54 protein-coding genes (1 of these 54 running past the window's edge) are annotated in these 56,672 nt (G+C 67.8%); 29 read left to right on the top strand and 25 right to left on the bottom strand.

Annotation, left to right across the window (positions count from 1 at the left end; all coding sequences use genetic code 11):
* The 3 genes from ACFXN1_RS37095 to ACFXN1_RS37105 form a co-directional block, all read left to right on the top strand.
* On the top strand, positions 1-156 hold a 156-nt coding region (locus ACFXN1_RS37095), incomplete at its 5' end, for a helix-turn-helix domain-containing protein (protein ID WP_379463812.1).
* 359 nt (positions 157-515) lie between these two features.
* On the top strand, positions 516-1,928 hold the full coding sequence (locus ACFXN1_RS37100) for a tyrosine-type recombinase/integrase (RefSeq protein ID WP_379442102.1): 1,413 nt from the start codon (positions 516-518) through the stop codon (positions 1,926-1,928).
* Between the two features lie 78 nt (positions 1,929-2,006).
* A complete protein-coding gene (locus ACFXN1_RS37105) occupies positions 2,007-2,147 on the top strand; it encodes a hypothetical protein (RefSeq protein ID WP_379442150.1) in 141 nt (46 codons plus the stop codon).
* Here ACFXN1_RS37105 and ACFXN1_RS37110 read toward each other — a convergent pair.
* Genes ACFXN1_RS37110 through ACFXN1_RS37120 form a run of 3 tightly spaced genes read right to left on the bottom strand, consistent with a single transcriptional unit; the run spans position 2,131 to position 3,903 of the window.
* Entirely contained in the window at positions 2,131-2,883 is a 753-nt protein-coding gene (locus tag ACFXN1_RS37110) for a hypothetical protein (protein WP_379442103.1), read from the bottom strand. The genes ACFXN1_RS37105 and ACFXN1_RS37110 overlap by 17 nt on opposite strands.
* Positions 2,880-3,707 carry an ABC transporter ATP-binding protein gene (locus tag ACFXN1_RS37115; protein ID WP_379442105.1) on the bottom strand — a complete coding sequence of 276 codons (828 nt, stop codon included), beginning with the start codon at positions 3,705-3,707 and terminating at the stop codon, positions 2,880-2,882. Before ACFXN1_RS37115 ends, ACFXN1_RS37110 begins: the two co-directional genes overlap by 4 nt.
* Complete coding sequence (locus tag ACFXN1_RS37120) at positions 3,700-3,903, bottom strand: PLDc N-terminal domain-containing protein (RefSeq protein ID WP_379442106.1); 204 nt, start codon at positions 3,901-3,903, stop codon at positions 3,700-3,702. Before ACFXN1_RS37120 ends, ACFXN1_RS37115 begins: the two co-directional genes overlap by 8 nt.
* 90 nt (positions 3,904-3,993) lie before the next feature.
* Here ACFXN1_RS37120 and ACFXN1_RS37125 point away from each other — a divergent pair, with 90 nt between their 5' ends.
* Both ACFXN1_RS37125 and ACFXN1_RS37130 read left to right on the top strand, forming a co-directional pair.
* Positions 3,994-4,554, top strand: a complete 561-nt coding sequence (locus tag ACFXN1_RS37125; protein WP_379442107.1) for a helix-turn-helix domain-containing protein — start codon at positions 3,994-3,996, stop codon at positions 4,552-4,554.
* A 35-nt stretch (positions 4,555-4,589) separates the two neighbouring features.
* A complete protein-coding gene (locus ACFXN1_RS37130) occupies positions 4,590-5,366 on the top strand; it encodes an O-methyltransferase (RefSeq protein WP_379442109.1) in 777 nt (258 codons plus the stop codon).
* A gap of 49 nt (positions 5,367-5,415) precedes the next feature.
* On the opposite strand, the gene ACFXN1_RS37135 is transcribed toward ACFXN1_RS37130, so the two are convergent.
* Both ACFXN1_RS37135 and ACFXN1_RS37140 read right to left on the bottom strand, forming a co-directional pair.
* On the bottom strand, positions 5,416-6,777 hold the full coding sequence (locus tag ACFXN1_RS37135) for a cytochrome P450 (protein WP_379442110.1): 1,362 nt from the start codon (positions 6,775-6,777) through the stop codon (positions 5,416-5,418).
* Between the two features lie 62 nt (positions 6,778-6,839).
* Entirely contained in the window at positions 6,840-7,628 is a 789-nt protein-coding gene (locus tag ACFXN1_RS37140) for a thioesterase II family protein (RefSeq protein ID WP_379442112.1), read from the bottom strand.
* Between the two features lie 65 nt (positions 7,629-7,693).
* Here ACFXN1_RS37140 and ACFXN1_RS37145 point away from each other — a divergent pair, with 65 nt between their 5' ends.
* The gene (locus ACFXN1_RS37145; protein ID WP_379442113.1) at positions 7,694-9,064 is read left to right on the top strand and encodes a CoA transferase; all 1,371 of its coding nucleotides are present in this window, start codon (positions 7,694-7,696) and stop codon (positions 9,062-9,064) included.
* A gap of 168 nt (positions 9,065-9,232) precedes the next feature.
* Positions 9,233-10,801 (top strand): MFS transporter, encoded by a 1,569-nt coding sequence (locus ACFXN1_RS37150; RefSeq protein ID WP_379442114.1) that lies wholly within the window; start codon positions 9,233-9,235, stop codon positions 10,799-10,801.
* Between the two features lie 27 nt (positions 10,802-10,828).
* Here ACFXN1_RS37150 and ACFXN1_RS37155 read toward each other — a convergent pair whose 3' ends face one another.
* On the bottom strand, positions 10,829-11,401 hold the full coding sequence (locus tag ACFXN1_RS37155) for a TetR/AcrR family transcriptional regulator (RefSeq protein WP_379442115.1): 573 nt from the start codon (positions 11,399-11,401) through the stop codon (positions 10,829-10,831).
* A 133-nt stretch (positions 11,402-11,534) separates the two neighbouring features.
* On the opposite strand from ACFXN1_RS37155, the gene ACFXN1_RS37160 reads away from it, so the two are divergent.
* The 3 genes from ACFXN1_RS37160 (at position 11,535) to ACFXN1_RS37170 (ending at position 13,934) form a co-directional block, all read left to right on the top strand.
* Positions 11,535-12,566: a nucleoside hydrolase gene (locus ACFXN1_RS37160; protein ID WP_379442151.1), complete on the top strand. Its 1,032-nt coding sequence runs from the start codon at positions 11,535-11,537 to the stop codon at positions 12,564-12,566.
* Complete coding sequence (locus tag ACFXN1_RS37165) at positions 12,563-13,450, top strand: amidohydrolase family protein (RefSeq protein WP_379442116.1); 888 nt, start codon at positions 12,563-12,565, stop codon at positions 13,448-13,450. Before ACFXN1_RS37160 ends, ACFXN1_RS37165 begins: the two co-directional genes overlap by 4 nt.
* A gap of 121 nt (positions 13,451-13,571) precedes the next feature.
* Entirely contained in the window at positions 13,572-13,934 is a 363-nt protein-coding gene (locus tag ACFXN1_RS37170) for a DUF1304 domain-containing protein (protein ID WP_379442117.1), read from the top strand.
* On the opposite strand, the gene ACFXN1_RS37175 is transcribed toward ACFXN1_RS37170, so the two are convergent.
* Genes ACFXN1_RS37175 through ACFXN1_RS37185 form a run of 3 tightly spaced genes read right to left on the bottom strand, consistent with a single transcriptional unit; the run spans position 13,920 to position 15,801 of the window.
* Positions 13,920-14,915 carry a zinc-binding dehydrogenase gene (locus ACFXN1_RS37175; protein WP_379442118.1) on the bottom strand — a complete coding sequence of 332 codons (996 nt, stop codon included), beginning with the start codon at positions 14,913-14,915 and terminating at the stop codon, positions 13,920-13,922. The genes ACFXN1_RS37170 and ACFXN1_RS37175 overlap by 15 nt on opposite strands.
* Positions 14,916-14,926: 11 nt before the next feature.
* The gene (locus ACFXN1_RS37180) at positions 14,927-15,349 is read right to left on the bottom strand and encodes an organic hydroperoxide resistance protein (protein WP_379442120.1); all 423 of its coding nucleotides are present in this window, start codon (positions 15,347-15,349) and stop codon (positions 14,927-14,929) included.
* The gene (locus ACFXN1_RS37185; RefSeq protein ID WP_379402638.1) at positions 15,349-15,801 is read right to left on the bottom strand and encodes a MarR family winged helix-turn-helix transcriptional regulator; all 453 of its coding nucleotides are present in this window, start codon (positions 15,799-15,801) and stop codon (positions 15,349-15,351) included. The genes ACFXN1_RS37180 and ACFXN1_RS37185 overlap by 1 nt, the downstream gene beginning before the upstream one ends.
* Positions 15,802-16,002: 201 nt before the next feature.
* On the opposite strand from ACFXN1_RS37185, the gene ACFXN1_RS37190 reads away from it, so the two are divergent.
* Positions 16,003-17,187, top strand: coding sequence for an acyl-CoA dehydrogenase family protein (locus ACFXN1_RS37190; RefSeq protein WP_379442121.1), 1,185 nt, complete (start codon positions 16,003-16,005; stop codon positions 17,185-17,187).
* A gap of 193 nt (positions 17,188-17,380) precedes the next feature.
* Positions 17,381-18,358 carry an alpha/beta hydrolase gene (locus tag ACFXN1_RS37195; protein WP_379442123.1) on the top strand — a complete coding sequence of 326 codons (978 nt, stop codon included), beginning with the start codon at positions 17,381-17,383 and terminating at the stop codon, positions 18,356-18,358.
* Positions 18,359-18,693: 335 nt separating this feature from the next.
* Here ACFXN1_RS37195 and ACFXN1_RS37200 read toward each other — a convergent pair whose 3' ends face one another.
* The 4 genes from ACFXN1_RS37200 to ACFXN1_RS37215 form a co-directional block, all read right to left on the bottom strand.
* The gene (locus ACFXN1_RS37200) at positions 18,694-19,200 is read right to left on the bottom strand and encodes a GNAT family N-acetyltransferase (RefSeq protein ID WP_379442124.1); all 507 of its coding nucleotides are present in this window, start codon (positions 19,198-19,200) and stop codon (positions 18,694-18,696) included.
* A gap of 5 nt (positions 19,201-19,205) precedes the next feature.
* Positions 19,206-20,204, bottom strand: coding sequence for a methylmalonyl Co-A mutase-associated GTPase MeaB (gene meaB, locus ACFXN1_RS37205; protein WP_379402684.1), 999 nt, complete (start codon positions 20,202-20,204; stop codon positions 19,206-19,208).
* A gap of 125 nt (positions 20,205-20,329) precedes the next feature.
* A complete protein-coding gene (scpA, locus tag ACFXN1_RS37210) occupies positions 20,330-22,588 on the bottom strand; it encodes a methylmalonyl-CoA mutase (RefSeq protein WP_379442126.1) in 2,259 nt (752 codons plus the stop codon).
* Between the two features lie 2 nt (positions 22,589-22,590).
* Entirely contained in the window at positions 22,591-24,408 is a 1,818-nt protein-coding gene (locus tag ACFXN1_RS37215; protein WP_379442127.1) for a methylmalonyl-CoA mutase family protein, read from the bottom strand.
* 168 nt (positions 24,409-24,576) lie between these two features.
* On the opposite strand from ACFXN1_RS37215, the gene ACFXN1_RS37220 reads away from it, so the two are divergent.
* Positions 24,577-25,290, top strand: a complete 714-nt coding sequence (locus ACFXN1_RS37220; protein WP_379442129.1) for a TVP38/TMEM64 family protein — start codon at positions 24,577-24,579, stop codon at positions 25,288-25,290.
* Here the strand turns inward: ACFXN1_RS37220 and ACFXN1_RS37225 are convergent.
* The 4 genes from ACFXN1_RS37225 to ACFXN1_RS37240 form a co-directional block, all read right to left on the bottom strand.
* Positions 25,269-27,005 carry a hypothetical protein gene (locus ACFXN1_RS37225; RefSeq protein WP_379442130.1) on the bottom strand — a complete coding sequence of 579 codons (1,737 nt, stop codon included), beginning with the start codon at positions 27,003-27,005 and terminating at the stop codon, positions 25,269-25,271. The genes ACFXN1_RS37220 and ACFXN1_RS37225 overlap by 22 nt on opposite strands.
* Entirely contained in the window at positions 27,002-28,852 is a 1,851-nt protein-coding gene (locus ACFXN1_RS37230) for a hypothetical protein (protein ID WP_379442132.1), read from the bottom strand. The genes ACFXN1_RS37225 and ACFXN1_RS37230 overlap by 4 nt, the downstream gene beginning before the upstream one ends.
* A gap of 7 nt (positions 28,853-28,859) precedes the next feature.
* Positions 28,860-30,149, bottom strand: coding sequence for an ABC transporter substrate-binding protein (locus ACFXN1_RS37235; protein ID WP_379442133.1), 1,290 nt, complete (start codon positions 30,147-30,149; stop codon positions 28,860-28,862).
* 224 nt (positions 30,150-30,373) lie between these two features.
* Positions 30,374-31,714 carry a lipase family protein gene (locus ACFXN1_RS37240; protein WP_379442134.1) on the bottom strand — a complete coding sequence of 447 codons (1,341 nt, stop codon included), beginning with the start codon at positions 31,712-31,714 and terminating at the stop codon, positions 30,374-30,376.
* Positions 31,715-31,911: 197 nt separating this feature from the next.
* Here ACFXN1_RS37240 and ACFXN1_RS37245 point away from each other — a divergent pair, with 197 nt between their 5' ends.
* Positions 31,912-32,334: a hypothetical protein gene (locus tag ACFXN1_RS37245; protein WP_379442136.1), complete on the top strand. Its 423-nt coding sequence runs from the start codon at positions 31,912-31,914 to the stop codon at positions 32,332-32,334.
* On the opposite strand, the gene ACFXN1_RS37250 is transcribed toward ACFXN1_RS37245, so the two are convergent.
* Positions 32,325-32,660: a transglycosylase family protein gene (locus ACFXN1_RS37250; protein ID WP_354849276.1), complete on the bottom strand. Its 336-nt coding sequence runs from the start codon at positions 32,658-32,660 to the stop codon at positions 32,325-32,327. The genes ACFXN1_RS37245 and ACFXN1_RS37250 overlap by 10 nt on opposite strands.
* A 438-nt stretch (positions 32,661-33,098) precedes the next feature.
* Between ACFXN1_RS37250 and ACFXN1_RS37255 the strand changes: the two genes are divergently transcribed.
* The 6 genes from ACFXN1_RS37255 (at position 33,099) to ACFXN1_RS37280 (ending at position 39,117) form a co-directional block, all read left to right on the top strand.
* Positions 33,099-33,839, top strand: a complete 741-nt coding sequence (locus tag ACFXN1_RS37255; RefSeq protein WP_379402650.1) for an IclR family transcriptional regulator — start codon at positions 33,099-33,101, stop codon at positions 33,837-33,839.
* 172 nt (positions 33,840-34,011) lie between these two features.
* A complete protein-coding gene (locus tag ACFXN1_RS37260) occupies positions 34,012-35,091 on the top strand; it encodes an ABC transporter substrate-binding protein (protein ID WP_379442137.1) in 1,080 nt (359 codons plus the stop codon).
* Positions 35,088-35,924, top strand: coding sequence for an ABC transporter ATP-binding protein (locus ACFXN1_RS37265; protein ID WP_379402652.1), 837 nt, complete (start codon positions 35,088-35,090; stop codon positions 35,922-35,924). The genes ACFXN1_RS37260 and ACFXN1_RS37265 overlap by 4 nt, the downstream gene beginning before the upstream one ends.
* Positions 35,917-36,789 carry an ABC transporter permease gene (locus ACFXN1_RS37270; protein ID WP_379442139.1) on the top strand — a complete coding sequence of 291 codons (873 nt, stop codon included), beginning with the start codon at positions 35,917-35,919 and terminating at the stop codon, positions 36,787-36,789. The genes ACFXN1_RS37265 and ACFXN1_RS37270 overlap by 8 nt, the downstream gene beginning before the upstream one ends.
* A gap of 24 nt (positions 36,790-36,813) precedes the next feature.
* The gene (locus ACFXN1_RS37275) at positions 36,814-38,160 is read left to right on the top strand and encodes an LLM class flavin-dependent oxidoreductase (protein ID WP_379442141.1); all 1,347 of its coding nucleotides are present in this window, start codon (positions 36,814-36,816) and stop codon (positions 38,158-38,160) included.
* A gap of 18 nt (positions 38,161-38,178) precedes the next feature.
* Entirely contained in the window at positions 38,179-39,117 is a 939-nt protein-coding gene (locus tag ACFXN1_RS37280; protein WP_379442143.1) for a TauD/TfdA dioxygenase family protein, read from the top strand.
* 97 nt (positions 39,118-39,214) lie between these two features.
* On the opposite strand, the gene ACFXN1_RS37285 is transcribed toward ACFXN1_RS37280, so the two are convergent.
* Positions 39,215-40,456, bottom strand: coding sequence for an SPFH domain-containing protein (locus ACFXN1_RS37285; RefSeq protein WP_379402656.1), 1,242 nt, complete (start codon positions 40,454-40,456; stop codon positions 39,215-39,217).
* Positions 40,456-40,887, bottom strand: coding sequence for an NfeD family protein (locus tag ACFXN1_RS37290; protein ID WP_379442144.1), 432 nt, complete (start codon positions 40,885-40,887; stop codon positions 40,456-40,458). The genes ACFXN1_RS37285 and ACFXN1_RS37290 overlap by 1 nt, the downstream gene beginning before the upstream one ends.
* A gap of 128 nt (positions 40,888-41,015) precedes the next feature.
* On the opposite strand from ACFXN1_RS37290, the gene ACFXN1_RS37295 reads away from it, so the two are divergent.
* Genes ACFXN1_RS37295 through ACFXN1_RS37305 form a run of 3 tightly spaced genes read left to right on the top strand, consistent with a single transcriptional unit; the run spans position 41,016 to position 43,116 of the window.
* Complete coding sequence (locus ACFXN1_RS37295; protein ID WP_379442146.1) at positions 41,016-41,840, top strand: DUF3097 domain-containing protein; 825 nt, start codon at positions 41,016-41,018, stop codon at positions 41,838-41,840.
* A 22-nt stretch (positions 41,841-41,862) separates the two neighbouring features.
* Entirely contained in the window at positions 41,863-42,672 is an 810-nt protein-coding gene (locus tag ACFXN1_RS37300) for a hypothetical protein (RefSeq protein ID WP_379402658.1), read from the top strand.
* A 51-nt stretch (positions 42,673-42,723) separates the two neighbouring features.
* Complete coding sequence (locus ACFXN1_RS37305; protein WP_379442147.1) at positions 42,724-43,116, top strand: VOC family protein; 393 nt, start codon at positions 42,724-42,726, stop codon at positions 43,114-43,116.
* A gap of 396 nt (positions 43,117-43,512) precedes the next feature.
* Here ACFXN1_RS37305 and ACFXN1_RS37310 read toward each other — a convergent pair whose 3' ends face one another.
* Both ACFXN1_RS37310 and ACFXN1_RS37315 read right to left on the bottom strand, forming a co-directional pair.
* On the bottom strand, positions 43,513-44,964 hold the full coding sequence (locus ACFXN1_RS37310) for a DUF222 domain-containing protein (RefSeq protein WP_379463811.1): 1,452 nt from the start codon (positions 44,962-44,964) through the stop codon (positions 43,513-43,515).
* 126 nt (positions 44,965-45,090) lie between these two features.
* Positions 45,091-45,534: a YdeI/OmpD-associated family protein gene (locus ACFXN1_RS37315; protein WP_379445405.1), complete on the bottom strand. Its 444-nt coding sequence runs from the start codon at positions 45,532-45,534 to the stop codon at positions 45,091-45,093.
* A 323-nt stretch (positions 45,535-45,857) separates the two neighbouring features.
* Here ACFXN1_RS37315 and ACFXN1_RS37320 point away from each other — a divergent pair, with 323 nt between their 5' ends.
* The 6 genes from ACFXN1_RS37320 (at position 45,858) to ACFXN1_RS37345 (ending at position 53,375) form a co-directional block, all read left to right on the top strand.
* Positions 45,858-49,598, top strand: a complete 3,741-nt coding sequence (locus ACFXN1_RS37320) for a nitrate reductase subunit alpha (protein WP_379445404.1) — start codon at positions 45,858-45,860, stop codon at positions 49,596-49,598.
* Positions 49,599-49,608: 10 nt separating this feature from the next.
* Positions 49,609-51,381: a nitrate reductase subunit beta gene (narH, locus tag ACFXN1_RS37325; protein ID WP_379445406.1), complete on the top strand. Its 1,773-nt coding sequence runs from the start codon at positions 49,609-49,611 to the stop codon at positions 51,379-51,381.
* Entirely contained in the window at positions 51,378-51,554 is a 177-nt protein-coding gene (locus tag ACFXN1_RS37330) for a hypothetical protein (RefSeq protein WP_379379438.1), read from the top strand. The genes narH and ACFXN1_RS37330 overlap by 4 nt, the downstream gene beginning before the upstream one ends.
* Positions 51,551-52,231, top strand: a complete 681-nt coding sequence (gene narJ, locus ACFXN1_RS37335) for a nitrate reductase molybdenum cofactor assembly chaperone (RefSeq protein WP_379445403.1) — start codon at positions 51,551-51,553, stop codon at positions 52,229-52,231. Before ACFXN1_RS37330 ends, narJ begins: the two co-directional genes overlap by 4 nt.
* A complete protein-coding gene (gene narI / locus ACFXN1_RS37340; protein WP_379401826.1) occupies positions 52,228-52,962 on the top strand; it encodes a respiratory nitrate reductase subunit gamma in 735 nt (244 codons plus the stop codon). The genes narJ and narI overlap by 4 nt, the downstream gene beginning before the upstream one ends.
* A 122-nt stretch (positions 52,963-53,084) precedes the next feature.
* Complete coding sequence (locus ACFXN1_RS37345) at positions 53,085-53,375, top strand: hypothetical protein (RefSeq protein WP_379379444.1); 291 nt, start codon at positions 53,085-53,087, stop codon at positions 53,373-53,375.
* A 76-nt stretch (positions 53,376-53,451) separates the two neighbouring features.
* Here the strand turns inward: ACFXN1_RS37345 and ACFXN1_RS37350 are convergent, their stop codons facing one another.
* The 3 genes from ACFXN1_RS37350 to ACFXN1_RS37360 form a co-directional block, all read right to left on the bottom strand.
* A complete protein-coding gene (locus ACFXN1_RS37350) occupies positions 53,452-54,120 on the bottom strand; it encodes a hypothetical protein (protein WP_379445401.1) in 669 nt (222 codons plus the stop codon).
* Between the two features lie 161 nt (positions 54,121-54,281).
* Complete coding sequence (locus ACFXN1_RS37355) at positions 54,282-55,817, bottom strand: alkaline phosphatase family protein (RefSeq protein WP_379445400.1); 1,536 nt, start codon at positions 55,815-55,817, stop codon at positions 54,282-54,284.
* Positions 55,818-56,013: 196 nt separating this feature from the next.
* A protein-coding gene (locus tag ACFXN1_RS37360) for an acyltransferase family protein (protein WP_379445399.1) crosses the window boundary here: on the bottom strand, positions 56,014-56,672 show its 3' portion. Its footprint extends 706 nt past the window's final position; the window shows 659 of its 1,365 coding nt (coding positions 707-1,365); its start codon lies beyond the right edge, outside the window; the stop codon is at positions 56,014-56,016.

Genomic DNA, 56,672 nt, shown 5'->3' on the forward strand with positions numbered 1-56,672 from the left:
GCCAGACTCCTCGGGATCGGACGTTCCACCGTCTATGCCGCCGTCAAATCGGGTGAGCTACCCGCCATTCGGGTCGGCCACCGAGTGCGCATTCCGTCCAGATGGATTCGCGAGGCACTACGTGTCGAGGACGGCCCGGACATCGGCACACGGTAGAGCTTCTTTGACTGGCCGACGCAGCATTCCACCGTCCGCCGCCGCGCTCGTTCACCACGCAGTGCAGATCCTGCGTCTGGACAACGGGAAGGTCTCACTTCCGCTCGGTCGAACGGTGGTCCCGCGGCCTCATATCTGTCCCCACGGACGGACCGCGAGGCGAATCAACGGCACGCGACCTTGCGCTGTCGGTGCGCTCGCGCTCCTACCTCTTCTGCGTATCGTCGATGCCTTCGGGCTCCGAAATGCTTGCAGCCAAACGTAGTTCGCCGATTCCGGCTGTTCATTCGCATGGTCGCCAGCCTGAGTCGACACCGCCGATTTACTCCAGCAATCCACCCGCACAGAGGAGGCCCAGTATGCCCGGCACACAACCGGCACCGAGAAGGAGACGCCGGGCCGAGCCGATCAACAAGCACGTCGCGAAGAACGGCACGGTCACCTATCGGTTCCAGGTCGACATCGGAACAAAGCCCGACGGTACTCGCAACCGGCAGCAGTCCACCTATCGGACCTTGGCCGAGGCACGGCGCGAATATCGCCGGATCACAACAGAAGTCGCGCGCGGAACCTACACCCAGCTCACCGACATCACCGTCGAGGAAGCGTGCGACCAGTGGCTGGCCGATCGTCGCAGAATCCGGCGAAACTCACTCGAGCGCTGCCGCCAAGACCTCAAACCGGTACGCCGCCGACTCGGCACCAAGAAGCTGGCGCACCTCACCAAGCAGGACGGGGATGCTCTCGTGGAGTGGATGCTGACCGCGGGGCGGCGCTCTCCCCGGCAGCCTCGGCCCGACAGCCTGGTGTCGCAGGTCGCAGCGGTGATCGCACGCCACCCGGAAGGCATCTCGACCGCGGAACTCAAGGCCGAGTTCGGCAGGGACGTACACCACTGCCTGGCCGGCCTCGTCCGGGCGGGCCGGGTGACCCGCCCTCGACGGGCTGTCTACGTGCTGGCGCCACCACCCACCGCGGTGGCGCCTCGGGGCGTCAAGCCGGTCACGGTCCGCTCGACGCTGACCACCTTCAGCATGATGGTTCAGTCCTATGTCGATCAGGGTGGCTTGCCGCGCAACGTCATTGCGCTGGTGGACCGGCCGGCTGACGACATCACCGACCACGATGACGACGAAACGAACGCGAAGTCTTGGACCATGAGCGAGGTCGAAGTCTTCCGAGCCGCGATCGCCGGCGAGCGCCTGGCGGCGTGCTGGCTGATGTCGTGTTACGGGATGCGCCGCTCGGAAGTACTGGGTGTGCGGTGGCACCGGTTCGACGCCACCGCGTTGCGGGTGCGCCGGGGACGGGTCGCCATCGGCAGACAGACCGAGGAGAACTTGCCCAAGTCCCGGCGGAGCCGTCGCGATCTTCCGCCGCCCCCGGATCTGGCGGCCGCGCTGCGCGCGTTGAAGACCCGGCAGAAGGCGGAATGCCTGGCCACGGGTGCATCCTGGTCCGACGATCGGCTGATCGCGGTGCACGAAGACGGCAGCCCGGTGCAGCCCGACTGGTATTCCGCCGAGTTCCAGCGCATTCGCAAGCGCACCGGACTGCGCCGAATTCCGTTGAAGGGGCTGCGGAACACATCGGTGTCCCTGATGCTCGCCTCGGGTATCCCGGTGCACATCGTCGCAGCGTGGCACGGCCACGATCCAGCCATGTCGTTGAGCATCTACTCCGACGCCCATCCTCGCGATCTGAAGGCCGCCGGAGCCGCGCTCTTCGGACCACGGGGCCCAGGCAGAGCACGGCAAATTGGCAAGCTCTAGGCAAGCTGGAGCGTCCGGGCATTGCCCCAGAGGGTGAAAAATTGCTCCTGACCAGCCTCGATCGGGCCGATTCAATTCATCGACTACTACATCACCGGCGTGCTCTATCCGCGCAGCGCCCTGGAGGAGGTTCGGGTGCTCGTGGTGATCTGTGTCGTCGTGTCGTGGGTGGGGCTGTATCTGCTGTCGCGGCACCGGGCCGCTATGCAGCGCTCCTGATCGCGCGAATCGGTGTGGTCAGGGCGGCAGTCAGGGCGAATGCCGTCGCGATGAGCAGGGCCAGCAGCGATTTCGCCGCGCCGGCCGGGGACCAGCTCGCGGCCTCGATGGCCGGTTGCAGGGCGGTGGTGGGCAGGTAGGGCTGCACCGACGGCACGGCCGACACCAGCAGGCATCCCACGTAGACCACGGCGGTGACCCCGGCGGCGATGCCCGCCGAGCCGAACCGAGCCGCCAGGGCCGCGGCGAACACTGCGAACGACACCACCGCGAGGGCTTGCACCGCAAGCGAACCCACCGCCGGACCCAGCGGGTAGGACCCGAACAGCGCCCAGCACTCGTACAGCGCGACCGCGGCCCCGATCGAGGCGGCTACGGCGATCACCGCCGCCGCGACCAGGATCCGGGGCAGATAGAGCCGCACCGGCGAGACCTCGCGGCTGAAGTAGTAGATCCCGATCGGATCGGTACTGCGCAGGGCGCATGCCTGCGCGGCCAGGATCATGGCCACCGCCGCGACCAGCAAGCCGGTGTTCTTCACATACTGCTGCAACCCGTCTCGCCAGTCGGGCACGCGCAGCAGCTGGATTTCCGAGGAGTGCCCGATCAGATCCGGCAGGTACTTCGCCCCCAGCAGCGAGACGAATCCGAACAGGACGAATGCGGCGACCAGGGCGACCAGCCGCCGCGTGCGCAGCCACCGGTACCACTCGACCCGGAATACGGTGCGGTTCATGGTTTCTCCCCGATGGCAGCGAAGAACGCGTCGGTCAAGGTCGGACGGGTGATTCGGATGTCGTCGAGCCGGCCGCTGTTCGCGGACGCGTCCGCCAGCGCCGGGCCCCACTGCGGCTGCTCGGCCTCGATGATCCGGCCGTCGGTCATGGCGATCCGCAGGATCGGCGCGGCGGTGTGCTCATCCAGGAATTCCCCTGCCTCCCCGGCGAAGACGGCCCGCCCGCGATGCAGGACCAGCAGCCGGTCGGCGAGATCCTCGACATCGGCGAGCAGGTGGCTGGAGAACACGACCGTCATCCGACTGCCCAGGTTCCGGATCAGCCCCAGCACGGCGGCGCGGCCTTCGGGATCCAGTGCGCTGGTGGGTTCGTCGAGAATGAGCACCTCGGGCTCGCGGACCAGTGCCGCGGCAATTCCCAAGCGCTGCAACATGCCCCGGGAGAACCCTCCGGCGCGCCGGTGGGCGTGCCGTTCCAGGTCGACCGCCGCGAGCGCGGCATCGGCGGACCACGTACCGGCGCCGTGGGCCGGTCCGATGGCCATGGACTGTTCGAGGATCTCCCGCGCGGACAGCCAGGGCTCGAAACCCGGTGTGTCCGGGCAGTATCCGAGGGCGTCCAGCCCGATCGGCACCCGCACGGCACCGCCGGTCACCGGTTGCAGGCCCAGCACGGCGCGGATCAGGGTGGTCTTGCCCGCGCCGTTGAGTCCGATCAGCCCTACCACCCCGGGACCGTCCACGGTCCAGCTCACGGTGTCCAGGGCGGAGAAGTCGCCGAAGCGCACCGACACATCGGTGACCTCGAGGTGGGGCTCAGCCACGGACCGCGTCACCGTCCCGGCCGACGATCAGGTAGATGATCCCGCCGAGCGGAATGCTGATCAGGCAGATGATCGCCCACGCCCATTTCGGCAGGTACTTCACCCGCGTACGGGCCAGGTCGTACCAGCAGAAACCGACGAAGCCGAGCCCCACCACGATCAGGGGCACCAGTGCGGCTACCGGAATGTTGGACACCGCGATTCCTCTCCTCAGCGCGAGCGCGCGATTGCTACCAGATATGCGAACATTATCAATACCGATAGCAATGGTGTTAGTGTTCAGCCCGTGGAATCCGTCGAACTTCTGCTGCACCCGGTTCGGCTGCGGATCGTGCAGGCATTCCTCGGCGACCGGACGCTGACCACGAGCGAGCTCAATGCCGAACTCGGCGATGTTCCGCCCGGCAGCCTCTACCGGCATGTCGCCAAGCTGGTCTCCGCCGGCGTCCTCGATATCGTCACCGAGCGCCGTGTGCGCGGCACCGTCGAGCGCACCTACCGGCTGCGCCTGAGCGCCGCCCAGATCACCCCCGACCAGCTCGACGCCATGAGTCCCGAGGACCACCGCCGCGCCTTCATGGGCTTCGTCGCCGGGCTCATGGCCGACTTCGACCGGTACGTCGACGGCGGCGATATCGATTACCTGCGAGACGGAGTCGGCTACCGCATGGCTGGTCTGTGGCTCGACGATGCCGAATTCGCCGACTTCGCCCGCGATCTGGGCCGCGTGCTGGCCCCGCGCCTGGCCAATGCCCCCGCGCCGGGCCGGAAGCGTCGTATCCTGCGCACCATCCTGATTCCCGACTCCCCTGCCCCCGGAGGCGAAACCGCTTCGGGCCCGGCATAATCGCGCTGGCCGTCAGAGCGAACGAAGGGGAATCAATGGGTGGCACATCGATCGGGTCGATCTTGCGCGAGCGTGTGGTGTATCCGGTGCGCACGGCCGTCAGCACCGTGCGCGGACTCGGAAACTTCACGCGCACCGGTCAATTCGGCGATGGCCGCGAGGCCGCCGTGCGCGACCACGTCCTCGCGAACGCCGAGCAGGGCGATCCGGAGAGTGTGCTGGCGGCCATCGACAAGTTCGCCCGCACCCGCAGCAACCTGGTGAACGTCGGGGACGAGAAGGGCCTGCTGCTGGATGCCGCTGTGCGCAAAGCGAATCCGAAGCTACTGCTCGAACTGGGCACCTATGTCGGCTACAGCGCGGTCCGCACCGCCCGCACCATGCCGGAGGGCGCGCGCCTCGTCTCCGTGGAGTTCAGCGCGGCCAATGCGGAGGTGGCCCGCGCCATCATCGCCCACGCCGGGCTGGCGGAGCGGGTGACCGTGGTGGTCGGCACCATCGGCGACGGCGGCGAGACCATCCGGCGGCTCACCGAGGAGCACGGAATCACCGAGGGCGCACTCGATTTCCTCTTCGTGGACCACGACAAGTCCGTGTACCTGGCCGACCTGAAGCACATTCTCGCGGCGGGCTGGCTGCACCCGGGCAGCATTGTCGTCGCCGACAATATGCGCGTCCCGGGCGCTCCGGACTACCTGCAGTACATGCGTGAGGCCGAGGGCAAGGCCTGGCGCACCGTCGAGCACGACACCCATATCGAGTACCAGTCGCTGCTCAAGGACCGGGTACTCGAGTCGGAGTACCTCGGCTGAGAAGGCTGGAACACCTGGGCCGAGACTGTTTCTCGGCCCGGGCAGGGGTTCAGCGACGCCGCAGCGTCACGGGCAGATCGTCCTTCGGCAGCGGCGTCGCACTCATGTCGAGGGGCATGACGTAGTCCTGCGGCACCTCCCATTCGAAGGTGTGCAGCAGCTGATGCACGATCGTCTTGATCTCGAGGCCCGCGAAGTGCTGTCCGAGGCACTTGTGCGCGCCCGCCCCGAACGGGGCCCACGCCACCCGATGCCGCTTGTGCTCGGCGCGTTCGTCGGAGAAACGCTCGGGATCGAATTCCTCGGGGTGCGACCACATATCGGGGCGGCGGTGGTTGACGCTGATCGGGACGACGACGAAGGATCCCTTCGGCACGAAATAGCCGCACACCTCGGTGTCCTCCTGCACCGCGCGCGGGAAGATCTGCACCGGGGTGCACAGCCGGGTGGTCTCCTTGATGATCCAGTCGAGCTCGGTCAGCTCGGCGAGCTCGTCGTAACCGAGTTCGAAGGGCATCTCCAGCGAGCGCGCTCGCGCGCGCTTCTGCCATTCCGGGTATTTGGCCATGTTGTAGACGACCCCGGACAGCGTGGTGGTGGTGGTGTCGTGGGCGGCGGCCAGCAGGAAGATCATGTGGTTCACGATGTCCTGGTCGGTGAACCGATCGCCGTCGTCGCCCGCGGCCTGACACAGCATGGAGAGCAGGTCGGTGCCCGGGTTTTCGCGGGCGGCGACAATGCGGTCGGCGAGGAAGGCCGCCATGGTCTTGCGGGCGCGCATGCCCCGCCACCAGCGGTTGCCGGGAATGGCGACGCGCACCATCGCGCCGCCGGCCTGCAGGATGTCCATGGTGGCGCCGCAGATGCGCTCGGCCTCGTCGCGCGGCAGGCGCGCGCCCATGAAGACCTCCAGCACGATGTCCAGGGTGAGCCGCTGCAGGTGCTGGTGCATGAGCACCGGATTGCCGTCGGCCACACTGCCTTCCGGCAGCTTGCTCAGGTGGCGGTCGGCGATCTCGTGCATATCCTTCAGATACGACGTGAGGGCGCCGCGACCGAAGGCCTGCTGCATGATCGAGCGGTGGCTGCGGTGCTCGTCGAAATCCAGCCGGACCAGACCCCGGTCGAAGAACGGTCCCTGCAGCGGCGCCCACGCCGGACCGTTGGCGAACACCCGGTCCTTGTTCATCAGGATGCGCTGTGCCGCCTCGGGGCCACCGGCGATGATCCACTTGTCGCCGAACATGTTCAGGACATAGAGCGGGCCGTAGGCCGCCTCGTCCTCGAAGGCGGCCCCGGTGGGGTCGCGCCGCTGCCGCTGCAGCTGGGCGATCCAGTGCGTCGCGGGCCCGCTGATCTGCTTCAGATCACTGCCCTCGGGCGGAGCGGCGACGAATTGTGTTCTGGGCATTGAGAACCCCCTCCTGCTACGAAGACGCAACGGAGGAAGCTACCCGCACGAAGACGCAGTGCTCAACTCGAGCGCTCCGGAACCGCCGCGGCCAGCGCGCGGGTGATCAAATCGCCTATCGCGGGCAGGTTTTCGGGCAGATCCAGATAGAAGTGGCCACCCGGGAAGGTGGCGAGGTCGAATCCGGCGGTAGTGTAGTCGCGCCACTCCCCCGCCTGCGCGGCCGAGGTGGTCGGATCGGCGGAGCTGACCAGCGCGGTGATCGGCGCGCGCAGCGGCGCACCGGGCTCGTGCCGGTAGGTCTCCACCGCGCGGTAGTCGCTGCGCACGGCCGGCAGCACCAGCTCGGCCAGACCGGGCTCGTCGCGCAGGATCCGCACCGACGCCGGATCGTTCGACAGCCGTTCGAGATCGGCGATGAGGCCCTCGTTGGGTCCGGCGTGCAGGCTTCCGGTCTCGGCGAAAGCCGGTGCGGGACGGCCGGAGACGAACAGGTGGGTCAGCTCGCGTCCGCCCGCCTCGACCCGGCGGGCGGCCTCGTAGGCGACGGTCGCACCCATGCTGTGCCCGAAGATGGCCAGGTGCACGTCCCGCGGCCAGGCCAGCAGGTCGGCGGCGGCCCGGTCGGCCAGTTCGGTGAGCTCGGGCACCGGCGCGTCGCCGAGGCGGTCCTGGCGGCCGGGGTACTGCACGCCGAACACCGCGGTACCCGAGCCGACGCGCTGGGCCAGCGCTCGGTAGATGGTGACCGAGCCGCCGCCGGGCGGGAAGCAGACCAGCACGGTTGCGGGGCCGGGAGCGGATTTCAGTTCGCGCAGCCAGGCGGTTCCGGTGAGTCGTTGGGCTGTCATCCGATCGAGTATGCCGTGAGATGTGCCACCGTGGTCGGACCCGGTGCCGGCGATACAGTCGGATCGTGGCTACCTACGATGCGCTGGTCCGTGAGTACGAGGCCGGAATCGGCGTCCCGGGCGCACCGCTGCCCGCAGTCGATCCGGGTGCGAATCTGGCTGCGACACTGCCGGTCTGGGCGCTGGCGGGCGGTGCGGTGGCGGCCTTCGCCGCGGCGGCGGATCGCTGGCGGGCCACCTGCGGCGTGACGCCGCTGGGCGGTCCGGTCGACCCGGCCCGGGTCGCCGCGGCCTTCTCGAGTGAGCGCCTGTTCCGGCTCCACGGCGAACCGCCGGACATCTTCGCAGAGTTGTCGGGATTCTTCAGGGCTGCGGATGCATGGGTGCGTACGCACGCCAACTATCCGCATCATCGCGCCCGGTTGCTGGCCGCCGTGGAATTGCCCGGCACGGCCGGTCGCGAGGATTTCGCCCGGCGCGCAGCGACACTGACGGCGGCGGACATCGAACAGCGGGCCGGCGAGCACGGTGCAATCGCGGTGCGGGTCCGCCCCGAGCGGGAGTGGGCCGACAGCCCGCAGGGCAAGGCCGCCGCCTCCGGCCCGCTCGTCGCCGTGGCCGAGCGCGGCGATCGGGGTGGATTCGAGTGCCCCACTGCCGCAACACAACTGCTCCCACTGCGCGGGATCCGGGTTCTCGATCTCACCCGGGTGATCGCCGGACCGGTGGCGACGCGGGCATTGGCCCTGCTCGGAGCCGATGTGCTGCGGATCGACCCGCCCGGGTTGCCGGAGATCGGCTGGCAGTACCTGGACACTTGTCAGGGGAAGCGCTCCACTGTAGTCGATTTGCGTACCGGACTTCCTGTTTTTCGCGAATTGATCAGCAATGCAGACATAATCATCTCGGGTTACCGACCAGGCAGCTTGGAACGCCTCGGAGTACGACCCGGGGAAATTCGCCCGGGAATTGTGCACGGCCGAGTTTCGGCCTGGGGTGAACTCGGCCCATGGGGTGATCGACGCGGTTTCGACAGCATCGTGCAGGCTGCATCGGGAATTTCGCTCATCGAAGGCACACAGAATAATTCGCGCAGCGAATCATCCGTGGGCGCCCTGCCGGCCCAGGCGCTCGATCACGCCAGCGGATACCTGCTCGCCGCGGGCGTGCTCGACGCGCTGTGCGCGCGCAGTGGCGACGGCCTCGGCCGCGATGTCCGGGTCGCCCTGGCCCGTACGGCATCCTGGCTGATCACCGCGCCGGGCCGGACGCCCGCCCACGAACCCGCCGCGGCGCCGGATGCCCGGTACGCACGCACCCACGACGCGGTGACCACCGCGGGACCCGCGCTGACCGAGTATCCGGACCATCCGTGGCCCGCTCCGGCCCACGGTTCGAGTGCTCCCGAGTGGAAAGCCCGACCGGACGGTTCGTAGCGCGCGCGAATGTATACAACGCGCTGCACGCACACCCGCAAGTGCATCAGCGAATTAGGCGAATTGGCTTGCAATACAGCGCTTTCAACACACCGGACTTATCCCACGTCCGGCGTTAATATTTGAGACCCTGAAACCGACATCAAAATTGTCGACCCGTATGTCGACATGCAGATGGAGGACGTCATCGTGGACACACCTACTCCCTTGCTCACCGCCGCCAGCGACGCCGGCGCCATCTCGGTGGGGAGACGGGAATGGGCCGGATTGGCGGTGCTGGCGCTGGCCTGCCTGGTGTACTCGATGGACCTCACCGTCCTGCATCTGGCGGTCCCCCAGATCAGCGAGATACTCCGCCCCACGAGCTCGCAATTGCTCTGGATCATCGACGTTTACGGATTCATGGTCGCCGGGTTGCTGCTCACCATGGGCACCATCGGCGATCGCATCGGCAGACGGCGACTACTGATGGTCGGGGCGGCCGCCTTCGCCGTGATCTCGGTGATCGCGGCCTTCGCGCCCTCGGCGCCGGTGCTGATCGGCTGCCGGGCCCTGCTCGGCGTCGCCGGGGCCACCCTGGCTCCGTCCACACTCTCGTTGATATTCACCATGTTTCGCGATCCGGGCCAGCGCTCCATCGCGGTCGGGGTGTGGGTGGGGTCCTACTCGGTGGGCGGCTCCATCGGGCCGCTGGCGGGCGGCATCATGCTCGAGCACTTCTGGTGGGGCTCGGTGTTCCTGCTCGCGGTGCCCGTCATGGTGTTGCTGATCGTTCTCGCGCCCCGCGTGCTCCCCGAGTTCCGCGATCCCGACGCCGGCCGCCTGGATCTGGTCAGTGCCGGATTGTGCACGACGGCAGTGCTCTTGGTGGTCTTCGGCATGAAGAAGGCCGCTCAGGACGGCCCGGGCGCGGCCGCGGTCTCGGCGCTGGTGGCCGGCCTCGCGGTCGGCGCGCTCTTCGTCCGGCGGCAGCTCAATACCAGCGAACCCATGCTGGATCTGCGGCTGTTCCGGCTGGGCAGCTTCCGCACCGCGCTCACCATCAATATGGTCGCGATCTTCGTGGCCTTCGGGTACGCCCTGTTCGTCGGGCAGTATTTCCAACTGGTGCTGGGCATGTCGCCGCTGCGGGCGGGTCTCGCCACCATCCCGGCGGGCCTGGGCTTCATGATCGGCTCGCAGCTGGGCCCGCGCATCATGAAGGTGATGCGGCCCGCCTACATGATCGGCGGGGGCATGACCATGGCGGCGTGCGGACTGCTGCTGCTCACCCGGATCACCGCGACCGGCGGCGTGGAGCTCACCATCGCGGCATCGCTGCTGGTGTCCTTCGGGCTGGCACCGGTTTTCGGCATCACCACCGAGCTCATCGTGGGCACCGCGCCTCCGGAGCAGGCGGGCGCGGCCTCCGGGCTCTCGGAGACCGGGGCCGAATTCGGTGGGGCGCTGGGAATCTCCATTCTCGGCAGCATCAGCATCGCCATCTACCGCAACCAGCTCAACACGACCCTGCCCTACGGGGTGCAGGAGCCCGACGCCCGCGCCGCGCGCGACACCCTGGGCGCGGCTCTCGAAGTCGCCCGGAACATGCCGGGGAAGGTGGGCAGCGCCATGGCCGAGGCGGCCAAGCACGCCTTCCTGACCGGCATGCACCTGACCGCCGCCATCGCGGCGGGCGCGGCGCTGCTGCTGGCCGTCATCGCCATGACCCGGCTGCGGCACGTGCCGCCGGGCTGAGTTCACCCGGCCGGCCGGACGGTGAGTTCATCTGCCCCGGATGGCTTCGATGGCGGTCACCAGCGAATCACCGTCCAGCAGTTCGGCACCCGGCGCGATCATCTTTTGAATGGCGAGGCCCTGGAACAGCAGGAACAGCAGCTGCCCGACCGCTGCGGCCTGCTCGTCGGTCAGATCCGGATACGCCGAGTGGACGGTTGCGGCAATATCCCGATGCGCGACCGCGCTGGCCTCGGCCATGTAGACCTGCTGCGCGGGATCGCGCGCGATCTGGATGCCGTTCTCGGTGCTCAGCAACAGGCCGTCGCGATTGCGCTGCACCACATCGACGAAGCCGTTCCAGATCGCGGCCAGCGACTCCCACAGCGTGCGACCCTCCCCCGCGTCCCGGATGGCGGCCTCCATATCGTCGCCGATCTGGGTGCCGACGCCCATTGTGATGGCCTCGGTGACCAGCTGATCCTTGGAACCGAAGTGATAGCCGATGGCGGCCAGGCTCACCCCGGCGGCGCTGGCGATGTCCCGGGCGGTCACCTTGGCCAGGCCGCGTTCCAGGACGGCCTTGCGGGCGCCCGCCAGGAGGTCTTCTCGATTTCCCATGAGACCACCCTACCAGCGTCTTAGACGAACGTTCTAGACGGGTGTTTCACAAGCTGGCGAGACCGGCGCATCCTCCCCGCGGGGCCCCGGCATCGATACGGCTACCCTCGAACGCGTGCGGCAGAAGATCCTCATGGACAACGACACCGGCATCGATGACTCCCTGGGCCTGCTCTACCTCCTCGCCTCCCCCGAGGCCGAGATCGTCGGAATCGCCTCCACCGCGGGCAATGTGCCCGCGCCGCAGGTGGCCGCCAACAATCTCGCGCTGCTCGAGCTGGTGCGGGCCCCGGAGCTCGAGGTCGCCCAGGGCGCGCTGACACCCCTGGTCGTACCGCTACGCACCACCGAGGACACCCACGGGCCCCAGGGCGTCGGCTACGCCGAGCTGCCGCCGACCAGCCGGACCCTGTCCGGCCGATCCGCGGCCCAGCTGTGGGTGGACCTGGTGCGCGAGCATCCGGACGAGATCGTCGGGCTGTGCACCGGGCCGCTCACCAATCTCGCCCTGGCGCTGCGGATGGAACCCCAACTGCCGCAGCTGCTCCGGCGCCTGGTGATCATGGGCGGCGCGTTCAACCATCCGGGCAACACCACCCCGACCAACGAGTGGAACGTGCACGTGGATCCGGAAGCGGCCAAGGAGGTGTTCGACGCCTTCGCCGCCGCACCCGCCGACCGCCGGCCCATCGTGTGTGCGCTCGACATCACCGAGACCATCGAGATGAAGCCCAAACACCTGGCGCTGCTGGCCGAACGGGCCGGGAGCACACCGGTGGAGCACGTCAGCGAGAGCGATCCGCCCGAGGCGCGGTCGGCGGCCAGCAATCCGCTGGTTCGGTACCTGACCGATGCGATCCGCTTCTACTTCGACTTCCACAAGCTCTACGACCAGGGGTATCTGGCGCACATGCACGACCCGTTCGCGGCGGCCGTGGCACTGGACCCGAGCCTGGCCGTCACCAAACCGGCGACCGTGGACGTGGAGCTGACCGGAACCATCACCCGCGCCACCACGGTCGCCGACTGGGCGGGCATGTGGGGACGGGAACCCAACGCCGACATCGTGATCGGGACCGATCCGGAGCTGTTCTTCGAACGGCTCGTCGACCGGGTCGGGGATTACGCGCGAACCGTGTTCGCGGAAGGAGATTCGAGCCGGTGACCGACGAGCAGGACCTCGACTACGTCACCGATTTCCATACGCGGCTGGGGCTGCCCGGGATCATCGATGTCCACACGCATTTCATGCCCGAGCAGGTGCTGCGCAAGGTGTGGGGCTACTTCGATTCGGCCGGGCCACTGCTCGGCCACCGCGAGTGGCCGATCACCTATCGCGCCGAGGAGCAGGTGCGGCTGAAGACCCTGCGCAGCTTCGGCGTTCGTGCCTTCACCTCGATGGTCTACCCGCACAAGCCGGAGATGGCGGCCTGGCTCAACGACTGGTCCGCCGATTTCGCCGACCGCACCCCGGACTGCCTGCACACGTCGACCTTCTACCCCGAGCCGGGCGCGGCCGAGTATGTGCGTGCCGCGATCGGGTCGGGGACGCGAATCTTCAAGCTGCACATCCAGGTCGGGAACTATCACCCGGCGGATCCACTGCTGGACGAGGTGTGGGGACTGGTCCAGGAGGCGGGCATCCCGGTGGTCACCCACTGTGGATCCGGGCCTGCCGCCGGGCGATTCACCGGTCCCGAGCCGATCGCCCAACTGCTCCGGCGGTTCCCGCGACTCCGTCTGATCATCGCGCACATGGGGGCGCCCGAGTACAGCGAGTTCCTCGACATCGCCGCGGACAGCCCCGGAGTTCTGTTCGACACCACCATGAACTTCACCGACTTCTTCGAGGCCGGTGACCCCTTCCCGGCCGCCGAGCTGCCGCGCCTGCGGGACTTCGGGGATCGCATCCTGTTCGGCAGCGACTTCCCGAACATTCCCTATTCGTACGGCCATGCGCTGTTCGCGCTCGAGCGGCTCGGTCTCGGTGACGACTGGCTGCGAGCGGTCTGTTACCGCAATGCGGCGGACCTCTTCGGCATCGGATAGCTCACCGGGGCGCGACGCTCCGGGTTTCGACGATGGGCTCAGGGCCTTCCGGCGCGTGGGTCTGACACGATGAGACGCGGTGGTCGGTGTCGGCTGAAACCTCACGGAAGGCGGGTCGGTCATGCGATTGGTCGCGGACATCCTGGTCGGATTGCTCGCCGCGCTGCACATTTACATCCTGATCATGGAGATGTTCCTCTGGACCACTCCGCGGGTGCGCGCGGGCTTCGGCGTCACGGCCGAGTTCGCCGAGGAGTCCAAAGTGTTCGCCGCGAATCAGGGTCTCTACAACGGTTTTCTGGCGGCGGGGCTGATCTGGGGTCTGATTGCCGCCGATCCGGTCGGGCAGGCCGCGAAGATCTTCTTCGCGGCCTGCGTCGTGGTGGCCGGACTCTATGGTGGGGCCACCGCGAGCCGCCGGATCTTCGTCGGGCAGGCGCTGCCCGGCGCGATCACGCTGATCGCGGTCCTACTGGCCGGGTAGCGCCGCGGCGCTGAGCGCGATCTTGGCATTGCGGCCCGGGCGTTCGCTGGCGGCCGCGGCCTCGGCGGCCTCCGCGAGCGGGTAGGTGGCCTCGATGGCCAGGTCCAGTTCGCCGCGGGCGGCCAGGGTCACCAGCTCGGTGATGAGGCGGCGGCGTTCGTCACCGCCGATCTCCTCGGCGCGCTTGGAACCCCAGAAGCCCTTCACCACAGCCTGTTTGAAGATGATCGGGCCGGGGTTGAGCACCAGCGGCTGGCCCGACAGCGCGCCGAAGGTGATGAGCTCACCACGCGGGCCGAGCACCGACAGCAGGTCATTGGCGGCCGGCCCACCGACCTGGTCCACCGCACGGGCGATGGGTTCGCCGCCGGTGACCGCCGCGACCTGCTGCTGCCAGTCCCCCGACTCGGTCTCGAGCACCGGTTCGAAGCCCAGCTCCCGCAACGACTTCGCGGCCGCCGCGCTGCGCACCAGGTTCAGGACGTGGACGCCGCGGGCGCGGGCGAGCTGGTTCACCAGTCGTCCCACCGCGCCATTGGCGGCATTGATCGCGATCCACTGGCCGGGCTCGACATCGAGATCCTCGAGCAGCATGAGTGCGCTCAGCGGCATGGCCAGCAGCTGACTCGCGGTCGCGTCGGACACCGTATCCGGCACCGGGACGATCCCGCCCGCCTTGGCCACGAAGTACTCCGCCCAGGCGCCCTGCACACCCGAAACCGTCACGCGCTGACCGATTTCCAGGCCGGTGACCTCCGGGCCCAGGGCGTCGATGCGGCCCACGGCCTCGGTGCCCGGGATGGCGGGCAGCTCGGGCCGGTAGCCGTAGACGCCCCGGATGATGGCCAGGTCGTGATTGTGGATCGGGGCCAGTGTGGTCGCGATCCGCACCTCACCCGGCCCGGGCTCTGGCACCGGCCGCTCGGCCGTGGTCAGGACCTGCTCGGGCTCGCCGAACTGTTCGATGATTACCGCACGCATGCTCATCCTCCTCAGTCTTCGACCACGATGACGTCGACCTCGATATTGCCGCGAGTGGCATTGGAATACGGGCACACCTGGTGAGCCTTGTCCGCCAGCGCCTGCGCCTCGTCCAGGGGCAGGTGTGGCAGCGACACCTCGAGGGTAACGGCCAGGCCGAATCCGCCGGCGTCATTGGGGCCGATGCCGACCTTCGCGCCCACGGCCGAGTCGTCCACGTTCGCCTTCAGCGACCGCGCCACGGTGCGCAGCGCCGAGTGGAAGCAGGCGGCGTACCCGGCGGCGAAGAGCTGCTCCGGGTTGGTGCCGAGGCCGTTGCCGCCCATCTCCTTCGGAATCGAGAGCGTGGCGTCGATCTTGCCGTCGGCGGTGCGGACCTGGCCGTTGCGGCCGTCTCCGGTGGCGAGGGCTTCGGCGGTGTAGAGCACGTTCATCAGGGGGTCTCCTTCGATCGGGTGTGGGCGGTGAGAGCTTCGGTGAGTCGGTGCAGGGTTTCCCGCAGTTGGATCAGTTCCTCGCCGGGCAGGCCGGCGATCTCGGCCGAGCGCGCCGGGATCCGGCATGCGGCCGAACGCAGTTCGCGTCCGCGGTCGGTCAGCGTGATCTCCACGCGGCGTTCGTCGGCGGTCGAGCGGCGGCGTGCCACGAAGCCCGCCGCCTCGAGCCGCTTGAGCAGTGGCGACAGCGTGCCCGAATCCAGTTCCAGGGCCGAGCACAGATCGCCGACGGTGCGGTCGTCGCGCTGCCAGAGCGCGAGCAGCACCAGGTATTGGGGATAGGTGATGCCCAGGGCGTCCAGCTGGGGCCGGTACATGGCGGTCATGGCCCGGGACGCCGAGTAGAGCGCGAAGCACAGCTGGTTTTCCAGCGCCAGCTCATCGGTCATGTCCAATACGGTAGCCAGCAATTAGATTGTGCACAATCTATCTGACCGTCGGCTGCGTCACACCCGGCGATAACATCGCCCGGACCCCGGCGCAGGGCGGGTTCCGATCATCGGGAATTTCGCTCGCGGGCAAGCAGATTCCCGGACATCGCCGCTAGAACGCGTTCTAATAGGGGCACACCGAACCAGTGGGGAGTTGCGATGACGCACGAGGTAGTGAACCGGGTCGCGGAGCTGTCGGGCCAGTTGGCGGCGACCGCCGAGGAGACCGAGCGGCTGGGCAAGCTCTCCGACGAGAGCGTGAAGCTGATCCGTCAGGCAGGGGTGATGCGGCTGCTGCAGCCCGCCGATTTCGGCGGGTACGCGGCGCATCCGCGCGATTTCGCCGAGGCGGTCATGGCCGTGGCCCAGCACTGCGGGTCCACCGGCTGGGTATGTGGCGTCGGCGGCGTGCACCCGTGGGAGATGGCGCTGATGGACCGGCGGCTGCAGAACGAGGTGTGGGGTGAGAACCCCGACACCTGGATCGCCTCGCCGTATGCCGCCCAGGGCGTGGCGACGCCGGCCGACGGCGGATACACCCTGCGCGGCCGCTGGAACTTCTCCTCCGGCACCGATCACTGCGACTGGATCTTCCTGGGCGCGCTACTCGGTGACGCCGACGGCAATCCGGTCATGCCGCCGACCGTGCTGCACGTGGTGCTGCCGCGCAAGGACTACACGATCGTCGACGACTCGTGGGATGTCATCGGGCTGCAGGGCACCGGCAGCAAGGACGTCATCGTGGACGGCGCGTTCGTTCCGGCCTATCGGACCATCGAATTCGATGCCGTCGCGGCCGGTGAGATCGCGGCCGAGCGGGCGGGCCGCACCGAGACCGTCTACCAGCTGCCGTTCTGGGCCATGTTCCCGCTGGGCATCACCTCGGCGGTGATCGGCATCGCCGAGGGCGCGCTCGCGGCGCACCTGGACTATCAGCGCGACCGGGTCACGGCCATGGGCACCAAGATCAAGGACGATCCGTACGTGCTGTCGGCCATCTCCGAGGCGGCCGCAGATATCGCGGCCTCACGCACTCAGCTGTTGGACGGCATCAGCCGCCTCTACGACCAGGCCGAGGCCGGGAAGACCATCACCTTCGAGGATCGTTCCCTGGTGCGCCGCAATCAAGTTCGCTGCGCCTGGCGAGCGGTGTCGGCGGTCGACGAGATCTTCGCCCGGTCCGGCGGCAATGCGGTGCGGCGGCAGAATGTCATGCAGCGGTTCTGGCGGGACGCGCACGTGGGTCTGCAGCACGCCATCCACACGCCCGGATCGCTGTACCACTCGACGGCCTTGACCATCATGGGCGTCGAGCCCGAGGGTCCGCTGCGCGCCATGATCTGACAACCGGCGGGTCGGCCCGGCACGGTTTACGCGCTGGGCGGCCACGCTTCCAGGCCGTTCCGATGGGTAATGCTACAAGTTTGCTACCGAACGGTTTCTAGAAGGATGCAATCGCGTCACCGCAGGACATTCCGTAGACCAACACGCACGATTATTCCTGGAAAATAGCCCCAAAAGCGACATACTCGCTGTCATGCATCGGCTGTCACGCTACCTCGTTGCCTTGATCGCCACATTTGCTGCCCTTGCGCCCGTCACTGCGGCGGCCGACCCCGGCGAAGGGGCTTCCATCGTCGACGTGCGCCCGCTGGGCGGCCGCCAGTACGAGGTCACCGTCTACTCGGCGGCCATGAACCGGACCATTCCGGTGTGGGTTTCACACCCGAACGGCCCCGCGCCCGCCCTGTACCTGCTGAATGCCGTGGACGGCGGTGAGACCGGCGGCCCGTGGACCAATCGCACCGATGTCGCCCAGTTCTTCGCCGACAAGCCGGTCAATGTCATCACCCCGATCGGCGGCCGTGCCAGCTTCTACACCGACTGGGTCGCCGATGATCCGACACTGGGCCGGAACCAATGGTCTACTTTCCTTATTCACGAATTACCGCCGCTGCTGGAATCGCGATTCGCGATGACGGGGCGCAATGCCGTCGCGGGCGCATCGATGTCGGCCACCTCCGCACTCAACCTCGCTATCCAAGCACCCGGTATGTATCAGGCGGTGGGTTCCTTCAGCGGTTGCCCGCGCACGGCGGACGCGGCGGCGCGGACCTACGTGCGATCCACGCTCGAGCTGTTCGGCGCGAATGCCGCCAATATGTGGGGCGGCGACGACAATCCGGCCTGGAGCGCCCACGACCCGGTTCTCAACGCGGACCGACTGCGCGGTGTGGCGCTCTACATTTCTGCGGGGAATGGCATTCTGGGAGTTCATGACTCGCTCACCGATCCCAGCATCGGTGGGGATGTCAACGCGCTGACGGATCGGCTGGCCGTGGGTGGGGCTATGGAGACGGTGGTGCGAGCCTGCACGGATTCGCTTGTCGGAGCGTTGGGTTCGCTGGGGATTCCGGCGCAGGTGGTGTATCGGAATGGGACGCATGCGTGGCCGTATTGGCAGGACGACATACATGATTCTTGGCCGCTTTTCGCGGGGGCTTTGGGAGTTTAGGAAGAGGAAGAATTAGCTGGGGGGCATGGAGTGAAAACTGTTCTGCCGCAGTTCAATTCGACGATATGGCCGGATCGACCGACAGATTCTGGACATGACACCACGGTCAGCATCTTTTCGAGTCAGGACGACCGCCGCGGCGTTCACCCCATCATTACTGCATCCTTTGTCCTTTAATCCCTTGTCTCTTCAGGTTTGGTTCTTCGGCTTTTCGCTTGGTCTGCCGCCGACGCAGTCATCGTCGAGCCCTGGTCACCGTAAGTCTGTCGGTGTTCACCGTCGGTGTGATGGCTGCCCGGCTGCGCCGCGTCGATCGACTGATCGCGATTCCCGTATCAGCTGCGTGACCAGGTAATTTCCAGTTCCTGGAGATCGAAGCCCTGGGGGAAGTGCGCGGTCCGGGGTTCGCCGGGGTGGCCGCCGTGGCGCTCGTAGAAGGCGATGGCGGCTGTATTGGCCTGGAGGACTTCGAGGTAGACGGGGCGGCCGGGGTATTCGGCAGCGGCCCATTCGAATCCGTGGTGCAGGAGGCGGGAGCCGATGCCGCCTCGTTTGAGGGTCGGGGTGACGTGCAGATTGTCGATGAGAATGCGGCCGTCTGCGCGGAGTGCCAGGTAGATGAATCCGAGTATTTCCGAACCGGATTCGGCGATGAACAGGTCGCCTTCGGATCGGTCGCCGGTCAGGCGGCTGTGCCAGAGCGCCTTGTGGTCGTCGGACAGCGCACCGGTCAGATAGGTCTCGGGCATGATGCTCGCGTAGGCGGTGCGCCAGCTGGCGGTGTGCAGCGTGGCGACCGCTTCCGCGTCGGATTCGGTACCTGGTCGGATCCGGATGTCCATGGGGCTCAGGACCGTTCGTCGAAGGCCCGCAGGATTTCTTCGGCGGCGAGCGCGGGGGTCAGCGAGCCGTCGCGGACCTGTTTTTCCACCTGGGTGCGCAGGGCCTTGACGTTCGGGTTCTCGGTGAGGCGGCGGAGCAGGTTGTCGTGGACCATGGTCCAGGTCCAGTCGACCTGCTGGCGCCGGCGCTTCTCCGCGAACTCGCCTGCTTCGGTGAGGACGCGGCGGTGGGTGAGGACCGTGTCCCAGAACGAATCCAGTCCGATGCCGTTCAGGCCGGACATGGTGAGAACCGGTGGACGCCACAGGGATTCGCGCGGGTGGATGAGCCGCATGGCTCCTTGCAGCTCCCGGGCGGCGGCCTTGGCCTCCAGTTCGTGGCGGCCGTCGGCCTTGTTCACGGCCACCAGGTCGGCGAGTTCGAGGACGCCCTTCTTGATTCCTTGCAGCTGGTCGCCGGTGCGGGCCAGGGTGAGGAAGCAGAAGACATCGACCATATTGGCGACGGTGACCTCGGACTGGCCGACACCGACGGTCTCCACCAGGATGACGTCGTAGCCTGCCGCCTCCAGCAGCACGATGGTCTCGCGGGTCGCTTTCGCTACGCCGCCGAGGGTTCCGGCCGTGGGGGACGGCCGGATGAAGGCGTCCCGTTCCACCGACAGTCGCGCCATGCGGGTCTTGTCGCCGAGGATCGAGCCGCCGGTCCGCGTCGAGGACGGGTCCACGGCCAGTACCGCCACGCGGTGGCCCTGGCCGATGAGGTACATGCCCAGCGCGTCGATGAACGTCGACTTGCCGACACCCGGAACACCGGTGATACCAACGCGATTGGACACCACCTTGCCCGCTTCGGGGGTCAGCCGCAGCAGCAACTGCTGGGCCAGGTCCCGGTGGTCGGTGCGGGTCGATTCGACCAGGGTGATGGCGCGGGCCAGGCCGGCCCGCTCCCCTGCCCGGACCTGCGCGGCCAGCTGGTCGACGTCGATCACCCGGCGCGCCACCGGAGTGGTGGGCTGGGCGCCGGGGCCGGGCGTTTCTGCGCCGGCGGGGCCGGGCAGGCCGACGCCGGCGGTGGTGCCGAGCCGAGGGTGGATTCCGCCACCCTCGGTCCCGCGTGCGGCGTCGCTCATTCCGTTGCGCCGGTGCCGATCTCGTGGCCCAGCTGTGCGGCCAGCTTCTTGATCAGGTCGATCGCGGCATCGGCGATGATGGTGCCGGGACCGAAGATGCCGGCGGCACCTGCGGCGTACAGCTCGTCGTAGTCACCGGGCGGGATGACGCCGCCGACGGTGACCATGATGTCGGGGCGTCCGACATCGGCCAGTGCCTGCCGCAGGGCGGGCACCAGCGTGAGGTGGCCTGCGGCCAGCGACGAGACACCGACGACGTGCACGTCGTTGTCGGCCGCCTGCTGCGCCACCTCCTCGGGGGTCTGGAACAGCGGGCCCACATCGACGTCCATGCCGAGGTCGGCGAAGGCCGTGGCGATCACCTTCTGGCCGCGGTCGTGGCCGTCCTGACCCATCTTGGCGACCAGGATGCGGGGGCGACGGCCCTCCGCCTCGGCGAACGCCTCGACCAGTTCGATGGCCTTGCTGATGTTGGTCACCTTGCCGGCCTCCTCGCGGTAAACGCCGGAGAGCGTGCGGATCTCGGCCTGGTGGCGGCCGTACACCTGCTCCAGCGCGTCGGAGATCTCACCCACGGTGGCCTTGGCGCGCGCGGCGTTGATGGCCAGGGCGAGCAGGTTGTTGTCCATGCCGCCCTCGGACGAGGCCGCCGCACGGGTCAATTCGGCCAGCGCCTTCTCGACCTCGGCCGAATCGCGTTCCGCCCGCAGCTTTTCCAGCTTGGCGTTCTGCTCGGCGCGCACGCGCGAGTTCTCGACCTTGAGCACCTCGATCGGGGTGTCTTCCTCGACCAGGTATTTGTTGACGCCGATCACCGGCTGCTGGCCGGTGTCGATGCGCGCCTGGGTGCGGGCGGCGGCCTCTTCGATGCGCAGCTTCGGGATGCCCTCCGAAATCGCCTGCGCCATACCGCCGTGCGCCTCGATCTCGGCGATGTGGGCGCGGGCGCGCTCGGCCAGCTGGTGGGTCAGCCACTCCACGTAGTACGAGCCGCCCCACGGGTCGGCCGGACGGGTGGTGTTGGACTCCTGCTGGATGAGCAGCTGGGTGTTGCGGGCGATACGGGCGGAGAAGTCCGTCGGCAGCGCGAGGGCCTCATCCAGCGCGTTGGTGTGCAGCGACTGGGTGTGGCCCTGGGTGGCGGCCATGGCCTCCACGCAGGTGCGCGCGACGTTGTTGAACACGTCCTGCGCGGTCAGCGACCAGCCCGAGGTCTGCGAGTGCGTGCGCAGCGCCAGCGACTTGGAGTTCTTGGGCTCGAACTTGGCGACCAGCTCGCTCCAGAGGAGCCGTCCCGCACGGAGTTTCGCGACCTCCATGAAGAAGTTCATGCCGATCGCCCAGAAGAACGACAGTCGCGGCGCGAACTTGTCGACCTCCATGCCTGCGTCCAGACCGGCCTTGATGTACTCCACGCCGTCGGCGAGGGTGTAGGCCAGCTCCAGGTCGGCCGTGGCTCCGGCCTCCTGGATGTGGTAGCCGGAGATGGAGATCGAGTTGAACTTCGGCATCTTCGCGGAGGTGTAGGCGAAGATGTCGGAGATGATCCGCATCGAGGGCTTGGGCGGGTAGATGTAGGTGTTGCGGACCATGAACTCCTTCAGAATGTCGTTCTGAATGGTTCCGGCCAGCTGCTCGGGCTTGACGCCCTGCTCCTCGGCAGCGACGACGTAGAGCGCCAGGATCGGCAGCACCGCGCCGTTCATGGTCATCGACACCGAAACCTGGTCCAGCGGAATGTGATCGAACAGCTCTCGCATGTCCAGGATGGAGTCGATGGCGACACCGGCCATGCCGACGTCACCGGTGACGCGCGGGTGGTCGGAGTCGTAGCCACGGTGGGTCGCCAGGTCGAAGGCGACCGACAGGCCCTTCTGGCCCGCCTGCAGGTTGCGGCGGTAGAAGGCGTTCGAGTCGGCGGCGGTGGAGAAGCCCGCGTACTGGCGGATCGTCCACGGCTGGTTCACGTACATGGTCGGGTACGGGCCGCGCACGAACGGGGCCACACCCGGCACGCTGTCGAGCGGGTAGCCCTCGGCGGCGATGGCGTCCCGGTCGGCCTTGGTGAACACCGGCGGCACCTCGATGCCCTCGGGAGTCGACCAGGTGAGCTGTTCGGGCGCATAGTGATTGGCGCTCGCGGCCTCGGCGACGAAGGCGTCGACCTGCGCGGCGCTGACGTCGGCGGGCGCGGTGTCGCCCTCGGTCAGCGGCACTTCGGCGAAATTGCCGATGCGATGTTTGATATCGCTCATCTCTACGCTCCCAGCTTTTCGAGCAGGCCGGTCAGAGCCGCCACAGCATCCATGCGGGCCGCCACGAAGCCATCCGGGCGCTGCGCGCCGGTCAGCTCCGCGACCGCCTTCTCGGGTCCGGCCAGCAGCACGGTGGTCACACCGGCAGCCCGCAATTCGTCCACGGCCGCGGCGGCGTCGGTGCCGTAGCGGGTGTCGGAGCCGCACAGCACGGCGATCGACGGACCGGCCTCGGCGACCGCCTCGATGCCGCCGGAGGCCAGCAGGTTGGTGGTGAAGGTGACACGAACATTGTTCTCCGACACCGGGCCCAGCGGAACCAGGCGCACCTGCGGGCGCGCGCCGTTGGCGGCCAGGTAGGCGTCGGAGCGGTTGCGCAGCGCCTCGAAGGCCGCGCCGTAGCGGGCCGGCGAGGTCTTGGCGCGCGCGGCCTCCGACAGCGGCTTCTCGCCCAGGTTCGGGAACTCGTTGACACCGGTGACGGCCGTCTTGCGGTGCGCCACATCGGAATCGCGCTTCGCCTTGGTCTCGGCGATGCGCTCGGCGAGCAGGCCCGCCTGCAGCGCGGCCAGGTAGCCGCCAGCGGCCTCGATCTCCTGCATGAACTCCCACGCCTTGGCGGCGAGCTCGTCGGTCAGCGACTCCACGTACCAGGAGCCCGCGCCCGGGTCCTGCACGTGGCCGAGGCGGGATTCCTCGAGCAGCAGCAGCTGGGTGTTGCGGGCCATGCGCTCCGAGAACGCCTTGGACACCTCGAGCTCGCCGGCGGGCAGCGCGTCGTCGAAGGGCAGCACGGTGACGATGTCCGCGCCACCGACGCCCGCACCGAACGCGGCGAGGGTGGTGCGCAGCATGTTCACCCACGGGTCGCGCTGGCTCATCATGGCCGCGGACGTGATCGCCTGCTGCGGCGCGTTACCGAAGGCCGGAGCTCCGCAGACCTGCGCGACGCGCGCCCAGAGTCGCCGGGCGGCACGGAATTTGGCGATGGTCTCGAACTGGTCGTCGGTGGCCGCGAAGCGGAACTCCAGCTGCTCCAGCGCATCCGCGATATCGGCCCCGGCGTCGGTGAGCGAGCGCAGGTACTCCAGGCCCGCGGCCACCGCCGCACCCAGTTCCTGGGCGTCGGAGGCGCCGGAATTGTGGAAGGCCACGCCGCACACGGTGATCGCGCGGACCGTCTCGGTGCGGGCCACCGCCTGCTGGGCCAGCGCGACCGCGCCGTCCAGGTCGATGGCCGAGGAGCCGGCGAACAGGCTCGTCAGCGGGGTGGCGCCCAGCGAGACCCGAATGTCCTTGCGGTTCGGGGCCTCATAGCCGTCGAGCACCGAGAACAGTGCGGCCGCAGCCTCATTGGCGGCCGGCCCGGCGTCGAGGGTGAGCGGCGCCAGCTCGAAGAGGAAGCCCTGCAGTGCGGTGGCCAGCCCGTCGACCGGCACGCCGCGCTCGGCGACACCCAGCCACACCGCGCTCACGCCGTTGTCGAGCGCGAAGAGAATGTCCGCGTTGACAGCCTTGGCATCGGGGCCGCCGAAACGCTGGCTGACGAACCAGCCACGGTGCACGTCGCGGGTGGCGTCGCCACCGCGCACGTAGGGGAACTGCCCGGGCAGCGGCTGCTCGGGCAGTTCGTCGCGGCGCGTGTAGAGCGGGTTGACGGTCAGGCCGTCATAGGTCGTGACCGCGAGCAGCTTCTCCGGCTCATCCGGCAAGTCGCTCGCATCCACCCTGCGGGCCTTCGCCAGCACCCCGGCGACACCCTTGCGCCAGGCGGCATACTCGGGCACCGGATCGGTGTCCGAGTCGGAAGCAATCGGCATAGCTGCTGTTCCTTCTTCCACTCCCTGACCGGATGGCCGTCGCACCGGCATTCACCCAGCTCAACGGCCACTTTGGTTAACGAGCATTCATCGTCTTTCCCCTGATGCTAGCGGCAGCCTCGAGATAACGGTCTCCGGAGTCTCACTACCAGCGGGTAACCTGGCGCGGTGCCAACAACCGTGCGTGTGCCGCTCGAGCGGGTATCCGGGCTGCTCAGCCGTCTCCGTCAACCGCGAAATCTGGCCTTGCTGATCGGCTGCGGGCTACTTTTCGCGCTGGCCGCCTTCGCACCGCACCCGGCACCCCAGCAGATCCGGCAGTGGGCCGACTCGGTCGGGCCGCTGCTGCCGCTGGTGTTCTTCGCGGTGCACACGCTGGTCTGTGTCGCGCCCTTCCCGCGCACCATCTTCACCCTCAGCGCGGGCATGCTGTTCGGCTCGGTGGAGGGACTCACACTGGCCCTCGCCGCCACGACACTCAGTGCGGTGCTGGCGCTGTGGCTGGTGCGCGCCCTCGATCACGAGCGGGTGCGCGCGCGGCTCACCCATCCGACCGTGCAGGCGGTCGACACCCGGTTGGCGCGGCGGGGCTGGCTGGCGATCGGATCGCTGCGGCTGATCGCGTTCGCGCCGTTCTCCATCGTGAACTATTGCGCCGCACTGTCTTCGATCCGGTTCAGCCCGTACCTGATCGCCACCTTCATCGGCATCATCCCGGGCACCGTGGGCACGGTGCTGCTGGGCGACGCCCTCACCAATCGCACCTCCCCCGCCCAATTGATCGTCACGGCAGCCTGTTTGGCGGTCGGCGTGATCGGGCTGGTCCTGGACGCGAGGATGGCCGTGGCGGAACCCGAGGCTCAGCCGGAGCCGGTCGCCTGATCGGGCGGCGGCAGCGGCCACTGGTCGAAGCCAGGTAGCGAATCCAGGGGCGGTGCGGGTTCGATCAGCTCGTTCAGTTGCGCGAGCAGGTCATCCTGGTGTGCCTCGGCGTAATTCAGCGCGCTGTCGAGGTCGTGTGCCCGGACCAGCCAGCCGATGGCCTGACGGACCACCTCGGCCGGTGCGGCACCATCGGAGTCGAGGAGAAACGCGGCGAGCGTCGGTTCGACCGCCGCGGCCGACCCCAGATGTTGCAGGCACCGGCCGGTGCCGAGATCGTCGGCGAGCTCGCGCCATTCGCCCAGGGCGGTCTGCCATCGCACCAGCGCATGCCGCGGTTCGCCCACCGACCAGTCGAGAACACCCGCGATTTCGTGCACGTGGGCCAGCCCGCTGGGGTCGCGCCCGCCCGCGGCCATGGATTCGGCCAGTTCCAGGCGGTCGCGTGCGGCGGTGTGCCGCCCCTGCACGAGGTGCGCGATCGCCATGTTCACCAGGGCGCACACCTCACCGGCGACGTCTTCGCGCGGTAGCAGCCACCACGCTTGTTCCAGGAGGTTGACCGCCTTGCTCAGATTCGCGTCCGTGGTGTCCATGGCCTCCAGGGCCTGTCGGTGCAGGGCGCGAGCGCGCAGGCTGCGGGACACCGTCCACGGGCTGTAGCGCGCCGGTCGCCGCTCCGGCACCGTCGCGCGGATATCGGCCAGCGCATGCAGCGGGCCGTATCGGGTCACGGACGTGATCGTCACCATCGCTGCCGCCGGGCCGGGGTCGTGCGGGCCGCCGCCCGTACCCGGGCTGTCCTCCGCGCGTCCGGTGCGCGCATACCAGATGTCCAGCGCGTCGGCGATCGCGGCCAGATCCGGCACCACCGCGCGGACCCGGTTCAGCAGGGTGTTGTTCGCCTGTCCCGCTTCCGGTTCGGCCCGTTGCGCACAGTTGCGTAGAAGGAGACAGAGCCGGGGCTCTTCGTTCTCGAACCAGCGGCGCGCGACCACGGCGTGTGCCGGAAGATCGAGCGCCCGCGCCCACAGCGTGGCCTCCTCGGCGTGCCTGCGGAGCAGCACCGCGAGCGCGGCCCGCCACTCGGGTGTCTCGGTGATGGCGGGATCCTCGCCGGCGGGTGGGACCTCGGCCAGCCGGTAGCGCCCCGGCGGCATCGGCTCCACCGCGCCCGCTCTGGTCAGGCTCGCCAATAGTCGCGGTGCGGAGGGTGTTTCGGTCTCCGCCGTGGTGGCGGGGAGCCGGGCCGCGGCGCTCGCCCCGAGCACGTCGAGGAGCACCCCGGTCTCATAGGTTCGAATGGGCAGCTCGCGGAGCACGGCCGCGGCCCAATTGCCCCGCAACTCCGGGTTCGTCTCCGGCTCGGGCTCCGGCCCCCAGGCCGCTCCGGGATCGGGCAACTCCACGGGTCGCGGACCCCTGAGCCCGGCGCGATCCTGCACCAATCGATAACCGCGCCGGGCGGATTCGGTGAGGAAGTAGGCGAGAACGACCCACCCGACGGCGGACTCGGTCCACCGCACGGCGGGGTTCGCCTTGAACGCGTCGGTCATCACATTGGCGATCAGGGTGGCGATACCGATGCCCACCAGCGCCGGTGCGCCCAGCAGCCACTGCCACACCGCGGATTTCGGCGTGGCCATGAGGCTGCGGCTCTCGCGGGCCAGCTCGGTGGACTCGGGTCCGCCGGGCGCGGATTCGGTTTCGCTCATATCCGCGCTCCCCCGGCCAGGCCCGGCACCAGCCAGCGTCGCCAGCACACCAGCAGCAGCACCAGCGGGACGACCGCCGAGACCAGCGCCCCGGTCGCGAGTTGGGCGGAGCTCTCGTCGAATTGGCGGGTGTAGCCCCACAGCAGCAGCGACCACGGGCTGCCCCCGGTGCCGTTGACCAGCAGTCCGATGAAGAAGTCGTTCCACACCTGGATGAACTCCAGCACCGCCACCGCGACGACGGCCGGCACCACGGCACCCAGCCGGGCGACGATGGTGCGCAGCGATGCCAGTCCGTACAGGGCGTCGGCGGCCGGGGTGTAGGCCGGTGCGAGGAGGGCTCCGCGCAGGACGAGAATCGAGATCGGCAGTCCCGCGGCGGCATGGGTGAAGATCAAGGGGACCAGGGTGCCGAACCAGCCGGAGGACCCGATCACCCGCTGCAGTGCGCCCAGATACATCTGGGCGGGCAGGACGGTCAGAATCACCAGGCAGGGCACCGCGATTCGGACGCGCGCGGCGGCCAGCCAGTGGGCGACCGGCAGTGCGAAGGCCACGACCATCGCGGTCGCGGGGACCGCCACGGTCAGGGTGGTGCGCAGTGCGTCGCGCAGGGCCGGATCGATCGTGACAGCTGGTACGCCAACGGCTTTCGGCCCGACGGTCCCGTGCAGCGCGACGTAGACCAGCTCCCCGATCGGCGACAGCACCACCAGCACGGCGACTCCCACCAGCAGCCAGCGCGGGATGGCCCGCCACAGGGGCAGGTGCTCGCGCCACGCGGAGGGGCGCGGGCGCAGCGGACGCGGACCGCTCGGGCGGCGCACATTGATCCGATCCTGCGCGAACAGCGCGGCCAGCACGAGAGCGGCCGTCAATGGCAGGGCGTACGCGGCCGCTTCGCCGCACGAATTCGCCTCGCACGCACTGTTGAGACGCCACCATTCCACGGTCGCGGTGCCGACATCGTGTTGCAGCGACCGTGGCACGGCACCGAGTACCGCGTCGAATACCCGGGCCGCGGCGACCGCCACCACCAGGAAGGCCACGGAGGCGACGGGCCGCACCTGCGCCCACAACCGGATCGGGGTGAGCCAGCGCGGACCGCCGGCCAGTTCCGGGGCGCGCACCGGATCGTCCTCGATCGCGAGGATGGCGGCGCGGAACAGGCCGACCAGCAGCCCGAGCCAGGTCCAGACGAAGGCCGCCACCAGAACCGCTTCGAACGCATAGCGTTCCGCTGCGACACCGCTGAAATATCGTCCGCGCGTGACGGTTTCGAGTATCAGCCGGAAGGCGATCCCCGAGGTGAAGGCCGAGACGCCGAACGGCACGATGAACGGCCACCACAGCCACGGCAGGCGTCGGCTGGGCCAGGCCAGCACCAGGGCCACACCGACCAGGACGATGGCCAGCGCCACCCAGCCCGCGGTATGCAGGTACGCGCTGCGGCTCGCGCGGGGCAGCTCCCGCCACACCACCAGGGATCCGGCCGCCAGGCAACCGAGCCCGAGCGCGGCCGCGAACGCCCACACGGTGAACGCGAACAGGCTTGGCAGGGCAGCCATTCCGGTGCGCAGCCGCCGCCGGTCGACGACGAGCAGCGTGCCGCCACCGAACAGTTGCAGTCCGCAGCCGAGGGCGAGCCCCGGATGCGTGCGCGCGCCGAGCCCGACGGTGTACAGCGCCGGAGCCACCAGCAGCAGCCCCATCAGCACGACGGCCGGTGCCCGGACCAGGTAGTTGACCACGACCTCGACGTGCGGATGCCGGCCCGGTACCAGCGGCCCCGACAGCCTGCGAGTGGCGAGTGTCAGTTCGAGGCCGTTGGAATGCACCGAATACACGCGTATCTCACCCCTGCCGATTGCGTTCCAGCTCGTAGATGGCGTCCACGGCGGTGCGGACGGCCGCGGCGGCGCGCTGCGACGAATCCCCAGTGCCATCGAGATCCATCAGGAATTGCGTGATGATCCCCCACAGCGGATTGTCGCCGCCCCGCGAACCGATGCGGTCGGCCAGGTCGAATTCGGTCCAGGAGCGGACGCGCGGACCGAGGGGTTCGAGCATGGCCGAATAGGCCGGGCGGGTGCGCAGGTCGGGTGCGATGAATCCGCCTTCCTTTCCGATCCAGCTGTCCGGGGCATCGGGCAGCGACAGCAGGCGGATCAGTTCGCCCGCCGCGTCTTTGGCCGATCGGGTCAGGACCATGATGTCGCCGCCGCCGATCACCGGGCCGTCGCGGAATCCGGGGAGGATGCTCGGAAACAGCGACACCCCGACGGCCTGTTTCATCGCCACGTCATCGCCGCGGAAACAACTCCTGACTATCGGCTCGGCGAAATCTGGCGCCACCACCATGGCCGCGTCACCTCTGGCGAACACCTCGCGCACGGCATCGGGAAATTGCTGGGTGAGCGCTCGGCCGATACTGCCGGGAAAGGCATTCGGAAATCCCCAGATTCCGGCGAGGGTCTCGAGTGCCCGGGTGATTTCGGCACGCCGCTGCCCGGGACGCCAATCGTTCGGGCGCACCACGCTCTCGTAGGCGTCGGGTGACTGGGCGAGCAGCACATTCGCGAAGAAGTCGGCGAGCATCCAGCCGTCGGCCGCGCCCAGCGCCAACGGGTGGGTTCCACTGCGCGCCAGGCGGTCCAGCAGGACGGGCCACTGCCACGGCGCCCAGCTGCCCGGTGGCGGCAGGCCGAGCCGTCGAAACTTCGCCAGGTCGAACCACACCAGCGATTTGCAGGAGGCCTTGAACGGCAGTCCGTAGAGCCGATTGCCGGACACCGTCTCGACATGCACCAGTTCCCACCATCCGTGGGCATAACGCGGCGCCTTCCGATCATCGCCCCACAATGATTCGTCGAGCGCGCGCAGCCGCCCGTCCTGCGCCAATCGGGTTATCTGCCCGAGTTGCGGCAACACCACGATGTCCGGCGTGTACCGGCCGGCCGAGAACACCGTCCCCACATCGTCGCCCAGGGTGAATACCTGCGTGCTGTGCGAAAACTGGTGGGAATCCCGCAGATCGGCGAGCACGTCCTCGAATGCCCGCAACTCCGCGCCGCCCCAGGGCACCGCGAGTTTCACCGTGTCGGAATTCGGCCCGGACACGAAGGGGGTGCACGCCGCAGCCATCGGAAGCAGTGCGCCTGCACGCAAAATGGTTCTGCGGGTCGCCATTCCGTCCCCCCAACCGATGCGACTTTGCCCCGGTTCCGGCCTCGGTGCGGGACACGTTACTCCTGTGGACGGACCGGCACGATCGCTATTCGCGAGCCGGCCCCACCCCCGCGCTCCGCCCCCACGCCACTGCGGTCAGGACGAAATGGACAGCAGCGCGGGGGTTTTCGCGGCGGAAGTCAGTCGAGGGTGCAGCCCGAGATCGGCACGTCGTCGAGGCGATCGACCAGGTAGCCGATCGCATTGTCGGTGCCGAAGCCGTCGATCAATTCGGGGCCGAAATGGTTCGGGAGGGTGGCCCCGGGCAGGATCGGGGGCAGCTCGTCGGTCCGGAAGCTGACGGTGGCGCCCCTGCCGCACCACTCGGTGGCGAGTTGCCGGGCCTGACCGTAGGGGACGGTGTCGTCGTTGCGGCCGCTGGTGATCAGGACCGGGCTTGCCGGAGTGAGGTTTCCGATGTGCTGCTGCCGCAGGATGTCCTCGGCCTCGGGGACCTCCTCGAGGTGATCGATCATCGGCCGATGATCGACGGTGAATTCGGTGCTGCGCAGGAACGGGTGCTTCAGGATCACATCACCGATGCACTCGTTGCCCAGGTCGCTCAGCAGCGCCTTGCCCTCCGGCGTGGTGCGTTCGTCCAGAATCGGCTGCAGATCGGGGTAGCGCGCGACGAAACCGTTGAGCGCGAACCCGATCACGCCGCTGATCAGACTGCCGTCGGCCCGCTTCAGCACCTCGGTCAGATCCGCGACCGGCGCGCCCGCCCACGTTCCCTTCAGGTTCAGTTCGGGGGCGTAGTCGGGTTGCATCTCGACCGCTGCGGCCGTGGCGCCGCCACCCTGGGAGTACCCCCACAGCGCCAGCGGTGTGTCATCGCCGGAACCGGCGAGGTTGTTGGCCGCGCGCGCGGCGTCGAGGACGGCGTGGGCCTCCTCGACGCGGTTGACATAGGTATGGGTCCCCGGTGTTCCCATGCCGATGTAGTCCGCCACGAAGACGCGGGCGCCCAGCGAATTCCACGCCAGCGCCGAGATCGCCTCCTGGTTCGCGGAGAAGGTCGGCGGCGTGATGCTCGCGTACATCCCGGTCGAGAAGGCCAGCGACACCGCGCATTGATCGCCCTGACCGGTGGTGCCGGGCGCGATGACGATGGTGGGCCGCGGCCCGGACCCGTGCCAGGGCCGGGTGGAATCGAGGAAGACACCGGTCGCCGCGACGGGCGTGCCGTCCTGCATCCGGGTCGTGTACATGACCTGTTCGGCGGGCAACGGCCAGACTCCGTTGTCCGCCGGCTGCGCCAGGTAGGCCGAGATATCGGTGGTCTTGATGATCGCTCCGCGCGTCGAATCGAATTGCGCAGGGGGAACATAGAAGTCGTTGACCGGATCGGCGGAGGCCGACCCCGGAACGGCGGCGGCACCGGCGGCGGTCACGCACAGCGCCGCCGCGATGGCGAGGGCGTGATCGACCTTCCGGGACGTGTGTCGCTTCCCAGGATTCGGACGGCGTTGTCCAGACATTTTCTGCTTTCTCTGCGGACTCGCGAGTAACACCGTTACTCGAGTAACGCGGTTACTCTAGCCACAGGCGAAGACCGTGGGAAGAGGGTTGACTCCGGTCCGACCCACATTCACCCTTCAGAATCACGCTGACGGCCGACCGGATCAACGCCGCGCGCTCCCTGGGCGCGAATCGGATCCAGGTGATCGGCCGCCGGGTGCTGGTCAACGATCCGCGCATCATCCTCATGGACGAACCGTTCGGGGCACTGGATCAGCCCACCCGGGAGCGGCTGCAGGTGGAGCTGCTGCGACTGTGGCGCGAATCGGGCAAAACCATTGTGTTCGTGACCCATTCGGTGGAGGAGGCGGTATTCCTGTCCACCCGGGTCCTGGTCATGGGTGCCCGTCCGGGGCGAATCATCGTGGACCGAGAGGTCGTATCACCGGGCGATGACGAGGCGGGTGCCCGGCCATCACCGTCACCGCGACACCCGAATTCCAGGCCCTCAAAACCGAATTGGCGAAGGCGATCTACGCAGCCCACGTTTGATCATGAATACGACGATGGCCCGTGCCGCGACTTTGCGGAACGGGCCATCGGACGTTTCGAACCGACGCGAAACCTGAATTACAGGTAGGCGCCGCACACGGGCCATGCGCCCGCACCCTGACCGGCGAGCACGTTCTCCGCGACGCGGATCTGCTCCTCGCGGCTGGCGTTGGCAGCACTGCCGCCACCACCGTAGGCGTTCCAGGTGCTCTGGGTGAACTGCAGACCGCCGTAGAACCCGTTGCCGGTGTTGGCGCCCCAGTTGCCGCTGCTCTCGCACTGCGCGACAGCGTCCCAGTTGTGCCCGGCGGCCGAGGCGGTCGCGGTGGACAGCGCGAACGGGATGGACACGAGCGCACCGATGGCCGCAGCGGCGGCGAATGTGCGGGTGGTGAGCTTCCGGTTGCGATGCATAAGGTATTTCCTCGCCTGCGCCCGCCGGCCCGCGCTCTCGGCTGCGGGTCCCCGTCCCCAGGGGTTTCTCGGTTGCTCTCGAATCGCGGGACGGAGTTGCCGGTGTTCGTCGATTCGAGCGGGGCCCGGTTGAATCCGAGCCATGAAACGACGGTAACGGATCAATCACGTTAGATAACGTAACGATCACGGGCAGTTGACAGATCGATGTCTGGGATACTCAATCCGTTTTTGCAGTTCGCATCGGAATTTCGTCGAATGACATTTCTGGAATTCGTAAACTATTTTGTGACGGAGGTCACGCGAAAATAGTGACCTCGATCGCGCAATACAAACACGAAACAAAACGATCCGCGCCCCGAAATCGCCCTCCGACCGGCTCGGATCGCGGTGCGCACAATCATTGCCCCAGTTCAGCGCCCTGACCATAGTGCCTCCATGGCCGATGAACCCCGCTCCGGAGCACGCGCTGTCGACCGTGCGATCCAGGTGCTGAATTGCTTCCACGGCGACGATCCGGAGCTGTCGCTGAGCGAACTCGCCCAGCGGGCCCGGCTGCCCGTCAGCACCGCACACCGTCTCGCCCAGGCGCTGGTGCGTGGCGGCCTGCTCGAGCAGGGCCCGGCCGGTGATCGTTACCGCGTCGGGCACGGGCTGGCGACCCTGGCCCGGCCCGCACTCGCCCGGCTGGGTCTGGAGTCCGCTGCGCCGCATCTGTACGCGCTCGCCGCGGGCATCAGGATCACGGTCAGCGTGAGCGTGATGGACGACAGCGACGCGCTCACCGTCTTCCAGGCCCGACCACCGATCCACTTCTGCCACCACCAGGTGCCACGGTCCCGGCAGTCCCTGCACGCCAGCGCGGCGGGCCACGCCCTGCTGGCCCACTCCCCCGCCCGCGCCGCCGCCGACGTCGACCTGGACCGGGTCCGCCGCACCGGCTTCGCCTCCGAGCTGATCGAGACCGACGACCCCATCCGCGCCCTGGCGGTGCCCATCGTCGGGCCCGGCCGGCAGGTGCACGGGGCGCTGGCGGTGCAGGCCCGCTCGGCCCGCCTGGACAGCGAGCTGATCCGGGCCGTCGTGCCCGCCATGCGGATCGCCGCGGGCCGGATCGCACCGCTGTTCCAGACCACCGACGGCGCGGTGCCCGCCGCCGCCGAGTTTCGCTCACGCTGATTTCCACATGGTGAAACGCCGGTTGCCGCACCGCAGCGCCCATCGCAGCATGTGAGCACCGCCGAATCATCGCCAGTTCCCCTGTCCGGCAAAGGAATCCCCATGACGCTCTGTTGTCGCCCAGCCCTCGAATCCCACCGAGCGACAGTCGTATTCACCGAAAGACTCCCCTATGGCATTCCCTCCCCGCCGGACCCGGGTGCGCCGCGCCCTCGCCGCCGCGTTCGCCGTCTCCAGTGCTCTGGTCCTGCTCACCGGCTGCGCGAAAACCGACGCGGGCACGACCGCCGACGGTAGGACCGTCCTCCGCTATCAGGGCTCGACCGGTCAGGTCTCCGCCTTCGAACTGGCCGCCGACCTCGGCTACTTCAGCAAGATCGACCTCCACTGGGAGGGCGACACCACCAGCGGCCCGGCCAATATCCAGGCCGCCGCCACCAAGCAGGTCGAATTCGGCAGCGCCTTCAACGGCGCCGTCATCAAGCTGGTCGCGGGCGGCGCTCCCGTCACCGCTGTCCTCAGCTCCTACGGGGCCGACGAACTCAACTTCACCGGCTACTTCGTCCGCGACAATTCCGGCATCACCTCCGCGCGCGACCTCATCGGCAAGAAGGTCGGCGTCAACACCCTTGGTGCGCACCACGAGTTCATCACCCGGCAGTGGCTGCACGACCAGGGGCTCAGCGATCAGGAGATCAAGCAGGTCCAGCTGGTCGTGTTGCCGCCCGCCAGTACCGAGGACGCGCTGCGCAATGGCCAGATCGATGTGGCCGCGCTCGGCGGCGTCTTCCGTGACACCGCCGTCGGGCGGGGCGGAGTGCATCCGCTCTACACCGACAAGGATCTGTTCGGACAGTTCGATTACGGCACTTACGTTTTCCGCAACGACTACCTGAAGTCGCATGCCGCGGCCGTCGCCGATTTCGTGCAGGGCACCGCACGGGCCACCCGCTGGCTGCAGGTCACACCGCGCGACGAGGTGGTGGCGCGGTTCGCCGACATCATCCACAAGCGCGGGCGCAACGAGAACACCGGACTGCTGCAGTACTACAAGAGCTCGGGTATCCCCGTCCCCGGCGGCGTGATCGCCGAACGCGAACTGCAGATCTGGATCGACTGGCTGGTCCGCAATGGGGAACTGCCCGCGGGCAAGCTCGCGGCCAAGGACCTCTACACCAACAAGGACAATCCCTACGCCAACGGCACCTATCCGGCCACCAGCGGTCCCAGCGGTGAGGCGGTGGCGAAATGAGTTCCGCGACCGTCAAACTCGCGCTCACCGGGGTCAGCAAGGAATTCGCCGTGCGCGGGGAGCAGGAGAGTTTCACCGCGCTCGCCGATATCAGCGTCGATGTGCGGGACGGTGAGTTCCTGGTCCTGGTCGGGCCCAGCGGCTCGGGCAAGTCCACCCTGCTGGATCTGCTCGGCGGGCTCGGCAAACCCACCTCCGGACAGATCCTGCTGGACGGAGCGCCCGTCACGGGACCCGGCCTGGACCGCGGGATCGTCTTCCAGCAGTACGCGCTGCTGCCCTGGCGCACCGCCCGGGCGAATATCGAATTCGGGCTGGAGGCCAAGGGCATTCGCCGCCGCGAACGCCGCGAGATCGCCGAGCACTATCTCGAACTGGTCGGCCTGGCCGGATTCGGGAACCGCTATCCGCACGAACTGTCCGGCGGCATGAAACAGCGGGTCGCCATCGCCCGCAGCCTGGCCTTCGACCCGGAGGTGCTGCTGATGGACGAGCCCTTCGCCGCCCTCGACGCCCAGACCCGGGAGTCGTTGCAGGACGAGCTGTTACGGATCTGGCGGGCCACCGGCAAGACGGTGCTGTTCATCACCCACGGCATCGACGAGGCGGTGTACCTGGGGCAGCGCGTGGCGGTGCTGACCTCGCGGCCCGGGCGGATCAAGGCGGTCGTGGACATCGACCTCGACCGTGCCGGGGATCCGGATATCCGTTCCAGCGAACGATTCCGCGAACTACGCCATCACGTCTGGTCCCTGCTGCACGACGAGGTCGCGCGGGCACAGGACCTCGAGCAGGCCGCGCTCACCGCCGACAAGAGGAGCTCCCATGTCTAGCGCACTGCAACTCGTCGAAGCATCCATCGATCTCCGTCCGGAGCCGGCCGGCACCGGCGACGGCACCCACACGGAAACCCGGCGTGCTCCGGCCGCGCTGCCCACCGTCGCCAGCATCGCATGGCGAATCGGCAAGCCCGCCATCGTGATCGCGGCCTTCCTCGCCCTGTGGGAAGCCGCGCCACGGCTGGGGCTGGTGGACGAGGTGTTCCTGCCGCCGTTCTCGACGGTCGTGCAGGCCGGGCTCGAGCTCATCCGCAACGGCCAACTGTGGGAACACGTCTCGGCCAGCGTGACCCGGTCGCTCATCGGCTTCTCGATCGCCCTGGTCGCGGCCATTCCGGTGGGTGTGGCCATTGCCTGGTATCGGCCGGTGGCGGAGTTCCTGAGCCCGGTGCTGGAACTGTTCCGCAATACCGCCGCCCTGGCGCTGCTGCCGGTGTTCATCCTGATCCTCGGCATCGGCGAGACCTCCAAGATCGCGCTGGTGGTGTACGCCGGGTTCTTCCCGATTCTGCTCAACACCATCAGCGGGGTGCGGACGGTCGATCCGCTGCTCGTGAAATCTGCTGTCTCGCTCGGGTTCTCACCGCTCCGCCTGTTCCAGAAGGTGATCCTGCCCGCCGCCGTGCCGTCGATCTTCACCGGCATCCGCATGGCCGCGTCCGGATCGATCCTGGTGCTCATCGCCGCCGAGATGTTCGGGGCCCGCTCCGGGCTCGGCTACCTGATCACCGCCGCCCAGCAGAACTTCCAGATTCCGGACATGTACGCCGGGATCGTGGCCATCGCCGTGGTCGGACTCACCTACAACGGCGTGCTCGTGGCCATCGAGCGACGGCTGTCCCGCTGGCGCGCCCACTGAAATCCGTCGAAGGAACCCTCTTCTATGTCCAACGCACGCAAGACCTTCCACCTGAACGCCTTCCTCATGGGCGTCGGCCACCACGAGGCCGCCTGGCGGCATCCGCGCACCGAGGAGCATCGGGTCCTGGATGTGAAGCACTTCCAGGAACTGGGCCGCATCGCCGAACGCGGCAAGCTCGACTCGGTGTTCTTCGCCGACGGGCTGGCCGTCGGACCCCGGATCAAGCGCAACGCGCTCTCCGTCTTCGAGCCGATCACCCTGCTCGCCGCCATCGCCGCCGTCACCGAGCACGTCGGATTGATCGCGACCGCCTCCACCACCTACAACGAACCCTTCAACCTGGCACGGAAATTCGCGTCCCTCGACCACATCAGCGGCGGCCGGGCCGGCTGGAACATCGTCACCTCGGGTAGCGAGGACGAGGCGTTCAACTTCGGCTACGACGCCATCCCCGAGCACGCCCGCCGCTACGAGCGAGCCGACGAATTCGTCGATCTGGCGGTGCGGCTCTGGGACAGCTGGGAATCCGATGCCATCGTGCTCGACCCGGAGACCGGCATCTTCGCCGACCCCGACAAGGTTCACACTCTCGACTACCGCGGCGAACGCTTCCAGGTCCGGGGCCCGCTGAACTCGCCTCGCAGTCCCCAGGGCCGCCCGCTGCTGGTGCAGGCCGGATCCTCCGAGAGCGGAAAGGAATTCGCCGCCCGCCACGCCGAAGCGGTGTTCACCGCGCAGCGCACCATCGAGGAGGGGCAGAAGTTCTACCGCGACCTGAAGTCCCGGCTGCCCAAATACGGCCGCTCCGCCGACGACCTCAAGGTCCTGCCCGGCCTGGTCCCCTTCATCGCCGACACCGAGGCCGAAGCCCGCGCACTCGAGCAGGAATTCACAGACCTCATCTCCCCCGACTACGCGCTGCGGCAGCTCTCCACCCTGCTCGGCGTCGACCTCACCGAGCACGCCCTCGACGCACCGCTGCCGCCCTTGCCGCAGGAAAGCGACATCCAAGGCGGCAAGAGCAGGTTCACCCTCGTCAAGGAGCTCGCCGAGAAGGAGGACCTGACCGTCCGCCAGCTCATCGGCAAACTCGGCGGCGGCCGCGGCCACCGCACCTTCGCCGGCACGCCCGAACAGATCGCCGACGAACTCCAGTCCTGGTTCGACCAGGGCGCGGCCGACGGCTTCAACATCATGCCGCCCTACCTGCCCGGCGGGCTCGAGGACTTCGCCGACCGCGTGGTCCCGATCCTGCAGGAGCGCGGCCTGTTCCGCACCGACTACACCGCCCCGACCCTGCGCGGCCACTACGGACTCGCGCCCGTGGAAAGCCAATTCGCCCCCGCCCGTACCCAGGCGACCGCCTGAGATCTGAAAGGAAAGCACATGACCACCGCAACCGAGAACCAGGTCGGCACCTTCCGCATCGGACCCGTCGCCGGGTATATCGGCGCCGAGATCAGCGGCATCGACCTGCGCGACGACTTCACCGACGAGCAGATCGCGGTACTCACCGCTGCGCTGCACGAATACAAGGTGCTGTTCTTCCGGGACCAGCACATCGGGCACGCCGAACAGATCGCCTTCTCCCGGCGATTCGGCGCGGTCACGCCCTCGCACCCGTACGACGATGACGCGCCCACCGAGTACCCGGAGATCCTCGCCGTCGACAGCCGCCTGTACGAAAAGCGGTTCGGGAAGAAGAAATTCAGCTACACCAACCACTGGCACACCGACGTCTCGCCGCTCATCAACCCGCCGGCGGCCTCGCTGCTGCGGGCCGAGATCGCGCCCGAGCGCGGCGGCGACACCCAGTGGACCAACCTCGCCGCCGCCTACGCGGGCCTGCCGGATTCGCTCAAGTCCTTCCTCGACGGACTGCGCGCCGAACACCGATTCGGCGGCAAGCTGCCCGCCTGGGACGCGGAGAGCGACTACGCCAAACGGGTCGCGGCCGCACCGCTGATCACCGAACACCCGGTGGTGCGGGTGCATCCGGTGACCGGCGAACGCGTGCTGTTCGTGAACCCGGGCTTCACCACCCGCATCGTCGGCCTCAGCCCGCGCCAGAGCGACGCGCTGCTGGAACTGCTCTACGCCGAACTCTCCGATCCGGCGTACACGGTCCGATTCCGTTGGGAGAAGGGCAGTGTCGCGTTCTGGGACAACCGGGCCACCGCGCACCTCGCACCCGGCGACCTCACCCACCTGGACGTGACCCGCGTGCTCTACCGGACGACCCTGGAGGGCGACGTGCCGGTCGGCGTCGACGGTGAGCCCTCACGTTCCATCGCGGGTGAGCACTTCGGCGGCTCGCAGAACTGATCCGCGGCACTCGCCACGCAATCAGCTGGGGCCCTCTCGACAGTGTCGAGAGGGCCCCAGTTCCTGATTCGATCCCCGTGTTCGATACCCCGGACTGTCAGCGGCCCAGCGGACGCGGCGGCGGAGGCGGGTTCTGCCAGCGCTGGTCCGGGGGCTCCTGGCGGTACTGCGGCTGCACCGGCTGCTGCTGCGGGGACCGCTGTTCCAGATTCGGCCGTGTCGAGGTCTGCGGCAAACCGACCGGCTCGACCGGTGCCCGCGCATCCGCCTCGGCTGCCCGGACGGCCCGCTGGGTGGCCGGGTCGGTGGCGGTGTCGAACCAGTCGGCCACCTCGTCGGCATCGTTCTCGGGCGCTTCCGCGGCCGCACCGTCCTCGGACGGCTCGTACCGGAACACGCCGTCCTCGCCCTGCTTGCCGAAGCCGCGCGCGAAGCCCTCGAGGGCCTTGCCGAAATCGCTGGGCACCAGCCACACCTTGTTGGCGTCGCCCTTGGCGACCTGCGGCAGGGTCTGCATGTACTGGTAGGCCAGCAGCTCGGGAGTCGGCTTGCCGTTCTTGATCGCGGCGAACACCTTCTCGATGGCCTTGGCCTGACCCTGCGCCTGCAGGTAGGCGGCGGCCCGCTCACCCTGCGCGCGCAGGATGCGGGACTGCCGCTCGCCCTCGGCGGAGAGGATGGCCGACTGCTTGGAGCCTTCGGCCGCGAGGATCTGCGCCTGCTTCTGGCCCTCGGCCGTCTTGATCGACGCCTCCCGCTGACCTTCCGCGGTGAGGATGATGGCGCGCTTCTCACGGTCGGCCTTCATCTGCTTCTCCATCGATTCCTGAATCGACGGCGGCGGATCGATGGCCTTCAGCTCGACGCGCGACACCCGCAGACCCCAGCGGCCGGTGGCCTCGTCGAGCACCCCGCGCAGCTGGGTGTTGATCTGGTCGCGGGAAGTCAGGGTCTCTTCGAGGGTCATGCCGCCGACCACGTTGCGCAGCGTGGTGATCGTCAACTGTTCCACGGCCGCAATGTAATTGGAGATCTCGTAGACCGCGGCCTGCGGACTGGTGACCTGGAAGTAGACCACCGAGTCGATCTGCACGGTCAGGTTGTCCTGGGTGATGACCGGCTGCGGCGGGAACGACACCACCCGCTCGCGCAGATCCACCTTGGCGCGCACCCGATCGGCGAACGGCACCAGGAAGGTCAGCTGCCCGGACACCGTCCGCGAATACCGGCCCAGCCGCTCGATCACGGCGGCCTCGGCCTGCGGCACCAGGGCCACCGATTTGAAGACCACCACCACGACCAGGAGTATGAGTACGACGGCGACTATCAGTACAGCCATCACGGCCCTTTCATGACGACGGCGTGGGCGCCGTCGATCCTCATGATGTACACGGTCGAACCGACGGGATAGGACTCCGCGGCGTCATAGGGACGCGCGCTCCACACCTCGCCACCGAGCTTCACGCGACCGCCGTGCTCGTCGACCGTTTCGAGCACCTTCGCGGTCTTGCCGGGCAACGCGTCCACCCCGGTCTGATGCGGCGGCGGAATCGCGTAGCGCCGCAACAGGAATGGGCGGACCAGTACGAGCAGGGCAATCGACGAGACACTGAACACCACCGCGTCGATGAGTACCGACGAGCCGGTGAGCGCGTTGGCGCCCGCAGTGATGAGCGCGGCAACACCCAGCATGATCAGCACGAGACTGCCCGTGAGCATCTCGGCCGCCGCGAGCAGGATCCCCGCGACCAGCCAAACTATTGCGGCCACGTCACCAACAGTAACCGTAATCGCGGGTTACGGCCGGTATTCGTGATCACTCCGCGCTTTCTACCGGACATATCGGAATGGGCGCGGCGCGAGGGGGATTCCCGCTCACCGCCGGTAATCTCGACGCGGTGAGTGGGCACCAACGGTACGGCGACATCTTCTCCGGGCATGCGCGCAAGCAGAAACGGGAGGTGCCCCGCGTGGTCGCCGAACGCGACCTCGTCGCCGAGGACGCGGCCACCGGATTCTGCGGCGCCGTAGTGGGTTTCGATCGCAGCTACGACGGCGAGTTCGTCAAACTCGAGGATCGCAGTGGGCGGGTCCGGCTGTTCGCGCTGCGGGAAGCCGCCTTTCTGATCGACGGGCAGCCGGTGACACTCGTGAAGCCGACCGCCGCCGCGCCCACGCAGCCCACCCGATCCGCCTCGGGATCGACCCGCGTCGACGGGCTGAAGGCGCGCGTCGCGAAGGCCAGCCGCATCTGGGTGGAGGGTGTGCACGACGCCGCTCTGGTCGAACGGGTGTGGGGACACGATCTGCGGGTCGAGGGCGTGGTGGTCGAACAGCTCGAGGGCCTCGACCATCTCGGCGCCAAACTCGCCGGATTCCAGCCCGGACCGACCCGGCGCGTCGGAGTCCTGGTCGACCATTTGGTCACAGGCTCCAAGGAATCCGGCCTGACCCAGGGCCTGGGCGCGCACGTCCTCGTCACCGGCCACCCCTACATCGACGTGTGGCAGGCCGTCCGCCCGCAGGCCGTCGGCATCCCCGCCTGGCCCGATGTCCCACGCGGCGAGGACTGGAAAACCGGCATCTGCCAGCGGCTACGCTGGGGAACGCCGCAGGACGGGTGGCGGCGCGTCTACAACGCGGTCAACTCCTACCGCGATCTCGAGACCCCGCTCATCGGCGCGGTCGAACGACTGATCGATTTCGTCACCGAGCAGGAGTAGCCCGCCAGTTATCCTCGAATGCATGAGTTCCCCGAGTGCATCGCTGACGGTCTGGGCCGGTGCCTGGCTGGCCGGCCGCAGCGCCCCCGACGACGTGCTGGACGCGCTGCGTGCCTGGGCTCCTCAGCAGACGGTGGCCGCCGGGGATCCCGTGACCGGCGGGCGCACCGGATTGCCGTGGGCGTCCGACGACGAGCCCGCGGCGGTGGCCGGGGCGGGAATCATGGTGCTGCTCAAAGTCATCCGCGAAGCGATCGACGGGCCCGAGGCGCAGATGCGGCTGGTGCTGCCGATTCCCGGAGACGTGCGCGGACTCCCGGTCGGCACCGAATTCACCGCCGCCGCAACCGAAGCCGAGGAAGGCATTCTGATCGGGACGGCCGGATCGTCCGGTACCGGGCTGGTACCGGTCTGGACCGACGACGACGCACTGCAATGGCGGGTCTACTCGGCACCGATCCCCTTCGCGCTCGCACCCGAAATGCCGCTGGGCGAAGCCGAATACACCATGCGGGAGGCGGTCCGCGATGCCGCCGACGCACTCCAGCAGCTCCAGACCACCCGGCTCGGGTCCGGCGGAGTCGGGCCTCGCGAACTCGTCGAAGCCGAACTGGCCGGACATACCAAGCACAAGTACCCCGATTCGATGCCCCTGCGTGCCCGGCGGATCCTCGACACCGCCGACCAGGTGGCCGCGATCCTCACCGTCGCCGAACGCGAGCCAGCCTCGGCCCCCACCTCCGCGACCGCCGTGGCCGCACAGGAGGCCCTACTCCGGCCACTCTGGAACGCGATCCGGGCCGCACGCCTGGCCGCGGTCCACGCCCGCTGACTGTCCGATTTCTTCAAGACCTCTCGTAATGGGGTCGCATACCGTTCGGGTATGGCTATTCGACTGAATGTGATCGGCATCGTGGTGACGGACATGGGTGCCTCGCTGGAGTTCTATCGGCGTCTGGGCGTGGAGTTCGCCGACGGCTCCGAGCAGCAGCCGCACGTGGACGCCGACCTGGGCGGCGGTATCAAGCTGATGCTCGACACCGAGCAGACAGTCCGGTCATTCCATCCGGACTGGAAGGCGGTTCCCGGGGCCGGGCGAATCGGTCTCGCGTGTGACTGCGGCTCACCCGCCGGGGTGGACCAGAAGTTCGAAGAGCTGGTCAGCGCAGGCTACCGCGCCGAACTGAAGCCGTTCGATGCGTTCTGGGGCCAGCGGTACGCCACGGTCCTCGACCCCGACGGGAATGGCGTCGACCTCTACGCCGCCCTCGCGTAAAGCGGCAAGGCCCAAGGACGAAAAGACAAAGGATCAACAGACGCCTGGAGAAGGGAGGGGCCGGGCTCACGTCCGCGCCTCCACCTACCAGCCCGCTCACCTTTGAAGCCGCATGTGGGGTTACTGCAGGAGGTATTCCACGGTCACGGAGGTAAGTGTGGTGGAGATGGCCGCGGCAATCGCCGTGGCGGGAATATGACTGTGGGCGTTGTGGGTTCGGGGATCAGCGGTGAGGTGGCGGTGGGGGTGTCTGTGAAAGGTGATACGTGCAGTCCGTGGGCCGGGATCGGCGGGTGGCGGCTGTCAACCTGGCGTCAGCTCAAGTCCGGTAGGGCAGGCGAGGCGACCACACTTCCCCGTCCCTGCGCACGCAAGCCCGACACGAGCAGCCGGGAATCATGCGGCCCGTGAACCCCACCTCAGGCAACTGGAATCGATGGCAGCCGCGACCTGCTGCCCAACGTGATGTCTATCATTCACCCGAGCCGTGCCCGTCGGGTCAAGACGTTTCGGAGCAATCCACCCGGTCCGCCCCCGATACGGGGAATCTTTGCCCATGACAACGGTTTTCCAGCCGTCGGCACTGTCGTTCACCAGCGCGTGGCAGTGATCGCACACCAAGGTCAGATTGGTCAGATCCGTGGGGCCATCCTTGGCCCAGTCGGTGATGTGGTGCACCGCACACATCGACGCGGGCGCATCGCATCCCGGGCGGGTGCAACCCTTGTCGCGAGCGATAAGGGCCAGACGCTGGGCCGGAGTCGCCAAGCGCTCGCAGCGGCCCAGATACAGCGGCAGCCCGTCGGCATCGAGGACCGCCAGCACCGGGCAGGTACCCTCGGCCATCTTCAACGCCTCGTCGATGCTCACGTGGCCGCCGGAAGCAGTGGTCGCGACCCCGGCCCCACGCTCGAGGTCGGCGACGGACATGGTCAGGATGGCCTGCACCGGCAGACCACGGTGCGAACCCAGCTTGGCCGGGTCGACACCTGGCTGCAGCAACGCGAACAACGCGTCGTGGGTGCGCTGACCGGCATCGCGGCGGTCGCGGCGGGCGGCGGCTTCCAGCACCTTGGAATGGACGACCTTGACCGTGGCGGCGACGCTGTCGGTGTCGTCGATGTTGCACATACCCGGACGCGCCAGCTTCGCGAACACCGCATCCAACAGCGCCCGCAGTTCGGGGGTGATCCAGCCCTCGATCCACGACATGCCATCCACCCCGGGGCGGCCGAGGATCAGGCCACGGCGGCGACGGCGGTCGGCGTCGGAGACGACCTTGCCGTCGGGGTCGACGCGGGCGAGGATGTCGCGACCGATCTTGGGCAGGTCATCGGGCCACCCGATGCGGGAGTGGCCGACCAGGATGTCCTCGGCCTCGGCGCGGGTCTCGGCGGGGATGTCGGCGGGCAGGTGGTTCATCACGTCGATGATGTTGCGGACGTGGTCACGCGAGATATCGCCTGCCTCAAAGGCTTCGGCGGTCTTGACGAGGGAGGCGGGGCGCAGGTGTCCGGTCGGCTCGAAGAATTCCCCGCACTGGCGGGTGATCTTCACCCGCACCGAGGCGTCGTACTTCGACAACCCCAGGGTTTGCCGCAGGAACGGCACCACATCTTTCGCCCCGTTACCTTCGGGCAGCGAACGGTTGCAGGCTTCGATGATCAGGCGTGAATCCAGTGCCGACAGTTGACGTTTGCAGGTCTCCAACCGCTGCATCAACTCCACGACCTCACCATCAGCGAGCGGAGTGAGGTTCGCGTGCAGGACGGAATCCGACAGGTTTTCGACGACGGCCGCCAGGTCTGCGATGCCGCACGTGTCGAGTGTCACCCCCGTCGAATTCATGCACTAATTCTATCGCTGCCACCAACCAAGAGGAACCCGAAATGTCCTATATTCCACGATAATTCAACTCACTGAAGCTGAAATGACCACTCCCTCAACGAATTTAGATGACGCATCGGATCCGTTTCAAGAACCGCCGGCGAGGGACTCGACGATCTTGCCGATCCGGCGAGTGCGAGTCTCCGGTTTCTTGGCGTCGGTCACGGAGGTGACGTGCTCACGGCGGTTGGTGTACGAGAGCCTGTCGAAGGCGTCCTGCACCCCCGCCTCCCGCAGTGCGGCGGCGAGGTCGTCGGGGACGGCTATGGTGCGTTCCACGGTGTCACGTTCGACAGTGACGGCGACCCGGTCGCCAGCCCCCTTGCCGAGTTCGGCGCGGATCGCCTTCAGCAGTCCCAGGCACGGTCCCGCACCCATGTTGGCGATGGAGCCTCGGTACGGGATGCCGTCGAAGGTGGCCTGGACTGGGATGCGGCCTCCGCCGCCGAGGGCGGTGATGATGTCGGGGGGAATAGGAATGTATGCACCACCGTTGGCAGCGGTCTCGATGACGCCGTCGAATCGTTGCATGGGTGCACGATATAGCGATCACTCAGCAATCCGAAGGTGTGTTAACAAATATTAAGTAACCGAGAACCAACCGTTTCGGAAGCTTCACCGCCACTGCCCCGGAAGCCCCTTCCGAGAACTTGTTTCACTGCCTGCGAAGAGGTTTTCCCAGGTCGCGACCGCAAGGTGTGACCTCGGCCGCTACCCCGCAGTGACCGGAACATTGCGGCGATCTCACAGCTCACAAATGCGCTTCGAGCATTGTGAGCAAACCGTTTTGATGCCTCCCCCGGCGTCCCTACAGTCGAGCCAGCAGCCCGGTTTTCCAGCTCGAAGGGGGCGTTATGGCTATTACGCAGAACGGACACTCGTCCGCCGATGCGCTGCTTCGACTGGGGAAGTACTTCAACCGCGGCGAGGTGTCCGGTGACCTGCGCACCCTGCACAAGGTGGGCGGGCGCGAGGCCGACGAGTTCTACCGGGATCGGTGGTCGCACGACAAGGTGGTGCGGTCCACGCACGGCGTGAACTGCACCGGTTCGTGCTCGTGGAAGATCTACGTCTCCGACGGTGTGATCACCTGGGAGTCGCAGCAGACCGACTACCCGAGCGTCGGCGCCGACAAGCCGGAGTACGAGCCCCGCGGCTGTCCGCGTGGCGCGTCGTTCTCCTGGTACACCTACTCCCCCGCGCGCATCCGCTACCCGTACGTGCGCGGCACGCTGCTGGAGCTGTACCGCGACGCCAAGACGCGGCTCAAGGATCCGGTGCTGGCGTGGGAGTCCATTGTCGAGGACGCGGACCGGGCCGAGGCCTACAAGTCCGCGCGCGGCAAGGGCGGGTTCGTGCGCGCCGAATGGTGGGAAGCCGCCGAAATCGCCGCCGCCGCACACGTTTACACGATCAAGAAGTACGGCCCCGACCGCATCGCGGGGTTCTCGCCGATCCCGGCCATGTCCATGGTCTCGCATGCGGTCGGCGCCCGGTTCATCTCGCTGATCGGCGGCTCGATGCTGTCGTTCTACGACTGGTACGCCGACCTACCCGTCGCCTCCCCGCAGGTCTTCGGCGACCAGACCGACGTGCCCGAGTCCGCCGACTGGTTCGACGCCGGCTACCTGATCATGTGGGGCTCCAATGTCCCGGTCACCCGAACCCCGGACGCGCACTACATGACCGAGGCCCGCTACCGCGGCCAGAAGGTCGTGGTGGTCTCCCCGGACTACGCCGACAACACCAAGTTCGCCGACGAATGGGTGCCCGCACGCCCTGGTACGGACGCCGCCCTGGCCATGGCCATGGGTCACGTGGTGCTGCGAGAGTTCTTCGTGGACAAGCAGACTCCGTACTTCAACGACTACATCAAGCGCTTCACCGATCTGCCGTACCTGGTGGTGCTGGACGAGCACGAGGGCGGCTGGTCCACCGAAGGCGACTACAGCGGTCACACCTTCACGCCCGGCAAGTTCCTCACCGCCGCCGATCTCGGCCGCACCGGCGAGGGCGTCGAGCACCAGACGGTGCTGCTGGACGCGGACGGTAGTCCGCAGGTGCCCAATGGCTCTCTCGGCCACCGCTTCAACGAGGCGGGCAAGGGGCGCTGGAACCTGGACCTGGGGGACACCGATCCCCTGCTGACCCTGCACGGGCGCACCGATGACGTTGCGGCCGTGCAGTTCCCCCGCTTCGACGGGCCGCCAGGTGGGTCCGAGGGCAGTGATGCAGCTGTCCTCACCCGTGGCGTGCCGACCACCGTCATCGCGGGACGACGGGTGACGACGGTGTTCGACCTGCTGCTGGCGCAGTACGGCGTAGCCCGGTCCGGCCTGCCCGGCAGTTGGCCGACCGGCTATGACGATGCGACCCAGCCGTACACTCCCGCCTGGCAGGAGTCGATCACCGGCGTCCCCGCCCAACAGGCCGAACGCCTCGGCCGCGAATTCGCCGACAACGCCGAGCGTTCCAAGGGCCGGTCCATGATCCTCATGGGCGCGGGCACCAACCACTGGTTCCACTCCGACCAGATCTACCGCTCCTTCTTCACCCTGACCCTGCTCACCGGCTGCCAGGGCGTGAACGGCGGCGGCTGGGCGCATTACGTGGGCCAGGAGAAGTGCCGTCCGGTGACCGGTTGGGCCACACTGGCTTTCGCCTCGGACTGGCAGCGGCCGCCGCGGCAGATGCAGGGCACCGTGTTCTGGTACCTGGCCAACAACCAGTGGCGCTACGACCCGTTCACCTCCGAGTCGTTCGCCTCGCCGTTGAGCAAGGGCACGTTCTCCGGGCGCACGGCGGCCGACAATATCGCGCTCGCAACACGTCTGGGCTGGATGCCGTCGTATCCGACGCTCAACCGCAATCCCCTCGATCTCGTCGACGAGGCCGAGCAGGCGGGCAAGACGCCCGCGGATTACGTGGTGGACGGCCTGAAGTCGGGCGATCTCCGCTTCGCCTGCGAGGATCCCGACGCGCCCGAGAACTTCCCGCGCGTGCTGACGGTGTGGCGCGCCAACCTGCTGGGTTCCTCCGGCAAGGGCAACGAGTACTTCCACAAGCACCTGCTCGGCGCGGACTCCAACCTGCAGACCACCGAGACCACCGGGGTGCGCCCGCAGGAGCTGGAATGGCGCGACGAGGCCGCCACCGGCAAGCTGGATCTGCTGATGTCGATGGACTTCCGCATGACGTCCACGACCCTGTTCTCCGACATCGTGTTCCCGGCCGCCACCTGGTACGAGAAGCACGACCTGTCCTCCACCGACATGCACCCGTTCGTGCACGCCTTCTCCCCGGCCATCTCCCCGCCGTGGGAGGCCAAGACCGATTTCGAGGCCTTCCACCGCATTGCCCGCGGGTTCTCCTGGCTGGCGGAGAAGCATCTGGGCGTGCGCCAGGACCTGGTCGCGGTGCCGCTGCAGCACGACACCGCCGACGCGCTGGCGCAGGCCGGCGGGCGGGTGCTGGACTGGAAGCACGGCGAATGCGAGCCCGTTCCGGGTGTCACCATGCCGAAACTCGTTGTCGTCGAACGTGACTACCCGAATGTCGCGGACAAGATGGCCGCGCTCGGGCCGTTGGTCGAAACGCTGGGACTCACCACCAAGGGTGTCACCACTCTGCCCGATATCGAGGTAGATTACCTGCGCGGCGTCAACGGCACTGTGGTTTCCGGTGTCGCGCAGGGCCGTCCGTCCCTGGCCAAGGACACCCACGCGGCCGAGGCGATCCTGGCACTGTCCGGCACCACCAACGGCCGGCTCGCGGTGGAAGGGTTCCATGCGCTGGAACGGCGCACCGGAACCGAGCTGGCCGATCTGGCTGCCGAACACGAGGGGAAGCGAATCACCTTCGCCGACACGCAGGCCCGGCCCGTTCCGGTGATCACCTCACCGGAATGGTCCGGGAGCGAGACGGGCGGACGCCGGTATTCGCCGTTCACCATCAATGTGGAGCGGTCCAAGCCCTGGCACACGCTGACCGGGCGGCAGCACTTCTATCTCGATCACGACTGGATGATGGAGCTGGGCGAGCAACTGCCGATCTACCGGCCGCCGCTCGACATGACCGCGCTGTTCGCCGAGCCGGGCATCGGCAAGGTGAGCGAGAACGGTGTGACCGTGCGGTATCTGACGCCGCACTCGAAGTGGTCGATCCACTCCGCCTACCAGGACAACCTGCACATGCTGACGCTCTCGCGGGGCGGTCAGGCGATCTGGATGTCGGACAAGGACGCCGCGAAAATCGGTGTCGCCGACAATGATTGGATCGAGGCCATCAACCGCAACGGCATCGTGGTGGCCCGCGCGATCGTGTCGCACCGCATGCCCGAGGGCACGGTGTTCATGTATCACGCCCAGGACCGCGCGGTGAACGTGCCGCGCATCGAAGGCACGGCGGATGTCAAGCGGGGCAAGGGTAAACGCGGTGGTATCCACAATGCGCTGACCCGGATCATGATCAAGCCCTCGCACCTCATCGGTGGCTATGCGCAGCAGTCGTTCGCGCTGAACTACCACGGCCCCACCGGAAATCAGCGCGACGAGGTCACCACGATTCGCAAGCGCTCGCAGGAAGTGGAGTACTGATATGCGTGTGATGGCGCAACTGGCCATGGTCATGAACCTGGACAAATGCATCGGCTGCCACACCTGCAGCGTCACCTGCAAGCAGGCCTGGACCAACCGTTCCGGCACCGAGTACGTGTGGTTCAACAATGTGGAAACCCGTCCGGGACAGGGTTATCCGCGTCGCTACGAGGACCAGGAGAAGTGGAAGGGCGGCTGGACCCTCGACAGGAAGGGCCGGCTGACCCTCAAGTCCGGGTCGCGGATGAAGCGGCTGCTCAATATCTTCGCCAACCCGGATCTGCCCACGGTGTCGGACTACTACGACCCGTGGAGCTACGACTACGACAATCTGCTGTCCGCGCCGCAGATGGACACCACGCCGGTGGCGCGGCCCAAGTCGCTGATCACCGGTGAGGACACCAACGTCACCTGGGGCGCGAACTGGGACGACTCGCTGGGGTCGGGCCCGGAGCAGGTGGGTAAGGACCCGTTGCTGGCCAAGCTCTCCGAGCAGGTCAAGCTGGAGTTCGAAGAAACGTTCATGTTCTACCTGCCGCGCATCTGCGAGCACTGCCTCAACCCCTCGTGTGCCGCGTCGTGCCCGTCGGGCGCGATCTACAAGCGCGCCGAGGACGGCATCGTGCTCGTCGACCAGGACAAGTGCCGCGGCTGGCGGCAATGCGTCACCGGATGCCCGTACAAGAAGATCTACTTCAACCACAAGACCGGCAAGGCAGAGAAATGCACCTTCTGCTACCCGCGGGTGGAAGTCGGCATCCCCACCGTCTGCTCGGAAACCTGCGTCGGGCGACTGCGCTACATCGGGGTCATGCTCTACGACGCCGACAAGGTCCTCGAGGCCGCCTCGGTGGAGAACGACCAGGACCTCTATCCCGCCCAGCTGGGCGTGTTCCTCAACCCGCACGACCCGCGCGTCATCGCCGAGGCCGAGCGGGCCGGGATCTCGCCGGAATGGATTCAGGCCGCCCAGGATTCGCCGGTCTACAAGCTGATCGTGGACTACCAGATCGCCTTGCCGCTGCATCCGGAATACCGGACCATGCCCATGGTCTGGTACGTGCCGCCGCTGTCGCCGGTGGTGGACACCCTGACCCAGACCGGGCACGACGGGGAGAACCACAACAATCTCTTCGGCGCCATCGACGCCCTGCGTATTCCGTTGGAGTACTTGGCCGAACTGTTCACCGCCGGTGAGATCGGCCCGGTCCGTGCCTCGTTGCAGCGGCTCGCCGGGATGCGGTCGTTCATGCGCTCGATCAACCTGGGCCAGGAACCCGACCTGTCCATCCCGGATGCGGTCGGCCTCGAGCCCGAAGAGATCGAAGCCATGTACCGGCTGCTCGCGATCGCCAAATACGAACACCGCTACGTGATCCCGTCGGGCGCGACTTCCCGTGCCCACGAACTGGATTCCCTCGCCACGGGTTGCTCGCTCGACACCGACGGCGGCCCCGGCATGACGGCCTTCGACTACATGGCCGACAAATTCCACCTCACCGACACCAACGATGCCTCCCCCGACCAGAAATCCAACCGCATCAACCTGTTGAACTGGGACGGCAAGAGCACGAAAGGCTTGGTGCCCACCGAAGCCGGCACCAATGGCTCCGGTGCCAATGGCCATGGCGGAAACGGAGCGAACGGCAGCGGCGCCGGCGTATCCACCGCCACGTCCGGAAACGGCAACGGAAACGGCAATGGCCACCATGGTTCCGGTGTCGACGGCGTCAGCAACGGCGCTGCCGCCGCCGAGCCGGAACCCACCGGAGCCACACGATGAGCCTGTTGAAACCGCGACGGCGCACCGAACCCGCCGTCACCGCGCACGAAGAGGATCGGCGGCAGGCCTGGCGGCTGAACGCACTGTCGCTCGACTACCCGCACCCGCGGACGCGTGCCATGATCGACGAACTCGACACCGCCGCAACGGAATCCACCGGAGCCCCGCGATGAGCCTGCTGAAACTGCGGCGACGGCCCGAACCCGCCGTCGCCATGAGCGAACGCGATCGGCGACTGGTGTGGCGGCTGGGCGCGCTGCTGCTCGACTATCCGAGCGCGCAGACCCTGGCCATGCTCGACGAACTCGACGCCGCCACAGCGGAATTGCCGGACGCGATCCGTCCGCTGCTGGCCGGGTTCCTCGCGCACCTGCGCACCGGCGATGCGATCGCGCTCGCACAGGAGTATGTCGAGACCTTCGACATGCGCCGCCGGGCCAGCCTGCACCTGACCTTCTACGCCTACGGGGACACCCGCAAGCGCGGGATGGCGCTGCTGCGTTTCAAGCACGCCTACCGCCACGCCGGGGTCGAGCTCGGCGACGAGGAGCTGCCCGACCACCTGCCCGTGCTGCTCGAATTCGCCGCCACCGTCGATCCCGTCGGCGGCGAACGACTGCTGGGCGAACACGTCCCGGTGCTGGAACTGCTGCGGTTGTCGCTTTCCGACAGCGGATCTCCTTACGCCGGGGTGCTGGCGTCGGTGGTGGCGACCCTGCCACCGGTCACCACCGCCGACCGCCGGCGCATCGCCGAACTCGCCGCCCAGGGCCCGCCCGAGGAAGAAGTCGGATTGGAGCCCTTCGCCATGGACCCGCTCGCCTTCACCGGATCGGAGGCCCGCCGATGAGCTCCGCGCTCTGGCTGATGCTGCCCTACATCGCGTTCACGTCGTTCGTGCTCGGGCACCTGTGGCGCTATCGCACCGACCAATTCGGCTGGACCACACGGTCTTCGCAGGTCTACGAGTCACGGCTGCTGCGCCTGGGCAGCCCGCTGTTCCACTTCGGCATGCTCGGGGTGATCGGCGGGCACGTGCTCGGCGTGCTCATCCCGCAGTCCTGGACCGACGCTGTCGGCATCTCCGAGGAGACCTATCACGTGGTCGCCGTCTCCGCGGGATCCGTTGCGGGCGTGGCGGTCATCGCCGGGATCGGCATCCTGCTCTACCGCCGCGTCACCGTCCCCGCCGTCCGTCAAGCCACCACCACCAATGACAAGGTGATGTACATCCTGCTGGCCGCCGCCCTGATCACCGGTCTGCTCAACACCGTCGGCAGCAACCTGCTCTGGGGCACCTACAACTACCGCGAGACCGTCTCCCCCTGGTTCCGCAGCCTGTTCACCCTGCACCCGCACCCCGACCTCATGGTCGGCACCCCCTGGACCTTCCAGGCGCACGGCCTGATCGTGTTGTCCCTCATCGCCTTCTGGCCCTACACCCGCCTGGTCCACATGTTCTCCGCGCCCATCGGCTACCTGGTCCGCCCGTACGTGGTGTACCGCGCCAAGCCGGCGAAGTCCGCGGACAAGACCCGCTACGCCCGCGCCTGGGATACGCCCGCCATTCCCCGTCGCTGAGACACCGGGCGTGCATCGATTTATCGATGGCGCCCGGTCCCGGCCGGTGTTATGGTTCGGCGCGGCCGAGCCGAACGGTTGGGCTCGAATTGTTCTCGGGGGAAACCATGTTCAATTGGTATGTGGGCCTGCTCGCGCTCAGTGGCGTGATCATGCTGGCGCTGGCGGTGGTGCGGCAGGGGCAGAGCAGCGCCTCACGCTCGATCAACGGCATTTTCGGTGCGGTCTATCTCGGCTACGCCTTCTATCTCGCCTTCCTTTTCGACGGCGGCTCCTACCTCATCTTCTTCCAGGCGTTCATTCTGCCGGTCGTGATGGTGGTCAATTTCTTCCGCAATCGCACACCGAAGCCGAAACTCACCGAAACACAGAAGGCCTGGCGCGAATACCAGCGCTCCGCCGGGCAGCAATAGGCCCGCCGGGCGACAATAGCGCGGTGTTCTCCAAGAAGACCGAGCCCGAGCGGGTTACGCCACCGGCCACGTTCTTCTACGCCGAGCGGCTCGACAAAGTGCGGGCCGCGATGAAGTCGACGACGTCCTGAGTGCGAGAGTCGGGCTGCTCCCGCGCTGCGCGCGTCAGGCGATCCAGAGCGTCGTCGAGGCGGGAGCTCGGGCCCTGCTCGGCGAGCAGCACGGCGATGGCCTCCCAGGTGGCGGTGGTCGGATTCGGTTGCGCCAGTAACTCTTCGAGATAGTTGTCCTGGTCGAGCAGGCGCAGCGCGCGGCGGGCGTGGGCGTGGACGCGCCGGGGCAGCTCTGCGCGAATGAGGTCGATATCGCCGGGCTGGACGTGACCCGGCTGGTCGGGGTCGAGGCGCACCGACCACAGCTGGTCCGGGTCCTCGGGTAGACCCTCGCCCGGGAGCAGGCCGGGCCCCGCCGCGGTCTCGAGCGCGAGCGGTGCACGGCCCAGGCGTTCGTTGCGCCAGTTGCGGAATTCCCACCACGCGGTCGGGGTCGCCCAGGCGCCCAGCCCGAATCGGAGCATCTGCTGTCCACCGGTGAACGTTCGGAATGTGCGCGTCCGCGCCACGGTGGCCGTACCGCCGGGCATCCCCCGCACCCAGGTCGGCTCCGCCCCCTCAAACCCATACGGCTGCAGCAGTTTTCCCGTATCGCGCATCAAGCGGCGCAGCGCCGACTCCGGTTTGACCATCCCCGCAGACTAGCCGTGCGAACCGACAGGATCCCGCACCTCGCGATCCGCCCAGGATGCCGCGCGTCGCGCGAACACGCCACGCACCAACACCGACCACGCCGCGCAGGCACACCGGGTGTGCCTGCGCGGTCAGATCATCCGGACGAGCGACGGGACCGTCAGTGGCCGGACCAGATGTCGTTCACCGTGGCCGCGTAACCGTCGTTGTTGGTCAGGGGCTGCAGGCCGAGGGCGGTGTCGATGGTGCGGAGCAAGCCGTACTGGTCGGTGCGCTGGGAGCTGGTGAAGCCGGCCTTCACGGTGTTCTGCGAGCCCAGCACGATGGTCGGGACCCGGTTCGGGAACAGCGGGCCGAACGCCTTGGTGGCACCCTCGTCCCAGGTCAGGATGAGCAGCGAGCGCTGCTGCTTCCAGGCCGGGGAGTTGAGGATCGCAGGCAGGGTGGAGCTCAGCCAGCTGTCACCCGAGGCGACGCCGCAGCCCTCCATGTTGTGGCATTCGTTGGCGGCGAACCAGACGAAGTTCGGGGTGGTGGCGGCGGATTGCAGGTCGGTCGTCATCTGCGTGAGCGGCTGCAGGTGTGCCGCGCAGTAGGACTGGTTGGACTTCATGTTCTGGAAGTACAAGAACGGCAGGTCATCCGGGTAGTACTGGCCGTGGGAGGCCTGGTCGCAATTGCCGTTGGCGTCCTCGGCGTAGCCCTTCCAGGTCTTGTGCGCGGCGTCCACGCTGTTGCCGATGTGGCGCGCGTCGAGGGTCGTCGTGCCCACGCTGTTGTCGACCAGCCCGTACAGTCCGCCCGCCGCCAGCGCGACATAGTTCGGATCGCTCGGATGCGTCGTGGCGTAGGACTGGCTCAGCGTCGCGCCCTGCGGCCGCAGGCCGTTGATGTAGGGGGCCTGGGGATTACCGATGATGCCGGTGAGGCCGTCGTAATCCTGGTTCTCCAGGTAGACCACGAAGACGTGGTCGTAACCAGGCACCGTCGAGGCGGGTGCGGTCAGCTTCGGCGCGGGCAGTGCGGCGCCGATGGTGAACGACAGGTTGTCGGCGTAGCCGTCGTTGGTGTCGCCGTCGGTCCAGCTGAAGTTCAGCTGGATCTTCACCGCGCGCGTGCCCTTCGGCAGGGTGCCCTTCGTATCACGCTGCAGCAGACCGGTTTTCAGGCCGCGATCGATGCTGCTCACGTCGTCGCACTCGGCCGAACCGAGCTGGGAGCCCGATGCGCTGAGGAATGTCGCCGTCATGTTTACGCGGTCGTCCTGGGCACCGTATCCGCCCAGCCAGCCATTGAGATCGAAGCTCACGCCCCCCTGGTCGATGGCCGCGCCCGCGGCCGAGACGCTGATGGTCTGATCCATCTCGGCATTACCGGTACCGCCGCCGGCGAAGAACTTCGAACCCCGGTTCGACGGACCCGGCGAGGACGCGTCCGGCCATCCGGACTGTCCGTAGCACACCGCATTCGGCTCACCCTTGCCGATGGTCCAGCCCGGCAGCGTCATGCCGTCCAGCCCCTTCGGTGAGCACTGTGCCACCGCCTCGGCATCGCCATCCACGATCAGGTTCGGGCTGGTGACCGCGGCGTGCGCCACGGTCGGCGTGACCGCGGAGCCTCCCAACACCGCCAGTGCGGCCGCAGCCGTGATAGCGAAGACTTTGCCGTGGCCGTTTCCAACGCCTTTGTGGCGCATACATGTTCCTTTGCGGGTCGTTACCGAAGTGCGCCCCGAATAGAACAGGTTCTAGGTGTCGGATCACCGCTCTGCCCGTGGCCGGGTGGTGAACACCACCCGGCTTTTGGACGGACGACCAGCAATGAGGAAGGTTGTGTCGCAAGGAACGTCGGTCAGCACGTACAGCTATCGACAAGCAACAGGTAGAGCGGGACTAGACCTTCGCGCGGGCGACCCGCTTCGAGCGGGCGAAGTTCCGCATGATGGGCAGGTCGACCCAGTGGTAGAGCAGTGCGGCGAGGGCGGTGGACACGACCAGGCACAGCAGGGAGAAGCCGGCCCAGCCGAGGATGCCGAACTCCCTGCCGCCGATCAGGTATCGGGTGACCAGGACCATGACCGGGAACTGGATGAGGTAGAAGGCGAAGGAGACATTGCCGAGCCACACCATGCGCGGGTGGGAGTTGAGGCCGCGGATGCCGGCCAGGTCCCGGGCGGCCATGGTGGCCACCACCGCCGTCATCGGGGGCAGCAGCAGCACCGACATCTTGTAGTTCACCGGCACCACCCAGGTCGCCGCGTACGCGACGGTCAGCGCGACCAGCGGCCAGGCGAGATTGGTGTTGCGCCAACGACCTTCGAGCACCGTGCGGGCCGCCAGCACGCCGAGGAAGAACTCCGGCAGGCGCGACAGCGGGAAGGTGTAGCTGAGCCAGTACGACGGGGACACCGGGATGTCGGGCTGCTGGAACCAGGCCGGGGAGGCGTGCAGTTCGTAGTGCGGCGACGCATTGCCCGGAACCAGCCTCGGCGCAAAGGCATTCGCGATGCCCTTCGGACCGTCCACCCACAGGAAGTACGAGGTGTGCAGCA

The sequence above is a fragment of the Nocardia sp. NPDC059154 genome (assembly GCF_042755705.1).
Classification (GTDB): domain Bacteria; phylum Actinomycetota; class Actinomycetes; order Mycobacteriales; family Mycobacteriaceae; genus Nocardia.

Coding starts and splice junctions, on each gene's coding strand:
- ACFXN1_RS37100 (WP_379442102.1), top strand. CDS start 516: ATGCCCGGCACACAACCGGCACCGAGAAGGAGACGCCGGGCCGAGCCG.
- ACFXN1_RS37110 (WP_379442103.1), bottom strand. CDS start 2,883: ATGAACCGCACCGTATTCCGGGTCGAGTGGTACCGGTGGCTGCGCACG.
- ACFXN1_RS37130 (WP_379442109.1), top strand. CDS start 4,590: ATGGGTGGCACATCGATCGGGTCGATCTTGCGCGAGCGTGTGGTGTAT.
- ACFXN1_RS37135 (WP_379442110.1), bottom strand. CDS start 6,777: ATGCCCAGAACACAATTCGTCGCCGCTCCGCCCGAGGGCAGTGATCTG.
- ACFXN1_RS37140 (WP_379442112.1), bottom strand. CDS start 7,628: ATGACAGCCCAACGACTCACCGGAACCGCCTGGCTGCGCGAACTGAAA.
- ACFXN1_RS37150 (WP_379442114.1), top strand. CDS start 9,233: ATGCAGATGGAGGACGTCATCGTGGACACACCTACTCCCTTGCTCACC.
- ACFXN1_RS37155 (WP_379442115.1), bottom strand. CDS start 11,401: ATGGGAAATCGAGAAGACCTCCTGGCGGGCGCCCGCAAGGCCGTCCTG.
- ACFXN1_RS37160 (WP_379442151.1), top strand. CDS start 11,535: ATGGACAACGACACCGGCATCGATGACTCCCTGGGCCTGCTCTACCTC.
- ACFXN1_RS37170 (WP_379442117.1), top strand. CDS start 13,572: ATGCGATTGGTCGCGGACATCCTGGTCGGATTGCTCGCCGCGCTGCAC.
- ACFXN1_RS37175 (WP_379442118.1), bottom strand. CDS start 14,915: ATGCGTGCGGTAATCATCGAACAGTTCGGCGAGCCCGAGCAGGTCCTG.
- ACFXN1_RS37180 (WP_379442120.1), bottom strand. CDS start 15,349: ATGAACGTGCTCTACACCGCCGAAGCCCTCGCCACCGGAGACGGCCGC.
- ACFXN1_RS37185 (WP_379402638.1), bottom strand. CDS start 15,801: ATGACCGATGAGCTGGCGCTGGAAAACCAGCTGTGCTTCGCGCTCTAC.
- ACFXN1_RS37190 (WP_379442121.1), top strand. CDS start 16,003: ATGACGCACGAGGTAGTGAACCGGGTCGCGGAGCTGTCGGGCCAGTTG.
- ACFXN1_RS37195 (WP_379442123.1), top strand. CDS start 17,381: ATGCATCGGCTGTCACGCTACCTCGTTGCCTTGATCGCCACATTTGCT.
- ACFXN1_RS37200 (WP_379442124.1), bottom strand. CDS start 19,200: ATGGACATCCGGATCCGACCAGGTACCGAATCCGACGCGGAAGCGGTC.
- scpA (WP_379442126.1), bottom strand. CDS start 22,588: ATGAGCGATATCAAACATCGCATCGGCAATTTCGCCGAAGTGCCGCTG.
- ACFXN1_RS37215 (WP_379442127.1), bottom strand. CDS start 24,408: ATGCCGATTGCTTCCGACTCGGACACCGATCCGGTGCCCGAGTATGCC.
- ACFXN1_RS37225 (WP_379442130.1), bottom strand. CDS start 27,005: ATGAGCGAAACCGAATCCGCGCCCGGCGGACCCGAGTCCACCGAGCTG.
- ACFXN1_RS37235 (WP_379442133.1), bottom strand. CDS start 30,149: ATGGCTGCGGCGTGCACCCCCTTCGTGTCCGGGCCGAATTCCGACACG.
- ACFXN1_RS37240 (WP_379442134.1), bottom strand. CDS start 31,714: ATGTCTGGACAACGCCGTCCGAATCCTGGGAAGCGACACACGTCCCGG.
- ACFXN1_RS37250 (WP_354849276.1), bottom strand. CDS start 32,660: ATGCATCGCAACCGGAAGCTCACCACCCGCACATTCGCCGCCGCTGCG.
- ACFXN1_RS37255 (WP_379402650.1), top strand. CDS start 33,099: ATGGCCGATGAACCCCGCTCCGGAGCACGCGCTGTCGACCGTGCGATC.
- ACFXN1_RS37260 (WP_379442137.1), top strand. CDS start 34,012: ATGGCATTCCCTCCCCGCCGGACCCGGGTGCGCCGCGCCCTCGCCGCC.
- ACFXN1_RS37265 (WP_379402652.1), top strand. CDS start 35,088: ATGAGTTCCGCGACCGTCAAACTCGCGCTCACCGGGGTCAGCAAGGAA.
- ACFXN1_RS37270 (WP_379442139.1), top strand. CDS start 35,917: ATGTCTAGCGCACTGCAACTCGTCGAAGCATCCATCGATCTCCGTCCG.
- ACFXN1_RS37275 (WP_379442141.1), top strand. CDS start 36,814: ATGTCCAACGCACGCAAGACCTTCCACCTGAACGCCTTCCTCATGGGC.
- ACFXN1_RS37280 (WP_379442143.1), top strand. CDS start 38,179: ATGACCACCGCAACCGAGAACCAGGTCGGCACCTTCCGCATCGGACCC.
- ACFXN1_RS37285 (WP_379402656.1), bottom strand. CDS start 40,456: ATGGCTGTACTGATAGTCGCCGTCGTACTCATACTCCTGGTCGTGGTG.
- ACFXN1_RS37300 (WP_379402658.1), top strand. CDS start 41,863: ATGAGTTCCCCGAGTGCATCGCTGACGGTCTGGGCCGGTGCCTGGCTG.
- ACFXN1_RS37305 (WP_379442147.1), top strand. CDS start 42,724: ATGGCTATTCGACTGAATGTGATCGGCATCGTGGTGACGGACATGGGT.
- ACFXN1_RS37310 (WP_379463811.1), bottom strand. CDS start 44,964: ATGAATTCGACGGGGGTGACACTCGACACGTGCGGCATCGCAGACCTG.
- ACFXN1_RS37315 (WP_379445405.1), bottom strand. CDS start 45,534: ATGCAACGATTCGACGGCGTCATCGAGACCGCTGCCAACGGTGGTGCA.
- ACFXN1_RS37320 (WP_379445404.1), top strand. CDS start 45,858: ATGGCTATTACGCAGAACGGACACTCGTCCGCCGATGCGCTGCTTCGA.
- narH (WP_379445406.1), top strand. CDS start 49,609: ATGGCGCAACTGGCCATGGTCATGAACCTGGACAAATGCATCGGCTGC.
- ACFXN1_RS37330 (WP_379379438.1), top strand. CDS start 51,378: ATGAGCCTGTTGAAACCGCGACGGCGCACCGAACCCGCCGTCACCGCG.
- narJ (WP_379445403.1), top strand. CDS start 51,551: ATGAGCCTGCTGAAACTGCGGCGACGGCCCGAACCCGCCGTCGCCATG.
- narI (WP_379401826.1), top strand. CDS start 52,228: ATGAGCTCCGCGCTCTGGCTGATGCTGCCCTACATCGCGTTCACGTCG.
- ACFXN1_RS37350 (WP_379445401.1), bottom strand. CDS start 54,120: ATGGTCAAACCGGAGTCGGCGCTGCGCCGCTTGATGCGCGATACGGGA.
- ACFXN1_RS37355 (WP_379445400.1), bottom strand. CDS start 55,817: ATGCGCCACAAAGGCGTTGGAAACGGCCACGGCAAAGTCTTCGCTATC.